Origin of the sequence: Streptomyces sp. CA-294286, from assembly GCF_050947155.1 — a bacterium.
Lineage (GTDB): Bacteria > Actinomycetota > Actinomycetes > Streptomycetales > Streptomycetaceae > Streptomyces.
The window spans coordinates 1,018,568-1,075,368 of sequence record NZ_CP192004.1 but is presented as its reverse complement, the minus strand read 5'-3'; the positions used below and the strand labels follow the sequence as shown (position 1 = coordinate 1,075,368).

Annotated in this window: 46 protein-coding genes and 4 pseudogenes (1 of these 50 cut by a window edge); 21 read left to right on the top strand and 29 right to left on the bottom strand. The window is 69.9% G+C overall.

Going from position 1 to position 56,801, the window contains the following annotated elements:
• The 5 genes and pseudogenes from ACQPZG_RS04700 to ACQPZG_RS04680 form a co-directional block, all read left to right on the top strand.
• A protein-coding gene (locus tag ACQPZG_RS04700) for a methyltransferase (protein ID WP_433544478.1) crosses the window boundary here: on the top strand, positions 1–927 show its 3' portion. It extends 174 nt beyond the left edge of the window; the window shows 927 of its 1,101 coding nt (coding positions 175–1,101); its start codon lies beyond the left edge, outside the window; its stop codon occupies positions 925–927.
• Entirely contained in the window at positions 924–1,976 is a 1,053-nt protein-coding gene (locus ACQPZG_RS04695; RefSeq protein WP_433544477.1) for a prenyltransferase, read from the top strand. Before ACQPZG_RS04700 ends, ACQPZG_RS04695 begins: the two co-directional genes overlap by 4 nt.
• A gap of 190 nt (positions 1,977–2,166) precedes the next feature.
• Positions 2,167–2,403: pseudogene (locus ACQPZG_RS04690) on the top strand (polyprenyl synthetase family protein); the annotation flags it as partial.
• On the top strand, positions 2,395–3,471 hold the full coding sequence (locus tag ACQPZG_RS04685; RefSeq protein ID WP_433544645.1) for a tocopherol cyclase family protein: 1,077 nt from the start codon (positions 2,395–2,397) through the stop codon (positions 3,469–3,471). The pseudogene ACQPZG_RS04690 and the gene ACQPZG_RS04685, both read left to right, overlap by 9 nt.
• Positions 3,472–3,680: 209 nt before the next feature.
• A complete protein-coding gene (locus ACQPZG_RS04680) occupies positions 3,681–4,670 on the top strand; it encodes a Gfo/Idh/MocA family protein (protein WP_433544476.1) in 990 nt (329 codons plus the stop codon).
• Positions 4,671–4,776: 106 nt separating this feature from the next.
• Here the strand turns inward: ACQPZG_RS04680 and ACQPZG_RS04675 are convergent, their stop codons facing one another.
• From ACQPZG_RS04675 to ACQPZG_RS04660, 4 genes are all read right to left on the bottom strand, one after another.
• Positions 4,777–6,216: a GH1 family beta-glucosidase gene (locus ACQPZG_RS04675; RefSeq protein WP_433544475.1), complete on the bottom strand. Its 1,440-nt coding sequence runs from the start codon at positions 6,214–6,216 to the stop codon at positions 4,777–4,779.
• A gap of 83 nt (positions 6,217–6,299) precedes the next feature.
• Entirely contained in the window at positions 6,300–7,223 is a 924-nt protein-coding gene (locus ACQPZG_RS04670; RefSeq protein ID WP_433544474.1) for a carbohydrate ABC transporter permease, read from the bottom strand.
• Between the two features lie 12 nt (positions 7,224–7,235).
• Positions 7,236–8,231 carry a carbohydrate ABC transporter permease gene (locus tag ACQPZG_RS04665; RefSeq protein WP_433544473.1) on the bottom strand — a complete coding sequence of 332 codons (996 nt, stop codon included), beginning with the start codon at positions 8,229–8,231 and terminating at the stop codon, positions 7,236–7,238.
• A 91-nt stretch (positions 8,232–8,322) separates the two neighbouring features.
• On the bottom strand, positions 8,323–9,633 hold the full coding sequence (locus tag ACQPZG_RS04660; protein WP_433544472.1) for an ABC transporter substrate-binding protein: 1,311 nt from the start codon (positions 9,631–9,633) through the stop codon (positions 8,323–8,325).
• Positions 9,634–9,928: 295 nt separating this feature from the next.
• Between ACQPZG_RS04660 and ACQPZG_RS04655 the strand changes: the two genes are divergently transcribed.
• A complete protein-coding gene (locus ACQPZG_RS04655) occupies positions 9,929–10,942 on the top strand; it encodes a LacI family DNA-binding transcriptional regulator (protein WP_433544471.1) in 1,014 nt (337 codons plus the stop codon).
• Between the two features lie 435 nt (positions 10,943–11,377).
• Here the strand turns inward: ACQPZG_RS04655 and ACQPZG_RS04650 are convergent, their stop codons facing one another.
• The 4 genes from ACQPZG_RS04650 to ACQPZG_RS04635 all read right to left on the bottom strand — a co-directional run bounded on the left by ACQPZG_RS04650 (position 11,378) and on the right by ACQPZG_RS04635 (position 14,170).
• Positions 11,378–11,701: a hypothetical protein gene (locus ACQPZG_RS04650; protein ID WP_433544470.1), complete on the bottom strand. Its 324-nt coding sequence runs from the start codon at positions 11,699–11,701 to the stop codon at positions 11,378–11,380.
• Positions 11,702–12,019: 318 nt separating this feature from the next.
• Positions 12,020–12,526: an SRPBCC family protein gene (locus tag ACQPZG_RS04645; protein WP_433544469.1), complete on the bottom strand. Its 507-nt coding sequence runs from the start codon at positions 12,524–12,526 to the stop codon at positions 12,020–12,022.
• Entirely contained in the window at positions 12,523–12,900 is a 378-nt protein-coding gene (locus tag ACQPZG_RS04640; protein ID WP_433544468.1) for an ArsR/SmtB family transcription factor, read from the bottom strand. The genes ACQPZG_RS04645 and ACQPZG_RS04640 overlap by 4 nt, the downstream gene beginning before the upstream one ends.
• A 793-nt stretch (positions 12,901–13,693) precedes the next feature.
• The gene (locus ACQPZG_RS04635; RefSeq protein ID WP_433544467.1) at positions 13,694–14,170 is read right to left on the bottom strand and encodes an ATP-binding protein; all 477 of its coding nucleotides are present in this window, start codon (positions 14,168–14,170) and stop codon (positions 13,694–13,696) included.
• Between the two features lie 278 nt (positions 14,171–14,448).
• Here ACQPZG_RS04635 and ACQPZG_RS04630 point away from each other — a divergent pair, with 278 nt between their 5' ends.
• Positions 14,449–14,700, top strand: a complete 252-nt coding sequence (locus ACQPZG_RS04630; RefSeq protein ID WP_433544466.1) for a hypothetical protein — start codon at positions 14,449–14,451, stop codon at positions 14,698–14,700.
• A 124-nt stretch (positions 14,701–14,824) separates the two neighbouring features.
• Here ACQPZG_RS04630 and ACQPZG_RS04625 read toward each other — a convergent pair whose 3' ends face one another.
• Positions 14,825–16,027 (bottom strand): serine hydrolase domain-containing protein, encoded by a 1,203-nt coding sequence (locus ACQPZG_RS04625; RefSeq protein ID WP_433544465.1) that lies wholly within the window; start codon positions 16,025–16,027, stop codon positions 14,825–14,827.
• 784 nt (positions 16,028–16,811) lie between these two features.
• Here ACQPZG_RS04625 and ACQPZG_RS04620 point away from each other — a divergent pair.
• On the top strand, positions 16,812–17,504 hold the full coding sequence (locus tag ACQPZG_RS04620) for a DUF899 domain-containing protein (RefSeq protein WP_433544464.1): 693 nt from the start codon (positions 16,812–16,814) through the stop codon (positions 17,502–17,504).
• A gap of 723 nt (positions 17,505–18,227) precedes the next feature.
• Here ACQPZG_RS04620 and ACQPZG_RS04615 read toward each other — a convergent pair.
• Complete coding sequence (locus ACQPZG_RS04615; RefSeq protein ID WP_433544463.1) at positions 18,228–19,109, bottom strand: sigma-70 family RNA polymerase sigma factor; 882 nt, start codon at positions 19,107–19,109, stop codon at positions 18,228–18,230.
• A 108-nt stretch (positions 19,110–19,217) separates the two neighbouring features.
• Here ACQPZG_RS04615 and ACQPZG_RS04610 point away from each other — a divergent pair, with 108 nt between their 5' ends.
• From ACQPZG_RS04610 to ACQPZG_RS04600, 3 genes are all read left to right on the top strand, one after another.
• Positions 19,218–19,991, top strand: a complete 774-nt coding sequence (locus ACQPZG_RS04610) for an SDR family oxidoreductase (RefSeq protein WP_433544644.1) — start codon at positions 19,218–19,220, stop codon at positions 19,989–19,991.
• A 1,037-nt stretch (positions 19,992–21,028) separates the two neighbouring features.
• Positions 21,029–22,441 (top strand): hypothetical protein, encoded by a 1,413-nt coding sequence (locus tag ACQPZG_RS04605; RefSeq protein WP_433544462.1) that lies wholly within the window; start codon positions 21,029–21,031, stop codon positions 22,439–22,441.
• Positions 22,442–23,082: 641 nt separating this feature from the next.
• Positions 23,083–23,619: a helix-turn-helix domain-containing protein gene (locus ACQPZG_RS04600; protein WP_433544461.1), complete on the top strand. Its 537-nt coding sequence runs from the start codon at positions 23,083–23,085 to the stop codon at positions 23,617–23,619.
• Between the two features lie 598 nt (positions 23,620–24,217).
• Here the strand turns inward: ACQPZG_RS04600 and ACQPZG_RS04595 are convergent.
• From ACQPZG_RS04595 to ACQPZG_RS04585, 3 genes and pseudogenes are all read right to left on the bottom strand, one after another.
• Positions 24,218–24,349, bottom strand: a pseudogene (locus ACQPZG_RS04595) (IS630 family transposase); the annotation flags it as partial.
• Between the two features lie 87 nt (positions 24,350–24,436).
• Complete coding sequence (locus ACQPZG_RS04590; RefSeq protein WP_433544460.1) at positions 24,437–24,958, bottom strand: HAD domain-containing protein; 522 nt, start codon at positions 24,956–24,958, stop codon at positions 24,437–24,439.
• Positions 24,959–25,719: 761 nt separating this feature from the next.
• Positions 25,720–25,903 (bottom strand): annotated as a pseudogene (locus ACQPZG_RS04585) (hypothetical protein); the annotation flags it as partial.
• Positions 25,904–26,142: 239 nt separating this feature from the next.
• Here ACQPZG_RS04585 and ACQPZG_RS04580 point away from each other — a divergent pair.
• Entirely contained in the window at positions 26,143–26,424 is a 282-nt protein-coding gene (locus ACQPZG_RS04580; RefSeq protein ID WP_433544459.1) for a hypothetical protein, read from the top strand.
• Positions 26,425–26,700: 276 nt separating this feature from the next.
• On the opposite strand, the gene ACQPZG_RS04575 is transcribed toward ACQPZG_RS04580, so the two are convergent.
• Positions 26,701–28,176, bottom strand: coding sequence for a serine/threonine-protein kinase (locus ACQPZG_RS04575; RefSeq protein ID WP_433544458.1), 1,476 nt, complete (start codon positions 28,174–28,176; stop codon positions 26,701–26,703).
• Between the two features lie 1,171 nt (positions 28,177–29,347).
• Here ACQPZG_RS04575 and ACQPZG_RS04570 point away from each other — a divergent pair.
• The gene (locus tag ACQPZG_RS04570) at positions 29,348–29,599 is read left to right on the top strand and encodes an acyl carrier protein (RefSeq protein ID WP_433544643.1); all 252 of its coding nucleotides are present in this window, start codon (positions 29,348–29,350) and stop codon (positions 29,597–29,599) included.
• A gap of 705 nt (positions 29,600–30,304) precedes the next feature.
• On the opposite strand, the gene ACQPZG_RS04565 is transcribed toward ACQPZG_RS04570, so the two are convergent.
• From ACQPZG_RS04565 to ACQPZG_RS04535, 7 genes are all read right to left on the bottom strand, one after another.
• Positions 30,305–30,487, bottom strand: coding sequence for a hypothetical protein (locus tag ACQPZG_RS04565; RefSeq protein ID WP_433544457.1), 183 nt, complete (start codon positions 30,485–30,487; stop codon positions 30,305–30,307).
• Positions 30,484–30,714 carry a hypothetical protein gene (locus tag ACQPZG_RS04560; RefSeq protein WP_433544456.1) on the bottom strand — a complete coding sequence of 77 codons (231 nt, stop codon included), beginning with the start codon at positions 30,712–30,714 and terminating at the stop codon, positions 30,484–30,486. The genes ACQPZG_RS04565 and ACQPZG_RS04560 overlap by 4 nt, the downstream gene beginning before the upstream one ends.
• Positions 30,715–30,990: 276 nt before the next feature.
• Positions 30,991–31,623, bottom strand: coding sequence for an ATP-binding cassette domain-containing protein (locus ACQPZG_RS04555; RefSeq protein ID WP_433544455.1), 633 nt, complete (start codon positions 31,621–31,623; stop codon positions 30,991–30,993).
• Between the two features lie 1,330 nt (positions 31,624–32,953).
• Positions 32,954–33,334 (bottom strand): hypothetical protein, encoded by a 381-nt coding sequence (locus ACQPZG_RS04550; protein ID WP_433544454.1) that lies wholly within the window; start codon positions 33,332–33,334, stop codon positions 32,954–32,956.
• 49 nt (positions 33,335–33,383) lie between these two features.
• Positions 33,384–33,761 carry a hypothetical protein gene (locus ACQPZG_RS04545; RefSeq protein ID WP_433544453.1) on the bottom strand — a complete coding sequence of 126 codons (378 nt, stop codon included), beginning with the start codon at positions 33,759–33,761 and terminating at the stop codon, positions 33,384–33,386.
• Between the two features lie 133 nt (positions 33,762–33,894).
• Positions 33,895–34,212 (bottom strand): hypothetical protein, encoded by a 318-nt coding sequence (locus ACQPZG_RS04540; RefSeq protein WP_433544452.1) that lies wholly within the window; start codon positions 34,210–34,212, stop codon positions 33,895–33,897.
• 3 nt (positions 34,213–34,215) lie between these two features.
• Positions 34,216–35,142, bottom strand: a complete 927-nt coding sequence (locus ACQPZG_RS04535; protein ID WP_433544451.1) for a dihydrodipicolinate synthase family protein — start codon at positions 35,140–35,142, stop codon at positions 34,216–34,218.
• 71 nt (positions 35,143–35,213) lie between these two features.
• Here ACQPZG_RS04535 and ACQPZG_RS04530 point away from each other — a divergent pair, with 71 nt between their 5' ends.
• The 5 genes and pseudogenes from ACQPZG_RS04530 (at position 35,214) to ACQPZG_RS04510 (ending at position 38,496) form a co-directional block, all read left to right on the top strand.
• Positions 35,214–36,149 (top strand): LysR substrate-binding domain-containing protein, encoded by a 936-nt coding sequence (locus ACQPZG_RS04530; protein WP_433544450.1) that lies wholly within the window; start codon positions 35,214–35,216, stop codon positions 36,147–36,149.
• Between the two features lie 175 nt (positions 36,150–36,324).
• The gene (locus ACQPZG_RS04525; RefSeq protein ID WP_433544449.1) at positions 36,325–36,657 is read left to right on the top strand and encodes a metalloregulator ArsR/SmtB family transcription factor; all 333 of its coding nucleotides are present in this window, start codon (positions 36,325–36,327) and stop codon (positions 36,655–36,657) included.
• Positions 36,654–37,415: a DUF2071 domain-containing protein gene (locus ACQPZG_RS04520; RefSeq protein WP_433544448.1), complete on the top strand. Its 762-nt coding sequence runs from the start codon at positions 36,654–36,656 to the stop codon at positions 37,413–37,415. The genes ACQPZG_RS04525 and ACQPZG_RS04520 overlap by 4 nt, the downstream gene beginning before the upstream one ends.
• Positions 37,382–37,713: pseudogene (locus ACQPZG_RS04515) on the top strand (alpha/beta hydrolase); the annotation flags it as partial. The gene ACQPZG_RS04520 and the pseudogene ACQPZG_RS04515, both read left to right, overlap by 34 nt.
• A gap of 192 nt (positions 37,714–37,905) precedes the next feature.
• Positions 37,906–38,496: a TIGR04222 domain-containing membrane protein gene (locus ACQPZG_RS04510; protein WP_433544447.1), complete on the top strand. Its 591-nt coding sequence runs from the start codon at positions 37,906–37,908 to the stop codon at positions 38,494–38,496.
• 46 nt (positions 38,497–38,542) lie between these two features.
• Here the strand turns inward: ACQPZG_RS04510 and ACQPZG_RS04505 are convergent, their stop codons facing one another.
• The 4 genes from ACQPZG_RS04505 to ACQPZG_RS04490 all read right to left on the bottom strand — a co-directional run bounded on the left by ACQPZG_RS04505 (position 38,543) and on the right by ACQPZG_RS04490 (position 43,841).
• Entirely contained in the window at positions 38,543–39,085 is a 543-nt protein-coding gene (locus ACQPZG_RS04505; RefSeq protein ID WP_433544446.1) for a DinB family protein, read from the bottom strand.
• 381 nt (positions 39,086–39,466) lie between these two features.
• The gene (locus ACQPZG_RS04500; protein WP_433544445.1) at positions 39,467–40,003 is read right to left on the bottom strand and encodes a GNAT family N-acetyltransferase; all 537 of its coding nucleotides are present in this window, start codon (positions 40,001–40,003) and stop codon (positions 39,467–39,469) included.
• 583 nt (positions 40,004–40,586) lie between these two features.
• Complete coding sequence (locus ACQPZG_RS04495) at positions 40,587–41,624, bottom strand: sporulation protein (RefSeq protein WP_433544444.1); 1,038 nt, start codon at positions 41,622–41,624, stop codon at positions 40,587–40,589.
• Between the two features lie 603 nt (positions 41,625–42,227).
• Positions 42,228–43,841, bottom strand: a complete 1,614-nt coding sequence (locus ACQPZG_RS04490) for an MFS transporter (protein ID WP_433544443.1) — start codon at positions 43,839–43,841, stop codon at positions 42,228–42,230.
• 448 nt (positions 43,842–44,289) lie between these two features.
• Between ACQPZG_RS04490 and ACQPZG_RS04485 the strand changes: the two genes are divergently transcribed.
• Together ACQPZG_RS04485 and ACQPZG_RS04480 are read left to right on the top strand one after the other, a co-directional pair.
• On the top strand, positions 44,290–47,607 hold the full coding sequence (locus ACQPZG_RS04485; RefSeq protein WP_433544442.1) for a BTAD domain-containing putative transcriptional regulator: 3,318 nt from the start codon (positions 44,290–44,292) through the stop codon (positions 47,605–47,607).
• A 999-nt stretch (positions 47,608–48,606) separates the two neighbouring features.
• Positions 48,607–50,634 (top strand): ATP-binding cassette domain-containing protein, encoded by a 2,028-nt coding sequence (locus tag ACQPZG_RS04480; protein ID WP_433544441.1) that lies wholly within the window; start codon positions 48,607–48,609, stop codon positions 50,632–50,634.
• A 163-nt stretch (positions 50,635–50,797) separates the two neighbouring features.
• Here the strand turns inward: ACQPZG_RS04480 and ACQPZG_RS04475 are convergent, their stop codons facing one another.
• The 3 genes from ACQPZG_RS04475 to ACQPZG_RS04465 all read right to left on the bottom strand — a co-directional run bounded on the left by ACQPZG_RS04475 (position 50,798) and on the right by ACQPZG_RS04465 (position 54,292).
• On the bottom strand, positions 50,798–51,205 hold the full coding sequence (locus ACQPZG_RS04475) for a DUF3592 domain-containing protein (protein WP_433544440.1): 408 nt from the start codon (positions 51,203–51,205) through the stop codon (positions 50,798–50,800).
• 628 nt (positions 51,206–51,833) lie between these two features.
• The gene (locus ACQPZG_RS04470; RefSeq protein ID WP_433544439.1) at positions 51,834–52,655 is read right to left on the bottom strand and encodes an alpha/beta fold hydrolase; all 822 of its coding nucleotides are present in this window, start codon (positions 52,653–52,655) and stop codon (positions 51,834–51,836) included.
• Between the two features lie 182 nt (positions 52,656–52,837).
• Positions 52,838–54,292, bottom strand: a complete 1,455-nt coding sequence (locus ACQPZG_RS04465) for an FAD-dependent monooxygenase (RefSeq protein WP_433544438.1) — start codon at positions 54,290–54,292, stop codon at positions 52,838–52,840.
• A 169-nt stretch (positions 54,293–54,461) separates the two neighbouring features.
• On the opposite strand from ACQPZG_RS04465, the gene ACQPZG_RS04460 reads away from it, so the two are divergent.
• Positions 54,462–55,064 carry a TetR family transcriptional regulator gene (locus ACQPZG_RS04460; RefSeq protein ID WP_433544437.1) on the top strand — a complete coding sequence of 201 codons (603 nt, stop codon included), beginning with the start codon at positions 54,462–54,464 and terminating at the stop codon, positions 55,062–55,064.
• Positions 55,065–55,283: 219 nt separating this feature from the next.
• Here the strand turns inward: ACQPZG_RS04460 and ACQPZG_RS04455 are convergent, their stop codons facing one another.
• Positions 55,284–56,759 (bottom strand): non-reducing end alpha-L-arabinofuranosidase family hydrolase, encoded by a 1,476-nt coding sequence (locus ACQPZG_RS04455; RefSeq protein ID WP_433544436.1) that lies wholly within the window; start codon positions 56,757–56,759, stop codon positions 55,284–55,286.
• Between the last annotated feature and the right edge of the window lie 42 nt (positions 56,760–56,801).

Sequence of the window (56,801 nt, the reverse complement as noted above, 5' to 3'; positions counted from 1 at the left end):
GCCCTGACAGTCGGGGAGATCCGCGAGGAACTGGCCCTGGCCGAGCGGGCGGCCGACATCCTGCTCCTCGGATCGACCGCGCTCGGACTGACGGTCAAGGAAGGCGACCGTTACAGCGCCGCGGCGCTGATCAGCTCCCTGCACACGGAGGGGGTTTGGCAGAAGTTGAAGGACACGGTGGCGTTCGAACAGCACATCGTCTACGAAGGGCAGGCCGATTTCGTGGAGTCGCTGCGCGAGAACACCAATGTGGGACTGCGCCGCATCCCCGGCGACCACCCCGACCTGTACCACCGGCTCAGCCAGCACCCCCACCTGGAGTCGGTGTTCTACCGGTACATGCGCTCCTGGTCCCAGCTGGCCAACGAGCACCTCGTCGCCGAGCTGGATCTCGGCAACGCCGGGCACCTGCTCGACTGCGGTGGCGGCGACGCGGTCAACGCGATCGCCCTGGCCCGGCACAACCCCGGTCTCCAGGTCACCATCCTGGAGATCCCCACCTCGGCCGCCGTGACCGAGAAGAAGATCGCCGAAGCTGGTCTGTCGGACAGGATCGAGGTGCATCCGGGCGACATGTTCACCGAGCGTTTCCCTTCGGACAACGACTGTGTGCTCTTCGCCCATCAGCTCGTCATCTGGACGCCCGAGGAGAACACGCTTTTGCTTCGTAAGGCGTACGAGGCTCTCAAGCCCGGCGGCCGGGTCGTCATCTTCAACTCCATGTCGAACGACGCGGGCGACGGTCCCTTGATCGCGGCCCTCGACAGCGTCTATTTCGCGGCTCTGCCGGCGGAGGGCGGCATGATCTACCCGTGGCGCCTGTACGAGCAGTGCCTGCGCGACGCCGGCTTCTCCTCGGCCCAGCGGATCGCGGTGCCGGGCTGGACTCCCCACGGCATCATCGTTGCGACCAAGCACGCCCCATGAGCGTCTCGCGAGCGACGATCACGAGCCCCGGCACGGGCCCGCTCGCCGCCTTCATCAAGCTCGCACGGGTCAAGTTCCTGTTCCAGAGCATGATGGTCACCGGATTCGGCGTCACCCTGGCCGTCCACGCGACAGGGGTCTTCTCTCTCCGTTGGTACCTGCTCACCCTCGCCTTCGCCTGGTCGACCCATCTCATGACGCATTTCTGCAATGAGTACTTCGACCTTGAGGCCGACCGTGCCAATCCGTCCCCGACCGCGTGGACCGGCGGCAGCCGGGTTCTGGTGGACGGTCTGCTGAAGCCCGCCGTCAGTATCGGAGCGGCCTTCGTGCTCCTGTTCACCTCGGTCGTCCTCACCGTCCTCATGCCGTCCCTGACCGCGCGGATCCTCGCGACCGCACTGATGGCACTGGCCTGGTTCTACACGGCTCCCCCGCTGCGACTGAACTACCACGCCTTGGGAGAGGTGACCTGCGCGGCCGTGCTGTACGGGATGGGACCGCTGCTCGCCGCGTATCTGCAAGCCGGGCAGTTCAGCTCGCTGCTTCTGTGGGGCACCGGTTTGGTCGCCGCCCAGCAGGTCCTGCGATGTCTGATCATGAACCTGGCGGACATCGAGGGCGATGCCCGCGTGGGCAAGAGGACGCTGGCTGGTGTGCTCGGGCCACGCCGCCTGGCCTTCACCTACGCGGCCGGCCAGCTCGGCCTCTACATCGGCGTCGTCGTCCTGGCGGCTCTCGGTGAACTGCCGCCGACGGTGGCCCTCGCCCAACTGGCTGTCGCGCCTGTGGCGATCTTCGTGGTGCGCAGCTTGTCCAGCGGCGCGATGGCCGATCCGAGCAGGGCCAATGCCGTGACGTTCTGGTCGTCGATGCAACTGCCCCTCACCACCTGCCTGACCATGGTGGGACTCCTGGTGGACCTGTCATTGAGCAGCCGGCCGGCGCCAGCGCTCTGGTCCTTCATCGCGGGAATCACCACCCTCATGTTCGCCTTGTGGCTGCGACAGGCCGTCCACGCCACCCGACGTCACGCGGGTGCGCCGTGACCGCAGCGGCGACCGCGGGCAGCAGTGCGGCTCACCGGCAAGTTCGTACGGCCTGTGATCGCGCACGCCGCCAGAGGGAACCGGCACTTCGTGCCGCGGTGCGACGGCTCCCCGCCGCTCTTTCACGGATGAGTGCCCACCACTTCGGCCGGCACGATCGGTCGGCGCCGCGCTCACTGCTTCCGACGGCGGCAAAGCCTTCCGTCCGACTCCTGCCCCTCTCGCAGCGGAAGCACTGAGAGGGCCCGCGCGGTGCGCCGCGCCCGGTGCCGTAGCCCTTGAGCTCGTGCACGACTTCGCCCTCATCCGCGACGACATCATGGCCGGCGACCTCATGCGTCGGAACCGCCCGACGCTGAAAAGGCAGTTCGGGACCGGACCGGCGCCGCTGGCCGGCGGCGGGCTCCACATCATTGCCATGGACACCTGCCGCTCCACTGGACGAAACGTGCCAGGTGAGCACACACCCGACGGAACGCCGCAGCGTGGGGAGACCACCATCCGAAGCACCCGCCGACACGTCCGGGACCACTGGCGCAGGACCGGCGCGGACCTGCCCTGGGGCGACCCGCTCCCCTCGCACCAGGCGCCGATGGAGGGCTACCTGTGGCGGTTCACCGACACGCGCCGGGGCCGGGTGCTCCTTGTCGCCTGCGGTGTCAACCACCATCCCCACCGCCCGTGGGGCACGGTGGTCGTCGCTGCGGACCCTCTCGGCACCGTCAGGTCGACGAGTGTCGACGGAGCCTGGGCCAGCACCCAGCGCTACCAGGTCCGCGTCCCGGCCGCGCTGCGGTACGGGGCAGGTGCGCTCCATGTCCGGCTGGACGACGACCTGCACATCGACTGTGTGCTCGGCGAGCCCCGGACCAGACCTCGGCGTGCCGTCCACGGCAGCGGGCTCTTTTCCCTGGTGCCGGGACTCAACCACTACTGGCATCCCCACCTGTTCGATGCGAAGGTCCGAGGGACCGCCCGGTTGGGGGACCAGAGGTGGGACCTGTCCGACTGCCATGTCTACGCCGAGAAGAGCTGGGGACGAGGCTTCCCGCACACCTGGTGGTGGGGCCAGGCCCATGGGTTCGACCGCACGGACATGTGCGTCGCCTTCGCCGGAGGGCTGCTCGGTCGAGGACGGTTGGCCCTGCCGGTCGGCGGCGTAGTGGTCAGTACCGGCGACGGAATGATCAGCTTGATTCCGCCCACCGCGGGGGTACGGGGCGGCGAACGTGACGGCCGCTGGTCGATCAAGGCCCGCAACCACCGCTATCGGGTCCGGCTCACCGGTGAGGCAAGCAGCAGTCGCCCCTGGAGGCTGCCGATCCCACTGCTGGAGCCGCACCGGTTCGGCTACTCGACACAGCATTTGGCCGGGAACCTTCAGCTGGAGATCTTCCGCGACGGACAGCTGTACTACGCCGGACAGTCAGCGTTGGCCAGTCTGGAAACCGGTTCGAGTGGCGCCCGGTGGGACCGGTTTCGCCAGCTGACGTAGCGGCGGATCATGCAGCCTCCTCCTCGCGGCCGATGTGGCCGGTGCCGACGAGGGCGGCCGTACGACGGCGCAACGTGGGGCAGGGCGTTGGCTGATCCCGGTGCAGTCGACAGATCAGGGGCGCACTGTCGGCGCGGGCCCCTTACGCCGATGGGAACGTACCCATAGGGTGTGCCGCAGCCCTTCGCCGTATCGAACAGGAGCCGTCAGTGAGCGAGCAGATCATCAGTTGGGGAATCCTGGCGACCGGTGGCATGGCCGCCGCTTTCACCGAAGACCTGCTCCGTGAATCGGGGGCTCGGGTGGCTGCCGTCGGTTCGCGGTCGGAGGCCGGCGCGCGACAGTTCGCGCGTCGGTTCGGCGTCGCCCGGGTGCACGGTAGCTGGCACGAACTGGTGGCCGACCCGGAGGTCGACGTCGTCTACGTCGCCACACCCCACGCACATCACCTGGCCGCCGCGACGGCGTGCCTGGAGGCCGGCAAGCCGGTGCTGTGCGAGAAGCCGTTCGCACTGAGCGGCCGACAGGCCCGCCTCCTGACCGAACTCGCCGCCAAGCGGGACCTGTTCCTGATGGAGGCGATGTGGACGTACGTCAATCCGCTGGTGCGCCGGATCGTCGAGCTGACGGCCGACGGCGCCATCGGTGAGATCCGCTCACTGCACGCCCGCTTCGGGGCGCGGGTGACGGTCGCGCCGGAGCACCGGCTCTGGGACCCGGCCGCCGGTGGTGGCGCGCTGCTGGATCTGGGCACCTACCCGGTGTCGTTCGCACAGCTGCTTCTCGGCGCCCCCGAGTCGGTCACCGCGCACGCGCGGCTGACTTCGCAGGGTGTCGACGAACAGACCGGCATCCTGCTCGGACACCCCGGCGGGGCCATGTCCGTGCTGTCGTGTTCCCTGCTCGCCGACGACGAGCACGGGGCGGTGGTGTGCGGCACGGAGGGGCGCATCGAGATACCGGCCGACTTCTTCAACCCGTCCGCCTTCGTGCTCCACCGCGACGGGCACGAGCCGAAGGAGTACACGGCACCGCCACAGCGCGGCAACGGTTACGGTCACCAGGCGCGCGAGGTGATGCGGTGCCTGCGGTCGGGACTGGTCGAGTCGCCGCTGGTGCCGCTGGCCGGCACCCTCGCGGTCATGGACACGCTGGACGCGGTACGGGCGCGGATCGGCGTGCGCTACCCCGGGGAGTGAGCGGCGCGAGGGACGGGTCCGCCCCCACGCCCCGAGTGAGGGGGTGGGGGCGGACCCGTGGTGCGACACCGTGCGGGGAGACGCGGAGGCGCCGCACCCGGCTCGGTCAGGCGGGCAGGACGCCGGTGCGTGCGACCTCGGAGTACCAGCGGGCACTGGCCTTGGGGATGCGGGCTCCGGTCGGGTAGTCGACGTAGACGGCGCCGAAACGCTTGCTGTACCCGTGTGCCCACTCGAAGTTGTCCAGCAGCGACCAGAGGAAGTACCCCCGCACGTCCGCGCCGTCCTCGATCGCCTGGTGGACGGCGGCGAGGTGGCCGTGCAGGTAGGCGATGCGGGCGGGGTCGTTGACGTTGCCCGAGGGGTCGGCGTAGTCGTCGAACGCGGCGCCGTTCTCGGTGATGACCAGCGGCGTGCCGGGGAAGTCGGCGGCCAGTCGGCGCAGCAGGTCGTGCAGACCGCTCGGGTCGATGGCCCAGCCCATGGCGGTGGTTTCGCCGGGGGGCTGGTGGAAGGCGACCTGCCGGGCGCCCGGCCACGGGCTGTGGGTGCTCCTGCCGTGCCCGTCCGAGGTGTGCGCGCCGCTCCCGTCCGCCTGGGAGACGAGGGTGGGGGTGTAGTAGTTGACGCCGAGGAAGTCCAGGGGCTGGTGGATCTGCCGGAGGTCGGCGTCGTGGACGAAGGACCAGTCGGTCAGCGCCGCGGTGTCCTTGAGCAGGTCTTCCGGGTAGGCGCCCCGCAGCATCGGGCCGGTGAAGACCCGGTTGGCCAGGGCGTCGATGCGACGGACCGCGTCGGCGTCGGCGTCGCCGCCGGTGAGCGGGCGCACGTGGTGGATGTTGAGCGTGACCGAGCACTGGCTGTGCGCGGGGGTCCGGTCCCGTATCGCCTGGACGGCCAGGCCGTGGGCCAGGTTGAGGTGGTGGGCGGCGCGCAGGGCGGCGACCGGGTCCGTGCGGCCGGGGGCGTGCACGCCGGAGCCGTAGCCGAGGAAGGCGCTGCACCAGGGCTCGTTGAGGGTGGTCCAGGTGCGCACCCGGTCCCCCAGCGCGTCGGCGGCCAGGGCGGCGTACTCGGCGAACCGTTCGGCGGTGGCGCGCTCGGGCCAGCCGCCGGCGTCCTCCAACTCCTGCGGCAGGTCCCAGTGGTAGAGGGTGGCGACCGGCTGGATGCCCTTGTCCAGCAGTTCGTCGACGAGACGCCGGTAGAAGTCGAGCCCTTTCTGCACGGCGGGACCGCGGCCGGTGGGCTGGATCCGCGGCCAGGCGAGGGAGAAGCGGTAGGCGCCGATACCGAGGTCGGCCATCAGGGCGACGTCCTCGCGCCAGCGGTGGTAGTGGTCGGTGGCCGTGTCACCGGTGTCGCCGTTGCGGACACGGCCGGGGGTACGGGCATAGGTGTCCCAGATGGACGGTGTGCGGCCGTCCTCCGCCGCAGCACCCTCGATCTGGTAGGACGCGGTCGCGGAACCCCACAGGAAGTCCGCGGGGAAGGTGCGGGAGGGCTCCGGGGTGGAAACGGTGTGCTGGTGCGCTGCGGTGGCCACGTATGTCCATTCCTGGTGAGGTGTCGGGTGGAAGTGGGGCGAGGGGACGCTTGGCGCGGGCGCCGATCGGTCGTCGCGGCGGGTCAGCCCTTGACGGCGCCCGCCATGATGCCGCTGACGATCTGACGCCCGAAGACGAGGAACATCGCCAGCAGCGGCAGCGTGCCGAGCAGGGCGCCCGCCATGATCAGGGACTGGTCACGGATGTATCCGGCGCTGAGCTGGGTGAGGGCGACCGGGACGGTCGGATTGGTCATGTCGAGCACGACGAAGGGCCAGAAGAAGTCGTTCCAGGCGTGCACGAACGTGATCATGAACAGGACCGCCATCGGGGGCCGTGCCACGGGCAGCACGATGCTCCAGAAGATGCGCAGGGAGTGCGCCCCGTCCACGCGGGCGGCCTCGACCAGTTCGTCCGGCAGTGCTTCGGCCAGGTACTGCCGCATGAAGAAGACGCCGACCGCGCTCACCAGCGTGGGGAAGATGACGGCGGGCAGCTCCTGCGACCAGCCCAGCTCGGACATCATCATGAACAGGGGGACGACGCCGAGTTGGGGCGGCACCATCATGGTGCCGATCACCAGCATGAGCAGTACGTTGCGGCCCTTGAAGCGCAGCTTGGCGAAGGCGAACCCGGCCAGCGTCGCGAACAGCACTGTGGACAGCGCGATGACACCGGCCACGATCAGGCTGTTGAGCATGGCCTTGCCCATCGCCGCCTCGTTCCAGGCGCGGGCGAGGTTGCTGAGGAGGTTGGGTCCGGGCAGCAGCGGCGGCGGCGTCTGGCTGACCCGGGTGTTGTCGGTCGAGGCCGCCACCATCGTCCAGTACAGGGGGAAGATCGACACGAGGGCCGTGATCCCGAGCAGGATGTAGGCGAGCGGACCCGCGTGGTGCTGACGGCCGGCGCGCGGGCGGAGCATCCGGCGGCCTGCGCGGGGGGCGGGCTTCTTCGGGGCGGTCCGGGGCGGGGTGTCCGTCCGGACCGGGAGGCTGTCTGTGATCATGGGGGCTCCTGGTCAGGACGTACGGGAGCGCAGGCGCTTGATGAGCCGGTGCGCCAGGAAGACGAGAACGAGCAGCAGGAACATCGCCCAGGCGACGGTCGCCGAGCGGCCCATCTGGTAGTTCTTCCAGCCCTCCTCGTACAGCAGCAGACCCAGCGTCTGGTACTGGTTGTCCGCGCCGCCCGTCACCCCGTTGGGGCCCTGTCCGAAGATCAGCGGTTCGCCGAACAGCTGCGTGGCGCCGATGGTGGACAGCACGATCGTGAAGACGATCGTGGAACGGATGCCGGGCACGGTGACGTGGGTGAACTGCTTCCAGCGAGAGGCGCCGTCGATGGCGGCGGCCTCGTAGCGTTCGGCCGGAATGGCCTGCATGGCGGCCAGGTACAGCAGCGCGTTGTACCCCGTCCAGCGCCAGATGACGATGGCGGAGATCGCGGCCTGGGCGGGCCACTTGTCGGCCTCCCAGTTCACCGGGTCCAGGCCGACCAGCCCGAGCACCCAGTTGATCATGCCGAAGTCGCGTTCGAAGAGCATGGTGAACACGAGGGCGGCGGCACCGACCGAGGTGGCGTACGGGACGAGCGAGGCGATGCGGAAGAAGAGCGAGCCCCGCATCTTGTAGTGGAGCAGATGGGCCAGACCGAGCGCCAGCAGCAGCTGCGGCACCGTGGAGAGGACGCCGATGGTGAGGGTGTTGGCCGCGGCGTTCCAGAACCGGGAGTCGTCCCAGAGGGCGAGGTAGTTGTCGAACCCCACCCACTCCATGAGGTCGAGAGTGGCCAGCTCCACCCGGTGCAGGGAGATCCAGGAGGTGTAGAGGAGCGGGTAGAAGCTGAACGCGGCGAAGACGACGAAGAACGGGGCGATGAACGCGTACGGTGCGCCCTTGACGTCCAGCCGGTGCAGCAGCGGGACGCGCCGCGGGCCCGCGTCCTCGCCGCCCGGCGCGCGGGACGGTCCTCGACGTCCCTGGCCGGTCTGGGCCGTGTTGGTGGAGGTGGCCACCGGAGTTCCTTCCTGAAAGCAGGGGTGTGAACCGTTTCTCCGGGCCCGCCGACATCGTGCGGGCGGGCCCGGACGGCCCGGTGGACGACGGTCAGCCGACTGCCTTCTCGATGCGCTCCGCGGTGGTCTGCCATGCCTTGTCCCGCGCGGTGCCCTGCTCGACCAGGACCAGGCCCTGGGAGAAGGTGTCCTTGATCGTGCCGTCCTTGCGGCCGAGGACCTGCTTGGCCGGAATCTCCCGGGCGGCCGCGCCGAAGATCTGGCCGATCGGGGCGTTGTTGAAGTACTCCGAAGTGACGTTCTTGACCTCGGGTGCCTCCAACGCCTTCTGCGAGGACGGCACACTGCCCTGCTTCTTGAAGAGGTGCGCCTGCTGTTCGGGGGCGGTCAGCCAGGCGACGAGCTTCTTGGCCTCCTCCTGCACCGGGCTCTGCTTCACCACGCCGAGGAAGGAACCGCCCCAGTTGGCGCCCTTGGGGGCCTTGGCGACGTCCCACTTGCCCTTGTTGGCGGGGCCGGCCTTCTCGCCGATGTGGCCGAGCATCCAGGCCGGGCAGACCGCGGTGGCGAACGTCCCGTTGGCGAGGCCGGGGTCCCAACCTGGCTGGAACTGGCGGAGCTTGGCGGACAGGTCACCCTCGGCGGCGTCGGCAGCGAGGTTCCATGCCTCCTTGACGGCGGGGTTCTCGTCGAAGACCAGGTCGCCCTTGGCGTTGTAGTACTGCTCGGAGTGGCCGTAGACCATGGCGTTGAACAGGCCGCTGGCCGCGTCCATGTAGGCCACGTCGCCGCCCTTGAAGTCCTTCTTGAAACCGCGGCCGACCTCCACGTACTTCTTCCAGTCGCCCTGCCACAGCTTGGCGACGGCCTCGCGGTCGGTGGGCAGTCCGGCCTTCTCGAAGTAGTCCTTGCGGTAGCAGATGGCCATGGGACCGATGTCGGTGCCGAGACCGAGCACCCTGCCGTCGCTGGTGGTGATCTGGGACTGCTTCCAGGGCAGGAAGTGGTCGGTGCCGCTCACTCCGGCGAAGTCCACGAACTTGTCCGCCTGGGTGTCGACGACCTCCTTGGCGCGGCCGATCTCGATGCCCTGGATGTCCTTCAGGCCCTTGCCCCCGGCCAGCCGCGTCTGCAGGGCGGTGTAGTACGTCTGCTCGTCACCGGCTATCTCGGCCTTGATGTCGACGTTGGGGTTCTCCTTCTCGTACTGCTCCAGGAGGCCCGTCTCCTCGAACCCCATGACTCCGTACATGCCCATGGTGATGGTGACCTTGCCGTCCTTCGTGCCACCGCCCGTCGCGGAGTCGTCACCGCCTCCGCAGCCGACGACGAGTGCGAGCGCACCGGCGGTCGCGGTGGCCGCGGCCAGCCTTCTGCGCGATGTCCTGTGAGCAGTGCTCATGACTTCCTCCTTGCGACGGCGCTGACGCACCGGTGGCGGTTCCGGGGTGGGGCAAAGACGGGCAAACAACCGATGGGAACGTGCCCAAAATGGATTGGGAACGTGCCCATCAGCGGATCGAAGACTCGTAGGGTCGAGCGCTCATGTCAATGGCTTGTAAACAATTCCTTGCCGAAACGGCCAAGTCGTGTTCGTTTCATGACGTCGGACGGGTGCTGCCACCGCCGGGATGGTCTGCCACAATTGCGGCTGGTCACGTCCCCCGCGGCGATGCCGCAGCCGTCCGGAGGAGCACATGGCAGGCAACCGTCAGCCCACGATCAAAACCGTCGCCGCTCGCGCCGGCGTGGGACGGACCACGGTGTCCCGCGTGGTCAACGGCTCGGACCTGGTCAGCGCGGACGCCCGCGCGCGGGTCCTCGCGGCGATCAAGGAGCTGAACTACGTTCCCAACTCCGTCGCCCGGGGCCTGGTCACCAGCCGCACCGACTCGGTGGCGCTGGTGATCCCGGAGTCCGAGAGCCGTCTCGGCTCGGAGCCGTACTTCGCCGCGCTGATCCGCGGAGTGAGCGCCGCACTCACCGACACCAGGACACAACTGCAACTCACACTGGTCCGCGACCAGTCCGAGCGGGACCAGATGATCGCTTCGGTGACCACCCGCCGGGTCGACGGCGTGCTGCTGGTCTCGGTGCACGCGGACGACCCGCTGCCCGGCATGCTGGAGGAGATGGGCCTGCCCACCGTGCTGGCCGGCCGCCGCAACGAGCGGGAGAACCTGAGTTACGTCGACTCCGACAACGCAGGCGGCGCCGCCGCGGCCGTCCGGCACCTGCTGGACCGAGGCCGCCGCCGCATCGCCACCGTCACCGGGCCGCTCGACATGGACGTCAGCCGTGCCCGGCTGGCGGGCTGGCGCGACGCCCACGGCGAGGCGGGAGTGCCCGCCGACGAATCCCTGGTGGCGGGCGGTGACTTCACCGAGGAGGGCGGACGTCGAGCAATGCGTTCGCTTCTTGAACGCGCACCCGAACTGGACGCCGTCTTCGCCGCGTCGGACCTCATGGCCGTAGGCGCCCTGGCCGAACTTCGCCGTCAGGACCGGCAGGTGCCGGGTGACGTCGCCGTCGTCGGATTCGAGGACTCCGTCCTCGCCCGCCACACCCACCCGCCGCTGACCACGGTGCGTCAGCCGGTCGAGGAACTGGGCCGCACGATGGCCCGGATCCTGACCGACATCACCCGGCACGGAGCGGAACGGCAGCAGGTGACGCTGCCGACCAGGCTGATGGTGCGCGAGTCGTCCTGACGCCGGTCCGTGCCGGTCCCGGGCCCCCTTCCTGTGCGTCCGGGTTCCCAGGGGTACACCTGCCGGAGAAGTACGGCAACGGGCGGGGCGTCTGCGACGGCCAGCGGATATGGGCGTCGGCGACGGCCTGACTGCGGATACGGGCCGTCTACGGCACGTCGGAGCGGGTGTTCACCGCTCCGGTGGCCCCGGGCCGACGGGGACGGGAAGGTCTGCTGGGCCGTGACGGCGGGCTCCCTCTCGTCCGCGCGCACCAGCACGCGACCACGGCGCTCGGTCCGCCAAGGGGTGAGGTCGGGCTCGACCAACTCCCCTCGGGCGGCGGACAGACCACCGGGACCATGCCAGCGGCTCGCGGTCCGATTCGAGGCGACCGTTCTCGTCGTAGCGGTCAGCCAATGGCTGTGACCTGCCGGAAGCGTCAGCCCCCCGGTGTCATGCCGGCCGCGACCAGGTCGGGGGTGGAGGGGAGACAGAGCCGATGGCAGCCACGCACCACGGGCCGAGAGGGAGAGCGGCGATCACGTCGAGGAGCCGTCCGCGGACGCGTTGTCCATGCTGATCGATGACCTCGATGCCTCGGACAACACTGTCGTCGTCATCCAGCCCGACGAGGGCGAACCGGCCTGGTTCACCTCCGTCGCGGTCCTCCACGAGGGCGGCTACGAGGTAGTACGTCACGACACCCCCCGGCGGCGAACACGACATCGTCACGGAGACCGGCACCGACCAGGCCGCCCGCGACGTCACGGTCTGCATGGCCGCCCGCACCTTCCCCGGACGGCCCGCTCAGCACGCCAGCAACGTCTGCACCCGGCCCAGCCGGATCTGCGGCGCAGCGGAGCCGGGGCAGCACCCATTCGGTGCGGTACCGACGTTCGACGGTGCTGCCGGCTTCGGCCGACGGGAACATTGTGTAGGCGGTACCGGATCCGCGGATTCAGGAATTCAGGATCCGAGGGGCATCGTCACCAGTCGTCCTCAAGGATCTGCGGGGTCGGCCTCACCTGTGCGAGGCGCTCGGCCGGAGGCGGACCGGCAGGCATCCGGCCCTCGTCGTCGGCGTCCTCGTCGGGCTCAACTGAACATGTCGAGGTAGTGCTGTGCGTGGACCGGGTGGTAGTCGCCGAAGTCGACGGATGCCGGATCACCGCCGGTCTCGGCGGCGACGAGCCGGTCGAGGTAGTAGTCCCAGCCGGGGCCGACTCCGCTCGCCATCAGTGGATCGCCGACGGACTGGGTGAAGGTGAGCGTGGTGGAGCCCTCGCGCTCGACGAGCGTGAGAGTCATGTGCCAGACGAGTTCCTGGCCGGGCACCTGCGACGTGAGAACCAGACGGTGGGGAGCCTGGCACTCCTTGATGGTGAAGAGCTCGGCCTGGTGCTCGTCGCCCTCGTAGAGCATCCGGAAGTCGACCGATCCGGTCGACGGATCGCCGGTCCATTCGCCGATCCATCGGGCCAGACGGTCCGATTCGGTGACCGCCGCCCAGACGTCCTTGATGCCGGCCCGGAAGGTGCGGTCGAAGGCGATGCTGTCCAAGCCGTCGACAGTCGAGCGACGCCCGGTGGGGGTGCTGGTCATGCGGATTCCTCCTGAGGTCTTCCGGTGTCGGGAGCGGCGTCGGTGCCGGCCCGGTGATCGTGGACAGTTCTGCGGATCTCCAGGTCGAGGGCGTCGAAGGCGCTCTCGGGGATCGGAGGACGGCGCCCGGAGAGTTCGTCGAGCAGGGCGCGGACCGGGGCGAGGCCCGGCCGGGCGAGCGCGTAGTGCCGCTCGCGGCCATGGTCCTCGACGGTGGCCAGACCGGCCTCGGTGAGCAGTCGCAGATGCTTGCTCACCGCGGGTCGGCTGATCGGATGCCGTGCCGCGAGATCGACGACTCTGGCCGGACCGGAAGCGAGTGCGCGCAGCAGATCGCGGCGTACGGGGTCAGCCAAGGCGATGAACGGGTCCACCTCTTATTGGTAACCCATGGGTTACCCATTGGCAAGTCCTCGGCCCTACGGCTTCAGGGGCCCCGGACGAGCAAGCGGCCCCCATGGCCGACCAGGCACCGTCGGCACTGGCGGGGGCGATCCGGGCCGATCTCACAAGCGTCAGGGAACGCTCACCTTCGAGGGCTGGTCGGCTCTGCTGGACTGTCCCACCCCGACCGCCCCTCCCTCGGCCGAGGACGGGTACCGGCCCAGCCAACCGCAGTGCACGCCACCCTCAGCCGGGATCCGGAAGGTGACGGTGCATGCGCGCCCGGCCCCGGTTCCGCGATCCTCTTCTGCCCGTCGCCGGATTCTGCGCAGAGCGCGGGTGCCACGACGACGACACCGGCCTCGCCCGCCTTCTCGAAGCATCCCGAGCCGACTACGGATCCATCTGCCCCACACGGGGCGCCTCTTCCTGCTTGAGATCGAACGCCGGGGCAACCACTCGCTGCGGAGCCGAACGCCCGCCTCGCGACTGCCCAAGGACGACAGCGCGCACCGCAAGGGACGGAGACACCGGGAACCGCCGCGGGCCCCGGCTCAGTCTCCAGAGGACGGTTCTCGTCGATCTCCGCCGCACCGAGGAAGGGAGCAAGGGACGCTCTCACCTACTCGCTGAAGGCGTCCCTTGTCCCAGCACGGCCCGCCGACTGACATCGCGGCGGGCCAACACCGCACGCCGCTTCCCGGTTCCCTTCCTCGTACTCCTCGTACTCCTCGTACAGGACGGACGTCCAGCTGGTGCACCGTGAGGTCCCGCCGCCCCCCGTCACATGGTCCGGCGGTCGGCGACGTCGCCGCAGGGCTCGTCGGCGAGTACGAGGGACACGCTGACCCCCTTACCGACGGGCTCCCGCAGAACGGTGAAGGTCCGGCAGAGGGCCATCACGATCTCCAAGCCGTGCCGGCCGACCCGCGCCGGGTCCGCGGGCAGCGCCACCGGCAGCGCGGTGCTGCTGTCCCATACGGAGACCAGGACGGCTCCGTCCTCGATCTCCAGGCTCAGCACGCACGGTCCAGGCGCGTACTTGCGGGCGTTGGTCACCAACTCGCTCACCGCGAGCTGCACCATGCCCATCGCGCGCGCCGACACGGGCACCCCGTGCACTGCCTGCACGGACGTGAGGAACTCCCGCACAAGAGCACGGGCCTCAGCGATCTCCTCACTGCCCTCGAACGCGGCGGAGACAGCAAGGGGACGGGTTGCCGGCAGCTCGTGCTCCGCACCCTGCACGGACAGGTCCATACATCCGCCTTCTTTCCAAAGCGTTGCGTGCCCCCTCCCGCTTACCCACGAACCCGTCGCGCACGCCGCTGCCAGCCCCACAGCCGCACACTCGCGCCCAGGCCCTCCCCCGCCGTGCCCGACAACGCAACGACGTGCTGTTCACCACGCTCGTCCACGGCACTGTCTCGCTCGCCCGAGGTGGCCGGGCGAGCGAGACAGTGGCTTGATCCAGACGAGACCACCTGCGCGCCGGGGATCCCCGTGATCGAGAAGACCCTGACCACCGCGGTCGTGGAATGCGTCGGCAACGCCCACCACGCACCCCCGGCACGCGGCCCTCCACCGGTACCGGCCCGAGGGACGGTGCGCTCTCCGGGCACCGCCGCACGCACGGGGTCTTCGCCCTGGGCTCGAACGACCCGCCGAAGGAGGAGTTGCAGTCCGTGCTCGCGGAGGTCTTCGCGGAGGCCGAGACCCACGTCGTCGGTGTCGCGAAAGCCGCTCCAGGGAGGCACGGCCATCAACACCGTCTCTCCACTGCCCTGTAGACAGACCCCTCTCTCGGGCAGCACCCCGGCCGTCCCCGCACCTCGCTCGGCGCGGTCGACATCGGTCATACGGGATCGCACGTTCGAGTGAGCGGACGCCTGTTTCCCGGTTGCGGCCGCACGGTCAGCCGGGCCCCAGGACGGCCTGCATCTCCCGTTCGATGATCTGCGGGAACGGTGCGCCGTCCTGGTTGCCCAGGATGACGCCGACCCAGCCGGTGTCCGGGTAGATGTTCCAGCTCGCGAAGCTGCCGGGGTTGACGCCGGCGCGTCCCTTCAGCCATTGGCCGTTGACGATACCGACAGGCATTTGGTACGCCCCGAACGATGCGTCGGCGGGGCCCGCCGTCCCGCGTGCCAGACCACCGCCCTGCGGGGCGTGCGGGATCTTGGGCCCGGTGAGCAGTTCGGCGTAGTGCTTGTCGAGCAACGTTCCCTCGGTCAGCGCGTCGGCGAAGCGGATCAGGTCCGGCGCGGTCGCGAACCCGCCGTCGCCCGGGGCGTCGATGAAGTTGCGGGCGGGGTTCTTGCCCAGCTGGTACGGGTCCGGGCTGCCCTTGTCCAGGTTGCGGACGGCGTCCACCAGGCTGCCGTCGGGCTGGCGCATGTACGAGTGCGCGATGTTTCTGTCGGTGAGCCACTGCGGCCTGGTCGTGAAGGCTGTGCCTGTCATGCCGCAGCGCCGAAAGACGTTCTGCTCGACGTAGTCCCAGTACGTCGTACCGGTCACCGCCTCCACGATCATCGCGGGAATGGCGACCTCGGCTCCGGCGTGCTCGGTCGGCGTGCCGGGAGCGGCAACCGGTTTCGCCTGCCGTGCCCATCGCTCGCAGTGGTCGCGTACCTCCTGGCGGGAATGGAAGACGCGTTCCAGGTCCTCGGGCGGGTTGTCCAGACCGGAGGTGCCGGAGAGCAGGTGGTGGATGGTCACCTTGTCGGCGACTTCCGGGGCGAAGCCCTTGAGGTGGGTCCCCACCGTGTCCCAGAGGTGGAGCCTGCCCTGCTGCGCCAACTGCAGGATCGCCACCGGGCCGAAAGGCTTGCCCGCGGAGGAGAGGTTGAACGCGATGCCCTGGTGGTTGCGAACGCCCCGTTCCTTGTCCGCCATGCCGTAACTTCGCGAAAGTACCGTCCTGCCTCGGTGCGACAGCCTGACCACGCCCGAGAATCTGCCCTCAGCGGCCAGCTTCGCCACGTACCGGTCGTAGGAACCGCCGGGCCGGGTGTCCGGCGGGACGGCGTCCGGACCGGCCGCGGCCGAGACGGCTTGGGCGGGCCCGCCGGCCCTCAACTGCGCGCCGCCCGCCGCCAGGCCGGCGGCCGCCATCCCGCTCCACCCGAGCAATTGCCGCCTGCCGACTCCACGCAAGGAACCCCAACCCATGGCCCTCCCCTTTCTCGTGCCCCGTCCGGTCGACGAACCGGCCGTGCGTGCGCGGCCGGTTCGTGTCTCCACTGAAGACGGTGCGGTGTGGCGCGCGTGTATGCGTTTTCCGATACGGCCGCGATATGTCCGGGGTGCCGTCCCCACCCGAAGGGTGCCTGCGGCACTTGAGCGAAGGCGGGGGGCTTCTCGTGACGTCGGACTGCGAAGCACGCCACCATCACCCGACCACCCGACCACCCGACCACCCGATCACCCGATCACCCGATCACCCGATCACCCGACCGTCTGAGGCGCTCATTCATTCGTTTCAGACGGACTCCGTCGCCCCGGGACCGCTCGGATCCGGCGGGGTGAGGGAGCTGCATTGCGCGTGTCGTCGGTGATCTGGCGTGCGGTGTCGGACAGGCGCTGTCCGCGGGAGCGTGCGTGGAGGCGCAAGACGTCGAACGGCCGGTCGGGGGAGGTTGAGGCGTTCGCCAAGGATGCCTTGGCCTGCCGCCTGCTGCCTGCCGCCTGTGGCCTGTGGCCTGCCGCCTGTGGGCTGTGGGCTGTGGGCTGCTGCCTGTGGGCTGTGGGCTGTGGGCTGTCCGAGGAGACACGGCAGTTGAGCGCTGCCTAAAGCCGGCGGGCCTTGGGCTGGGCGGCTCGGGCCGATGAGTTCCGGCGCCCGGTGAGGTCTACCCCTGCACGAGCGAAAGCTGCACACGAGTTCTGTGAGGGGACCATGACCGCCCACGCACTACCCCCCGTCGTCGACGCCGCCGCATGGGAGCGCCAACTCAAGGCGCTGCGGGCGCGGGAGAAGGCCGCGACGCGGGAGCTCGACGCCATCGCCGCCGAGCGTCGTCGCCTGCCGATGGTCGAGATGCCCGACTACACCCTGGAGGGCGAGGACGGCCCGGTTCGGCTGGCGGACGTCTTCGAAGGTAAAAGGCAACTGATCGTCTACAACCACATGTGGTTCTCCGGCAAGGAATGGCAGTGTCCGGGCTGCACGGGTTTCACCTCGCAGTACGCCCGCCTGGAGTTCCTGGACAACTACGATGCGCGATTCGTCATCGTCACCCAGGGACCGATCGAAGAGGCACTCGCCTACCGGCACCGGGTCGGCAACCGGATGACGTGGTACTCGACTGCCCACAGCTCCTTCGGGGCGGACGTCGGTGCACCGCCCGACGCGGGATTCGCGGTCAACGTGTTCCTGCGCGACGGCGACACCGTCTACCGCACCTGGCACACCAACGGCCGGGGCACCGAACAGCTCAGCCACACCTTCCCGTTGATCGACGTCCTGCCCTACGGACGGCAGGAGGAGTGGCAGGACTCCCCCGAGGGCTGGCCCCAGTCGCCCACCTACAGTCGCTGGGCCACGTCCAAGGACATCGCTGCCTCCTACGGCCCGGGCCTGGACGGCTGAACATCCCGCATCACATCCTGCATCACGACCGGTGAGCAGATGAACTCTGTGCTGTTGCAGGGTGGCGAGTCGCTGGTCGCAGCCCGCAACAGGCTCGTGGAAGAACATGAGTGGGAGTGCCCCACGGGCATGGCTGGTCAGGGACCGGTCAATGGTCGCTGTCAGGGACCGGTCAGTGGCCGCCGACCGGTTGGCCGTTGCTCGCATGACCGGGCCGCGGTGGCCGAAGCCGTGTCGCCTGGGCTTGGTCCGTGCCGCTCCGGGCAGCCGGAACGACCGGCGCGCCAGAGGTGTGTCCGGCCGGGCCGACGCCGTCGTGGCTGACGCCGTACGCCGAGCCGAGGAGGCAGCGCAGCCGGGCCGCGGCGACGGCGGCCGGGAACAGGAGGCGTGGCGTCGGCATCGAGGGCGGCGAGCGCGCCGAGGAGGGCGTCGAGGGCTCCGCGGGCGGCCCCGGGTCGTCGGCCCGGGGCCGCTTCCGTGCGGGGCACGGCTCATTCGTGAGCCACCCCCGGCCCTCAGGCCCGGCGGCAACGTACGTCGCGGCCAAGCCGTCCCCAGTACGCGGACGTGACCCGAACCGGCGTCCGGCCCGGCCGGTTGCCCGTTGGGCGGGCGCAGCATCGCGGAAGGTGCGCATCGTCGGCGCGGAAGAGTTGTTCACGGCCCGCCGACACCAGGCAGCCAGTACTCCAGCACGGCCAGTGCCGTCACTGGATCTGCTCAGAGCGCCGTCACCTCGACACCCGCCAGCGTCTCTCGCTCGGCGAGCACCTCCACTTCGGTGATCAGCCCACTCTCCTCCTGCACTGCGAACCGCAGGATCAGGCGCAGCCCACGTCCCTGGGCCATGAGCAGTCCGCATTCACCGTCCAGAAGCGCCACCCCGGTCGCCGCAGCCCGCTCGATGGCCGCCATGGCCCCCTTGGCGACGGTGTGCGCACCGAGGATCACGACCGGTTCGGGGGACGGGATCACGGCGGGGTCCGCGGTCAGCACGACGTCCGGATGCAGCAGAGCGACCAGTGCCTCGAAGTCACCGGCTCTGGTCGCGGCGAGGAAGGCGTCGACGACTTCTCGCTTTCGGCTTTGGCGTACGTGCCCGGTGGGGGGTGGGGTGCCGCGGACGCGTCGCCGGGCGCGGCTGGCCAGTTGGCGGGCGGCGGCCGGGGTCTTCTCCAGCATCACGGCGATGTCGTCGAACGACACCGCGAACAGGTCGTGCAGCACGAACGTGAGACGCTCCGCCGGCCCCAGCGTCTCCATGACCACCAGCAGCGCCACGCCGACCTCGTCCGCCATCTCGGCCTCGGCCGCCGGATCGACCACCGTCGCCGCTCCTTGCGTCTGAGGTACTCCGTCGATGTCGTCCTCGCGTCGGGCCTGCCGTGCGCGGAGCAGGTTCAGGCAGACTCGCGAGACGATCGTGGTCAGCCAGCCGCCGATGTTGCGAACCTCGGCGATGTCGGTGGTGCTCGCTCGCAGCCAGGCTTCCTGGAGCGCGTCGTCGGCTTCGGTGAGCGAGCCCAGCATGCGGTAGGCCACCGCCCGCACATGAGGACGGTGCGCCTCGTACCGCTCGGCCTGAAGAAATTTCTCCGCCATCTGTCACATCCCCTCGCGCAGCCGTGTCAGTGAAGCAGAACGACCACGGCGAACCCCGCACCGCTCCCCGCGGTGCCCTACCGAGGAGACACCCTCATGACCGCCAAGATCAATACCCCCGTCCTGGTCACCGGTGGCACCGGTACCATCGGCCGCCGCACCGTCCCGCTCCTGGTCGCGGCCGGACGTACCGTCCGTGTCCTGTCCCGCGGCGGCCGGCCCGAGGACATCGCACCGCACCCGCACGTGGAGTACGTGCGGGCCGATCTGCTGGCCGACGGGGAACTGGACCCGGCGCTGATCGGCGGCGCCGGGAGCGCACTGCACCTGGCCGGTGGGCCGAAGGGCGACGACGTGGCGACTGCGCGACTGGTGCGGGCGGCGCAGGCCGCCGGGACGGTGAAGCACCTGGTCCTGGTGTCGGTGGTCGGCGCGGACGCCATGCCGCTCGGGTACTTCCGGGCGAAGGCGGGCGCCGAGCGGGCCGTCATGGAGTCGGGGATCGGCTGGAGCGTGCTGCGGGCCGCGCAGGTGAACGAACTGCTGTTGAAGATGGTCGCGGCGATGCGCCGGATGCCGCTCGTGCCGGCACCGGGCGGCCTGCGCTTCCAGCCCGTGGACGCCGCCGCGGTAGCCGCCCGGCTGGCCGAACTCACCCTCGCAGACCCGGCCGGACGCGTGCCCGACCTGGCCGGACCGGGCGTGTACACGCTGCCCGAACTCGCCGCCGCCCAGCGCGTCGCCGCCGGCGCCAAGCCACGCCCCGCCCTGCCTGTCCGCCTCCCCGGCAAAGTCGGCCGCGCCTACCGAGCCGGCGCCAACCTCACCGGTGACGACGCCCGGATCGCCGGCCGCGACTGGAGGGAATTCCTGACCGCGTAAGGTGCCGCCCGACGACAACCGCGGTACGGACAACGCGGTACAGCGGATCACTGCACTGAACCGGACTTCGTAGCGGCCTTGAAGCCAGGGATGGGCGCCTCGGCAGCTGGGGTCACACAGGTCCGATGCCTGCGCCACGGAAGCACCCCCGACGAGCTGCGTGAGCGAGCCGTCCTGCGAAGTCCAGGACTTCGGCCGTCCGTTTGCCCCTGTCGCAAGGGCCGGCGCATCCCACGAGGAGGCTGCCTACGCTGCTGGATCCGCCAGCCCGGGGGCGGACAGGAGCGACCGGCCTGATCTGCCGACCACCGCCGCACGGACCGATCCGGACCAACTCCGCAAAGGGGCCGCCCAGTTCCGCCGGACGAACGAGACCCCGAAGGCCGCCTCGGTGTCTTTTGCGAAGGAGCTCGACCGGCCCCGCATCGCGGTCGTCCGGTCAAGCCGCCGGGTCCTCGCGGACGGTCTCCGTCAACGTCGGCATCTCACCGAGCGCGTCCCCCGCCGTTCCGTCACACCTCGCACACCAGCTCCTCGAACACCGAGCACGCCGCCTCGTGACCAGCTGTGCGAGCTCCGTAGGACGCAGCCCGCGCCGCCCGCGGCCCCCGCGGAGATCCGGTCATCACGCAGGAGACCCTCGGGCCCCGTCCTCGGATGACCGGATCCCCGGGGCTCACCCCAGAACGGCGCAGGGCCGTAGGCGGACGGCAGCGGTGCATGATCTCGGTCTGCCAGGACAGCGGGAGCCGTACCCGGCCCCGGTGCGCACGACCGCGGTCGTCGTGACGGCGGTCGGCGTGTCCGTCGTAGCCGTCATCCCTCATCGGCGGGCCCTCGCCGGGTCGGTGCTCCTGACACAAGCCTCGACGGTTGCCCCGGCCGTGGACCCCGCGAGCTCACACGGGGCGCCCTTCGGCGCGAGTCCCACGGTTGGCGGTCCGCCGAGCGCGCTCCGGCCCCCGCATGGAGCACATGGGGCATGCGTGCTTTCCCCGACGGGAAGGGCTTGCCGGAAGTCCGAACAAGGGAGCGACGTGACGCTGGTAGCGAATGCAGTGGACGAGGACCTGGCGCCCGAGGACGTGGTGAGCAAGTGGCATGAGCTACTCAAGGAGCCGGGGGCGGCGGAGGCGACGTACGACGAGTTGGTGTCAGGGCAGCGGGAACTGGGGCTCGCGTATGGAGAGCGCCCGCTGACGCGTGTGCTGCGCCCGCGGCTGGTCACTGCCGCTGAGCACCGGTACGTGGCCGAGGCGGCCGAGCAGGTGGCGCGGGCCGCGCGTCGGCTGGCCGCGCAGCTGCTTTCGCCGGACAGCGGGCTGCCGGCCGCGGTGCGCGACAGCGTCGTGCTCGGTCCTGCGGAGAAAGCATTGGCGCAACTGCCCTACCCCGAGGAAGGGCTGAGCCCGTTGGGGAGGCTCGACGGCTTCGGTTTCGGGCCGGGGCTGCGGTTCGTGGAGTACAACGCCGACAGTGCCGCCTGCATGATGGCTCAGGAGCAACTGGCGCAGGTCTATCGCACCACGACCGTCCTGAAACAGCTGGGCACTCTCATCGAGCTGCGGTCGCCTCCCCTGCTTGATGCTGTCGTCGCACTCCTGTTGAACGCCTGGCGTCAGGCGGGCGAGCCCGGGGAATCACCGTGCGTAGCTGTGGTGGACTGGCCGGAGGGCTCCTGGCTCGGGGAGTTCGATCTGCTGTGCGCGGCCTTTGAGGCTCGGGGAATTCCGGCATTCGTGTGCCCGCCGGAGGCGCTGTCCTTCGCTCGCGGTCGGCTTTCGGGCTGCACGGCCGAGGGAGCGGTGCGCCCCGTCACCCTGGTCTACCGGAGGGTCCTTGTCACAGATCTGCATCGCAGGCTGGGGGTGGACGTGCTGCAGCATCCTCTGGTTCGTGCGGCGGCGGAGGGGGCCTGCGCCGTGGTCAACCCTCTTGCTGCGGACCTCGCCCAGCGTAAGTCCCTGTTCGGGCTGCTGAGTGACGAACGGGTGCTGAACTGGCTTCCTCGCGAGGAGGCTTCGGCCGTTGCCCGACACGTGCCGTGGTCCCGCCCGTTGAGCGCGGGACGCACGACGTACGCGGGCGAAGAGGTGGACCTGTTGCCCTTCGCCCGCCGGCACCGCCGGCGGCTCGTTCTCAAGCCTGACAACAGCTACGCCGGGCATGGTGTGGTGTGCGGATGGCAGACCTCCGCCGCCGCCTGGGAATCGGCTCTGGCGAAAGCGCTGACCGCCCGGCATGTCCTGCAGGAACGGGTGAACCCCCTACAGGAAGACGTCCCCTTCCTCGTCGAGGGGCGGCCCGCCCTGCAGAGCAGGATCATGGGCACAGATCCCATGCTCCTGGACGGACGTGTGTCCGGCTTCCTTTCCCGCATCTCATCGAATGCCGTGATCAGCGTCTCCGCGGGGGGCGACCTCTTGCCCGTGTTCACCTGCGGCGCCTGAAGACGTCTCGCCCACGTCCCCGGTCGAGAAGTGCCGGGTCTTGAGGTACGAAACCCTGCTCGCGGGCACCGTGCTCGCGCGGGGCCCGCAGCCGGCAGCCCTGCCACGCGCGTACGTCAGCGGATGAGCGGGGGACCGGTTCCTCCGCACCCGCCCACGGGCAGTCCATGCGGACATGGGTACGGGGGCCCGGTGCCCAAAACACTCCGGAAGCAGTTCCACCGGCAGCCCCTCGGGACGGATCTACGGTACGGGCGAGGGCCCCTCATCGCCCTGGTGAACCGGCTGTCTGCCGAGCACGCCGCGCCGCCGAGCCGGCCCGCGCGCTTCCGGCGCAGCGGCCGGGGGCCCGGTATTCCCCGCTCCCCCGGGCGTCGTGCCCTGTCCTTGAGCGGCCGAAGGCATTCCACCCGTGCCCCCGGCACACGTACGACAAGCGCGCCGGGCACGAGGCATCGCCCTACACCAGGCCGAACCCGCACCAGTGCGCGAAGAGGCCCGCAGACGCTGCCTACCGGGGAGCGGGTCGTGGGATGTGCCCCTGGAGGAGGAGGGCGAGCAATGTGTGGCTAGTGTGATGCGCCAGAAATCCTGAGGCCAGTAAGTACTCTGTTGTCAGGTCGCGTTCGGGGCCTTCTGCTGTGGCGATCACGTTGTCCGAGGCCGAGCGTGCCGAGTTGTTGCGCCGGACAGAGGTGCCGCACCGGCGCTCGGCTAAGAAGGCCCGCATCATCCTGGCGTGTGCTGACGGCATGTCAAACGCGGCTGTCGCACGGCTCGTGGGTATCCAGGCCAAGACGGTCGGCAAGTGGCGTCGGGCTTTCGCGGCGGAGCGGATGGCCGGGCTTGAGGATGCCGGACGGATTGGCCGGCCGAAGGCCGATCCGATCCTCGACGAGACTGAGCGCAGGCAGCTGCAGCAGTGGGCGCGGCGGGCCAAGACTGCCCAGTTCCTCGCGTTGCGAGCCAGGATCGTGCTGCGCTGCCCGTCGTCGACAGGGCAAACGTTGCCTGACGCGGCAAGGGTCGCCCTCGACGGGGAGGACTCCTACGCCAGGGCCTACTGCATCGAGGTCTCGGCTGGCGGCGGGGAGTGGGAGACCGTGTGGTCCATGGAAGCGGGTGACGGCGGACTGGAGACGGCCAGATTCGCCCCGTGGGCCGTCTACGGTGCCTGACCACGCTGACGGCCCCCACGGACCGGCCTACTGCGATCACGCCATGCTCCGTCCGAGGCGTGAGGGGGAAGTCCATGGCTGAGCTGGCCTGGTCGCTCGCGGGGTTCATGGCCGTGAGCGTGGCCTACCTGATATGGCGCCGCAGACGGCCTCGCCGCCGTCCGGGGATCGATCGGTTGTTCTGGGCGGTGGCGCTGACGTGGACGGTCTATTTCCTCATCTCGGGGGCGTTGATCCTCCACTCTCACTTCTTCGTTCCCGCCAAACGGGAGATCACCGACGGCCAGCTGTGTACGGCGACCGTCGTGTCCCTGGCCGAAGGGACCTCCCGGATCAATGGCCGGGACACGTTCGTGGTCGACCTCCGGGTACAGCCCGAAACCGGCTCCTCCTACCGGCTGACCGTGTCCGAGGCGTTCAATGCCGTAGAGGCGGGGCGGCTGGGTGCCGGAGTCTCACGTTCCCCTGCGTCGTCGACCGCCACGACACCTCACGCATCGAGGTCTTCTGGCTCGAAGACCCCGAGCCGTAATCCGCATCCCCCTCGGAACCGGTTGACGCCAGACCCGTGGCGTCCGAAAGAACGGTCCTATAAACGCCCACGCGCGGACAGCAGCACCATCTGCGCCCGCCGCCAGGCCGCCACCGACCCGGTGCCGCGGCGAAAGATCCGCAGCAGCCGTCTGCCCTCGTCATCGTCGATCTCGCGTACCCATACTCGTTCTGCCACCCGGACAGCCTTGCGGCGACGCTCTGCCGGACCAGCATCCAAACGGCGCGTCACGTCACTGCAGAGCAAAGGTTGTCTGACGCGGCGCTAGCTGTCGATCACTGTGGAACCCCAAGCGCCCCGTAGCCATTGACCGAGGACTACGAAGTCTTCGGTGGTGAGGCCGCGGGACGACGCGACGCGATGGAGAAGGGCTGGGGCGGGATGGTGGATGGACACCCAGTCCCGATCGGCGTCGGTGATCTCGTCGTCGACCCAGACGAACGGGCGCCCGTCCGCCCATGCCACCAGGCTCCTGGTCTTCCAGTGGAGGCCGAACCACTTGTCCTCGCGTTCCTGAGCCTCTGAGGGTTCCGGCCAGAGCACGACCGGCAGGGGTGGCAGGCCGAGCCGCGGTGCGATATCGGTGTTCGCCGCTTCCTGCCAAGTGGTGGCCCAGACCAGTTCGCACGGCAGTGCCGCGAGGCGAGGCCCGACGCGAAGGTCGAGTCGCGTCAGGTGCGAATCTGCGGCGGTGCCTGACGGCTCGCGCCGCGGGCCGTCGCCGAACGGCAGGAGCGGTCCGTCGACGTCCAGGAACAGCAGAGGGCGTTCCTCACGCTCACTCATGCCGCGTCCCCCTGCTCACAGTCGACCGGGACACCGCGTTCGATGCGGGCGTCGTTCCGGACGCGGGCAACGAGGTGGGGTGCGGCGCTCGCGCGTCAGCGGCTCTGGGCGGACCCAGCGAGTTTGAACGCCATCGCCAGGGCCCTGACCGGGCTGCCGGCGCTGCGGCAAGCATCCGAGAAGCTCCCTCACGGACGATGGCGTCCATCAGGGAGCCGCTCTGGGGGTTGCCGTCCTCGTTGACTGCGTTCAGCACGGGCATGCCTTCCCGACCGCGCTGCAACGCGGGCCTGCTCGATGACCAGAAGTCGATCACTCGGAAAGGTACGCCCTCCGCATTCCACGAGGCAAAGGGCTCAGAAGCCCTCGCTCGCTGACGCAGCGTCTCCAGAGGTGCCCTCCGGGACGTCGACCCTGCGTGGGAGTGCCGCGCAGGTGCGGCGGTGCTTGATCGTGCTGGTACGCACTGGTCCTACCGGAGCCGCGCCGGCCGATGACGAAACCTGGCGGCGACCCCTGCGAAAGTCTTGCGTGTCGGGATGCGGAGTGCGGGATGGGGAGTGCGCAGATTTGGAGGTAAGCGACGACGATGGACCACTGCACCGAAAATCTGTACAAGACCCGGGCACGCTCGACGTCGACGGCGTACTGAAGTATCCGAAGCCCGCGGTGTTGCCGTTACCGCGGGCGCGGGAGCCGACTGCTGCTCGTCACTGGTCATGCCGGCAGCTGGCTCCCACCGTGCCCGAGCCGTCGGCGCCCTATCGCCGCTTGATCGCAGAGCTTCTCCAGCGTTGCATCTCCAGTGTCAGGACGGCCTTGGCGATTGACGTCATGCGGTGGGGAACCGCACCGGGACCTGCGGACGGTCCGCCAGGACTTGACGGGCGCGATGCCGCGTTCGACGGGTGCTCGTGCCGCGGCCAGGACACGGTTGTGGGTCTTCGGTGGATTGACGTGCACCTCTTGCTCGCAGGCAAGATGACCAAGGCATCTCAGCTCTCGTTGCGGCTGTCCTCTTCGCGCAAGGCGGTACAGCGGGTGTTCCTCCTGCGGCGAGGACGCGTTCCTCGAAGGGCACGTGCATGCCTTCCGGGCGCTGGGCGGCAGAGCTCGTGGCCGGATCCCCTGCGACAACCTGCGGGCCGCGGTCGAGCGGGGCCCGGGGCCTGTCCAGGGCCGGGGTGGGAAACGACCGCTGGACAGCCTTCCGCCCGCACTGGGGCGTCGATGCCCTCTCCTGCCCTCCCGGCATCGAGGGCGCCCATGAGAAGGGCGGTGTCGTGGGGCAGATCGGCTCCTGTCGCCACAACCACTTCGCCCCCGTCCGCGAGTTCGCCCTGCTGACCGAGCTGCCCGCCACGGTCGACCAGTGGGACTTGGACAACGAGGGCCGGCCTTCACGGTCCAAGACCCGCACCGTCGCGAGTACTTCGCTCAGGAACAGCCGCTGCTTCCGCCATTGACCTGCGAGGTGATCTGGAAGACAGTCCTCAACGCCTTCGACATCACCTTCGACGGCCGACTCTCCGCAGCCCGCCGGCAACCCTTGACAGACCGATTCGCACCACTCGTTTGACAGACCCGGATGTGGTCACAGGATCTGCCGTATCGAGGCGAGTTGCGCGGTGGCGCCTCGTGACGAACGGCAAGTTCGTCGTACCCGTGATGACGGCGCAGCCTGCTCAGGCTCCTCCACACGCTCCAGTCCGCGCAGAAGGGTGTCGTCGTGAGGATCGCGGCTATCGGCCGATGTCGACTTCGAGTTGGTAAAGGCCGCCGAGAGGATGCTTGGCGCTTCCGGCCGTCAGGTTCAGGCGCAGTGAGGCACGCCTGACGGCTGGTTGGTCGTTCGGGGCAGTGCCTGCGACCTGGATGGGGCAGCCCTTCTCGGAGCTCAAGCAGGTGCTGCTCCCGGTGAAGTCGACCGCAGCCACACCGGGGAGCATGGTGAGCCACCGCTGTGCGCCGGCTGCTTGGAAGTCGCACTGCTTGTTCCCGGCGCATTCTGCCGCGAAGGTGATCCGCGCCCGGTCCTCGGACACACGGGCCTCGGACTCGCGGCGGTAGTCGTCGGGGGACCCGAACCTTTCGGCTGCGCGCAGATTGGCCTGGTACGTGGAGTTGAAGGCGTCGGAAGTCATCAGCACGTACCCGGTCACCGACGCGGCCACCACGGTCAGGGCCGCGGCAGCGCTGAGCACGGTCCGGCGTGTGGACCAGCGGCGGCGGGGTACAACGGGGCCGCGCGGGGCGGCCATCGGAGCGGCGGCGGGCGTTGCCCGCCGACCGGGAGGAGGCGGTGCGGTCGCGGTGACGGTAGGGGGCTGCGGCACCGGGGAGGGCGACTGCAGGGGTGGATCGGCGGGAGCAGAGGGAGCCGGCGTCCGGAGCGTGACAGGCTGCGCCAGCCGCGCTTGCAGCTGGTCCATCGTCAGCCGCTCGGCCGGATTCTTGCGGAGCAGCCCCGTCAGCGCGGAAGCGAGGGGACCGGCCAGCAGGGCGGGCGCGGGCTCCTCCGTCGCCACCGCGACCAGAACAGCACTCGGGGTCGTGGCGGCGAACGGTGCTCGGCCCTCCACCGCGGCATAGAGCGTCGCTCCCAGCGACCACAGATCCGACTCGGCCGTAGCGGCTTGCCCGCGTACTTGCTCGGGTGCCATGAACGCGGGCGTCCCCATGATCATGCCGGTGGCCGTGAGCGTGGCGTCTCCCTCAACAGCCGCGATCCCGAAGTCGGTCAGCACGGCCCGGCCCTCTTCGAGGAGGATGTTGGCGGGCTTGATGTCCCGATGTGTGATCCCCATCCGGTGCGCGGCGCTCAGCGCGGCAGTCACCTGTAGCCCGATGTCCGTGACTTCCTGAGGCGGAAGCGGGCCCCGTGCCTCGATGAGGTCGGCCAGGGACCCGCCGGTCACCAGCTCCATGACGATCCATGGCCGTCCGTCGGCTCCGGCTATCCGGTCGTACACCGTGATGATCCCCGGATGCTTCAGCCGCGCCGCGGCGCGGGCTTCCCTGTCGAGCCGCGCGATCCAGAGCGCCCGCTCGGCGTCCCCGAGGTGCTCGGGCAGCCGCAGCTCCTTGACGGCCACGTCCCGCGCCAGCTGGGCGTCGTGGGCCCGCCAGACCGCACCCATGCCGCCCTGACCCAAGAGGTGCAGCAATTGGTAGCGCCCTGCGAGGAGTTGACTGTCTCTATCGTTCACGGAACGCATATTAGAGCGTGCTTGTGATGGTGATCAGCGTCAAAGAGCTGGCACGGCTGATGCTGTGGCCCACGGGACGGTGCAGAGGTTCGCCGGTGCCGACGACGCGATGTCGGCGAACGGGCGCGGACGGCAAGGACTTGTGACGCGTGCGGGCGCACAACGGTGCGTGGACCGTCTGGATGTTGAACTGCAACGACTGGCCGGGCGGCCCGTTGTGCCCGAGAACGTCGTAGGTGCACATTCCGGCCCTGACCCGATGTGCAACCGTCGTTGACGAAGTTCACCGTCGTCGAGCGCGGCGTCGTCCGGCGAGGCGGTTGTCTCTTCGGACAGAGCCTCATGCGATCCGGCTCGGCGAAAAGGTCGGCAGTACGCTGAAGCGAACGTGTCACCGTCAGACCGCTGAGTCCCGGTCTTCGTGCATTGCGGGGCAGGCACGGATCGACGGCGCCTGCGTCAGGTCCTCTCCCCGAGTGTCGGTGAGGCAGGTCCTGGCTTCCGCACCGGCATGCCTGTGCGTGGCCGGTGCTCCCGCTGTTGCTGTCGGCGTCAGGGCCATGCGCAGCGTGGGCGGCGCTCAGGTCGGACAGGCCGCCACGCCCCCCGCCCCGCCGGCCGCCATGCCCGAAACCCGGGCGGGCACCGTCTTCCTGACCGTCGCCGAGACCACCGACGCACACCCGCTGGCCGTCGCCCTCACCGATGCCCTCACCACAAGCGGCGGCCTGGCCCCCGCACCGGCCTCGGCCCCCACGTCCCGCCAGGGATGGCAGCATCTTCTGGCCACGGCCGCCAATGAGAAGAGCGCAGACACCCTGGCCCTCGTGCTTCTGCTCGGCGAGACGGATGAGCACTCCCCCGAAGCCGTACTGGCACGCGCCACACAGCGGGCGGAGATGCTGCGCACCTGCTCGGCCGCCTGCACAGACCCACCGCGGGGCCTGAGAACAGAACTGTGGATCGTGACGCGACCCTGCGGCATCGCCGACCGGGCAGCCAACACGCACCCTGCCGACGCCGTGCTGTGGGGCCTGGGACGCGTCGCGGCCAACGAACTGCCCGACCTCAACGTGCGACGACTGTCGCTGCACCGCAGCGACAACCCCGCCGAAGACGGACGACGACTGTCCCGTGAACTGTTCTTCCCCAGCGACGAGGACGAGATGACTCCTACGGCCTGGACTCGCTCATGGCCGCGGAACTCCTCGTCACCCTTCAGACCCGCTACGAGATCGAAATTCCGCCCATGGAACTCCTGCGCAACGCCAACGGCACCCTCGCCGACATCTCCAAGCTCGTGTACCTGCGCCTGGGTCTGAGCGGCAGCACACCTCCCCCCGGCGCCCTTCCCTCCCCGCGCGAGGCGGATGCCTCCGCGCCCACCACTTCCGCGGCCGCTGCAGAAGAGGCAGCCGCAAACCGGACCTGAGCCTCTCTCGCCACACGGTGACGTGACGCGGACAACAGTTGATCCGCTCCGTCCGCCCCCCGGCGGGCGGGGCCGGCCGCGGTCGCCGTGCACCTCGGCGTCGGCGACTTCCCGCGGTCGGCCGGCCGGGTCGCGGACCGAGCTCGGGTCGAGGCGCGGTCCGCCTCGACCCGGGGGGTCGGTAGCTTCCGCTGGGCAGTGCGGAGAGCGCGCTACGGGACCGCGTGACGAAGTCGCCGCCCTGGTCGACGTGTACGAGGTGGGCGTCGGGCCCGGCACAGTTTTGGCAGCCCCCGCGCTGTCTGGAAGCACCGCGGTACGCGGCCCCGCGCGGGCGTTCCCATCGCGGAGGGATCGGAGACACGGACGATCCGGGCAGTCCCACCGGCCTTGCCTACTGCCCGCCGTACAGCGGTGTGTGCTCTCTGCTCTCTGCGCGCGGGCAAGCCCCTGCCCTCGCTTTCCCCCAGGCGGAGGGGCAGCGGCCGCGCTCCTGGAGGCCGTCCTCGTCCGTCGGTCGGCCCCGCCCGACATCAGGCTCATCACGCCGCCCATGTCGGTCCTGCCATGTCGGTCCTGACGCCCTTCTCGACGCCCCGCCCACTCCCCGTGCGGCCTGAGCATCCGCCGCCGCGAAGCCGACCTCGCACGGGCCCTGTGGGGAAACACCCGATGGCCGGTTGGTTCCGTTGCGGAGGCGGGCGCTCAGGTGTCGGGCAGCTCGATCGAGCGGCGCATCTCTTCCTCGTATGCGGTGCGCTGTTCCGGTACGGGCCGGCAGGCGATGGCGTCCACGTGGAGCAGGTCGTCCATCCGGTCGAGCAGGGCAGCCGGGATCAGGCTCGTACAGGGCAGGACCCAGCCCAGCCACCGGGGTGCATAACTCACAGCTCCCCTCGTAGGAAGGAACCAAGCATGAGCCCGAAGGCGCCGTACGTGACGTTGGCCGCCAGCAGGGAACCAGCCAGCCACCAGAACTGCTGGACCGGCAGCGAGAGATGGAGCAGCAGCGCCGTGTAGAGACTCAGCGCAGTGGCAACGGCAAGCAGTGAAGTGAACCGCGCACCCAGCAGTTCCAGCCGGGAGTACCCCGCCATCACGAGGCGGTGGTCCATCCCTCGCCTTGATCGTCACCATGAACATCATGAACCCGATCACCGTGGTCACCGCGTTCAGCACACCGGCGAGCTGCGCCACCTGATTCGAATCCAGCAGTTCCTGCAACCCGGCTGCTTTGACGGAGAACGGCCGCACCGAGGAGTAGGCGGAGACGCGCACCAGCGCGATCCACAGCGGGAGAAAGACGAGAGCCAGCGCCATCGCCAGCCGATTGCGGAGGTGGCTCACCAGCATGCTTCCCAGCATCACGCCGAAGCCTGTCAGGAGGGACGTCATGTGCTGCTCGCCTCTTGGAGGAAACGGCCCCGATGCAGGTGCCGGACGGCGTCGAACTGTTCCTGCTCGTGCACCAGATGGGTCACCACGAGGACGGAGCGGCCTGCCGCTCGCAGTATGGAGGCGAGTTCCCAGAACCGCCGGTGGGTGTCCCAGTCGAAGCCCTGGTACGGCTCGTCCAGGACAAGGAGCTGCGGGTCGTGCATCAACGCGAGCGTCAGGTTGAGCTTCTGTCGCGTACCGCCGCTGAGTGACGCCACCCGCGCGTTCTCGCAGTCCTCGAACCCGAAGAAATGCATCAGCTCATGGGCCCGCCTCAGGTCATGCAGGCCATACGCAACCTGGAACAGTCGCAGGTGCTGGCGCACGGTAAGGGTGTCATTCAGCACGGCCACCTGCGGGCAGTAACCGAACGGCCCCACACGCTCGACACCGCCCCGGTCGGCGGCTACCTGCCCCACCGCGATACGCAGCAGTGTGCTCTTCCCCGCCCCGTTCTCCCCTACGACCGCTACCAGCGTTCCAGCTCGGACGCAAAGATCGGCACCGGACAGTACTTGCCGACGTCCGTACGCCTTCCATACGTCATCGAGGCGCAAACACTGCCGAGTGCTGGGCATCTGCGTCATCGCACTTCCTGCCGGGTCAGCGAGATATGGCAGCAGGGCACGCGCAGGGCACGTCTCCCGCGATGGTGCACCGACCACCGCGGGATGTGCGTGTTCCACCTACGGTTGACCGCTTCGAAGGCGTCAGACGACCAGCGTGCCCTGGAACGGCATGTGCCTGGCCCCTCCTCTCACGATCCCACCGCCCGCCAGTCGCCCCGGAAATGTTGTTGCCCGATGAGCGCCACAAGCAGTGCGTCGTGCCGCAGACATCGCGCGACCCAAGGACGCCGCGACCCCAAGGACACACGGCATCAGCGGCCTGGTCGGCGAACACGGAGACCGGGGCCGGCGGAAGAGGAGAGCGCGTCATGAGGGCTCTCCCGGTCCGCCGACGTACAAGCCCACCTCTTCTGCGGAAGGCTTGGCCAGGAAGGACAGGGCTTGTCCGGCAAGCGCTGAGCGGTGCCCGTGGAGCCCCCGGCTCGTCGGCCCAACGAAGGTGACACGGCACCATTGTCCAACGATCACGCCCGCCCCGACGCCCACGCCGACCGCGAGCGTCACAGGGGTATGTACGCACGAGGCGGCGGTGCACGACGTGGGCCGGGAGTCCCACCCGCTCGCGGTGCCCCGGCCTACGCAGCATCTCGGGCAGCGAGCGCGCCGTTCACCATGCTGGCGACCGCAGCACGCAGGCTGACGACAGTGTTGAAGCAGTCGCGTCGTGTCAGGCTGACTGACTGATGCTCGCGTTGCGCGAAGGGCCGAAGGTGATGACGCCCTCAGTGCCGCACGGGACACGGTATGGTCCCGGGTGCGCGCCGGATGGGTTGCGCGCCGTCGGCGGCTTCCCCAGCGGCAGCTGCGTCTCCTGCCCCGCCCCTGGCGCGCTCCCACTCCCCCGTGACCATCGCGTCGAACGCCTCCGCTCGTACCGACCGGTCCCCGTCGAAGCGGGCCGTGGCGTACAGGGCCTGCCACGGGGCCTGGACCCCGGGCGCGCAGGCGTCACCAGCGCCACGCCGGTACCGGATCACGCGCAGCACCTGCTCGCTCCACACCCGGACCCGGCCGGAGCGGTGCACGCCGCGCCGCGCCGCACCACCGTCTGCCCGCCTCGCAGGTCTTCACCGGGCGCCTCCCGCGGCCGGGATGGTCCGGCCACGGGGGCGCCAGCTCAGTGCACAGGGACAGGGCGGGCAAGCCGCCGTTCGAGATGGCTCGCCCGGACACCGGACAGAGTCCTCGTGACGGAGGCGTGCCCGGTGTGGCGCGGTGTCAGCGGCCCGGATTCGTGCGGCCGTTGGTGCCGCGGGCGCTCCTTCCCAGGCACCTGTACGGGCGGTGATCAGCAGTTCCGTACCGGGTCGGTCTCGCTGTAGATCGCGGTGTCCTTCATGAAGCCCAGCTTGCCGTTGTCCGCGACAGTCATCAGCCAGCGGGTCGGGTGCGGGCCGCCGACCCATGCCTGACCGTCGAGCTTGCAGTAGAACCAACTCGGGTTGGAGTACATGTACCCAACAACCTTGGTGGGGTCCGGGTACAAGTGGTTGTTGCCGACGGTGCCGTACACCGGCGCGCCCGATACGTTGTTGCAATACCACTTGATGCCGCCGTCGTTCGTCCAGCAGCCCGGTGCCGCCTGGGCGGCCGGCGCCGCCACGACACCGATCCCCACGGTCAGTGCCGCGGCTGCCAGCACTGCTCCGAGTCTCCTGCGCATACGCATGTGTCTCTCCGCATCGCTCGTCGGTCGGCACGCCGGTCGCGGTGTGCCGTCAGTCACTGGCAAGGACGCAACGGCTGCGTGAGAGGTTCCGTGCGAGTGTGCCGGTGGAGGCGGTGAGGTTTCTGCGGTTGGGGCGCGCGTCGGAGGTGCAGCCGCGGCGCGTGCGCTGGGTGTTCCAGGTGTCCGCGACCGTGGTGAGTCGGCCGGTGGCGTCGTACCGGTGGTAGGTCTGGTCGGACCAGCCCGTGCGGGAGGCGACTTGGCCGTGGGTGGGCTCGGTGACGATGTCGCAGTAGACGATCGTGCCGTCGCTGTCGCGGGTGTAGGTCCGGTCGACTTCTGCCTCTCGGCATCCCGCCCGATCCGGTGCAGCAGCCGGTGGATGCGGTCGCGATCCGCGTGCCCGGCTTCCTCCGCCAGCGTCCATTCGCTTCTGCGCGGCAGCGGCACCACCTGTGGAGGCAGAGCGTGCCGGTGATGGAGTTCAGGGTCTTCTCGGTGACGTACTCCCAGATGCCCGGGGCGGTGCCGGGATCGGTGTGGGCGGGCTGGCTAGCTGGCTAGCTGGCTGGCTGGCTGACTGGCTGGCTGGCTGGCTGGCTGGCTGGCTGCAGCAACTGGCCGAACGGGTCCTGGAGAGCGCCCCGGAGGGCGAGATCACCGATCGCCTCGGCGGGCACCAACGCCGAAGTAGAGGTGCCGTACAGATCCGCTCCCCGAGCTCCGCCACCGGTCGTGTGCACCCCGGACTCCGGCACCGGCTCGAGTGTCGACGCGGGCGTCAGCGTCTCCGACGACGGCAGGTCCCGTCCGGCCCCGCCGGTCGCACTCATGCCGCTTGCGTCGAAGCCCGGGTTCTTCCGGCCGATCACGGGCATGTGTCAGATCGCGACCCCCTGGTGGACTTGGTGGGGTCGGGTGGTGGCCAGGGCCGCCGCCCGTCGGACGGAGTCGGCGGAGGCGGCCAGCAGAGGCAGCCGGACTGCCGCGCTGGGGATGCGGCCCTGGGCGTGCAACACCCCCTTGATCACGGTCGGGTTCGGCTCGGTGAAGAGCGCGGCGGACAGCCGGGCCAACTCGGCTCCCAGCCTTCGGGCCGGTCCGACAGCGTCGCCCTGCCACTGCGAGATCAGCTTGGCGAAGTCAGCAGTGCGGACATTGGCCGACGCCAGGATGCCGCCGCTGGCGCCCGCCGCGAGCAGCGGCGAGATGACGGCGTCATCGCCGCCGAGCACCGCGAAGTCTGGTCCTGACGAGCTGAGCAGCTCCATCGTGGCGGCGTCGATCGCGCCGGTCGCGTACTTGACCCCGACGAACTCCGGTAGGCGCCCGAGTGCGTTCAGAGTGAGGGTGCTGAGGGGCTGACCGGTGCGGTACGGGATGTCGTAGACGATCAGCGGCACACCCCCGTGCTCGGCGAGTGCCATGAAGTGTGCCAGCGTTCCCGCCTCACCGGGCCGGGTGTAGGGCGGAGCGGGAACCAGCGCCGCAGCGACGTCACCGCTCTGAGCGAGCTCCCGCAGCGTCCTGATGGCGGTGGCGGTGTCGTTGGTTCCGACGCCGACGATCAGCGGAGCTTGGTGTGCCCGGCACGCGGCCGCGCAGATGCGGACCACGGCCCGCTTCTCCTCGGTGGTCAGCGTCGCCGCCTCGGCGGTAGTGCCCAGTGCAACCAGCCCGCGGGCGTCGCCGGTCGACAACGTCTCGTCGGCGAGACGGGCGAGCGCGTCCGGGGCGAGGCGGAGGTCGTCGGTGAACGGAGTGATCAAGGGGACGAACAGGCCGGTGAGGTTCGCTTCGGGCTTCATGCGCTCAGCGTGACCGACACCAACCCGGTAAATCCAGTTCATGTATTTACGCTCATGCGTAAGCTCAACTTATGCTCGATGTCCGACGTCTTCACCTGCTGCGCGAACTGGACCGACGCGGCACCATCGCGGCTGTGGCCGAGGCGCTGAGCTTCACCGCCTCCGCCGTCTCCCAGCAGCTGAGCGTGCTCGAACGCGAGGCGGGTGTGCCCTTGTTGGAACGGAGTGGCAGACGAGTGGTGCTCACGCCCGCGGGCCGCATCCTCGTCGTCCATGCCAACGCCGTTCTCGAACGTCTCGAACTCGCGGTTTCCGAGCTCGCCGAGGCACGCGAGGGTCTCGGCGGACCACTGCGGATCGGGACCTTCCCCTCCGGCGGCCCCGCGATCGTGCCTGCCACCCTGGCCGAACTGGCCCGGCGGCACCCCGCGCTGGAACCGATGGTGCGGGAGATCGACTCGGCGCGAGTCTCCGACGGCCTGCGCGCCGGCGAACTCGACGTGGCTCTCATCCACGACTACGACTTCGTTCCCGCGTCGCCGGACACCGCGGTCGATCAGGTGCCCTTGCTCAAGGAGCCGATGTACCTGGCCACGGGCAGCACCGCCGACGACGCTTTCGCCGCCGGTCCTGCCGCCCGCGGGGACACGCTGGAGGAGCTGCTCGGACCGTGGAGCACGTCCCCTTGGATCACAGCTCGGGACGGTACGACTGGTCACGCGATGGCAGTACGCGCCTGCCAGGCCGCCGGTTTCCAGCCGCGCATCCGCCACCAGGTCAACGATTTCCGTACGGTCCTGGCACTGGCCGCGATCGGGCAAGGTGCCGGATTCGTACCGGAGATGGCCACCGCACAGGCCCCCGAGGGCGTGGTCCTGACCCGGCTGCCCCTGTTCCGTCGCTCGAAGGTCGCCTTTCGCGCGGGCGGCGGCACGCACCCGGCGATCGCAGCCTTCGTGGCGGCGGCGCGCACAGCGGTGGGTGCCACGGGCGGTGCCACCTCTTAGGTACGGGCGGCTCCGGCACGCGGAGCACCCCGAGAATCCCAAGCACCCGAAAGCTCTGCGCAAAGCTTCCTGCCTCACCACTGCGAACGGGGAGCCCGGTGCGTACGGAGCCCTGCGTCGCGGCAGACCAATGAGCCCATTGTGAGATACTTAGCTAATATGCTAAATATCTCACATGACAGAAGCGCAGGACGAGGCAGGGGCCTTCCGGGCACTCGCGGACCCGACGAGGCGTCAGATCCTTGAGGACCTCAGAGGCGGTGAGCTCGCGGCAGGCGAGATCGCGAGCCGGTTCGCGATCAGCGCGCCGTCCGTTTCACGGCACCTCGGCGTGCTGAAGGCAGCGGGTCTGGTCACCGAACGCCGGGACGGCAACCGGATCCTCTACACACTGGCCGAGGACCGCCTGGCGACCTGCATCGGCCGGTTCCTGAGCGCCGTCTGCCCCGAACAGATCGTCCTTCGCCACACCACATGGCGTCCCGGGGCGCCGAGCGAGGGATCATGAGACAACTGCGCCTGTCCAGCGTCGTCGAACGACGGCTTCTGGTGAACTACCGGATCGCCCCGGACGCCGCCGCACGCCTGCTTCCCCGGCCGCTGCGCCCGCAACTGGTGCACGGCCACGCGGTCGCGGGCATCTGCCTCCTGCGGCTGGGAAGCGTCCGGCCGGTCTGGGCACCCACGGCGCTCGGGCTGCGGAGCGAGAACGCGGCACACCGGATCGCCGTCGAATGGGACGGACCGGACGGCGTCGAGTCCGGCGTCTACATCCCGCGTCGCGATACCGCCTCGCGGCTCAACGTCTGGGCCGGAGGCCGCGTCTTCCCCGGCGAACACGGCCGCGCCGACTTCGAGGTGCACGAGACACCGAGCCGGATACGTGTCGCCTTCGCCACCCGGGACGGCGACACCCAGGCGGACGTCACCGTGGAGACATCCGACGAACTGCGGGGCAGCGAACTCTTCGCGGATCTGACCGAGGCATCCCGCTTCTTCCAGGACGGGGCCAAGGGCTACTCGGCCACCAGGTCCGGCCGCCATCTGGAGGGCATGGAACTGCACACCGACGCCTGGCACGTGGAAGCCGGCCGGACCGACTCCGCTGCCTCGTCCTTCTTCGACGACGCGGACCGCTTTCCCCCAGGGAGCGCAACCCTGGACTGCGCCCTGATCATGCGCAACGTTCCCGCCAACTGGCGCCCGCTCCCCACCATGGGCGCCGATTCACGATCGGCGGCCCGGTCGGGTACTCAGCGGGAGTGACTTCTCTCGGAACCGGGCTGGCGGTGGTCCAGCCGCATATCATGGCCGCCGTTCCGTTGGCGGAGAGCTTCGTACCTCGTGCCCTGTTCGAGAAAGCTCGGCAGGTGACCATTCTGCTGCACCTCCGGGTCCGGTGGGCCGACGAATCAGAGACGAACGGCAGGCGGCGGCCCTGGACCTGTTCGACGCCTTCGGGCCCAAGGGGCGGACGCTGCACACCTACATGGGCGGGCACATCGGCGCTCCACAGGTCGCGGGGGATGCTGCCGCCCAGTTCTTCTCCCGACACCTGAGATGACGCCGGGCACCGTCAGGCCACCGGCAGACGGCAGCCGTGTCGGCCAGGGTGCTGCCCGTCCGGCCGACAGCGGCCGCGAGAGGGTCCGATGTCCTGTGCCACCCCAAGTTGATCGCGTGCCCGCACACTCCGAGGGACAGGGATAGCTGCACTGCCAGCTGACAGATGCAGGCCGTGACGGGGAGGGCTGATATGCGGTGGGTGTTCCGGTGGATCGTCAGGAGTTCGGGCGAGACGAGACCCCTGGACGTGTATGACGTCGCGTTCCTGGCGGGCGGGGCCCAGCATGTCGTGGACAGTGCGGTCACCACGCTGCGCCGTCTCGGGCTGCTCGTGGTGAACAACGCACAGGTCCGTTCCGTGCGGGGGAAGCAACCTCTGCATCCGGTCGAGCGCGCGTTGGTCGCATGCTGCAGGCACCCGACAGACATCGACAAGGTACGAGCCGTCCTGCAACGCTCCCCGGAGATGGAGACGATCGGCCGCGGGCTGGCCACGTGGGGCCTGGTGGCGGGCGCGGAGCGTCACACGACCCCGGCGGGCCGGCGGCATCTCCAACAGGCCCAGCTCGACCCGCGCATGCCGGCGTACGTCTTCCCTCGTCGCAGCCCGCGCCGGGAAGAGGCCGTGCCACCCCCAGCGGGCCAGCCCCCACGGCGGCGGTCGGGCCGCAATCGTCGCTACGGCGGCTCCGGCCCCGGCCTGGATGCGGATACTCACTCCGGCGGCGGTCACAGCGGCGGTCACAGCGGCGGGGGTGGTGGGGGCGGGGGCGGCGAGTGAAGTAGCCATGGAGCGTCACGGAGTCCGCGTTCGGTGCGGGTAGGGCTCAGTCCTGCCAGCGGTAGAGGTCGCGCAGCAGGGAGATCTCGGCGCCGTGATGGATGAGCTCCCTGTTGACGTGCAGAATCCTGTTCTCCATGGGAAACCGCTCGGGACCCACCGGAGGCGGATTGTCCAGGTCGGAGTCCGAGAGCTCGCGGACCCCTGCGTTCCATCTCCCGTACATCTCATCGAGCTGTTTGAGCGCTTCGTCAGCGGTCCCCGCGTAGGCGAATGTCTCAGAGTCGGTCTCCTGGTCGCCGAAATACCATTCGACCCGATAACTCAGGCACGAGACGATGATGTGCGCCAGACGCCAGGCGATCGTGGTCACCGGTGCCGGAACCGGGGCAGGGGACGCGGAGTCCATGGTCCATTCCCCCGAGCCTGCCAACATCGGTGCGCCAGACGTGCCACGTGGCCGGATGCTCCAGCAGCCGCGCACCGGTTCCCAGAAGTACTCCTCGTCGGTGAGACCGTCCAGCCGTGGCCGCAGGTTCTTGCGCCAGTACCAGTCCAACTGCTCCGCGAGCCGCTCGCTTCTTGTCATCGGCGCACACTACAGAACCGCCGAGCAGAGTGATCATCGCCGTCGCGGTCATCCTCCGCTGTCGGGAACCCCGCAGACAATCCCTCACTTGCACAGAAGTGAATTGATCGGCAGCGGCCTTCGCCGACAGGCGATCAGCACCCACTGACACAGGTCAACTGTGCTGCGCCCCGGGAACGCGAGCATCCATCGCCGCCTCGGGTGTCGCGCTGACTGTCACGGCTGGGGGAGACCGGAAACCGATTGTCCTTGACAGCGAAGTCAGCCGCTCTGCTCACGTTGGCCTGCGACGACCGGATTGCTTGGCCGATCAGGTGAGGCGGATCGGATACTGGTGTGGGGATGGGTGAACCCTTGTCGCCGTGCTGCCGTGTCCCTCCGTCACATGGGGGGCGAGAACAGTCGTACTGGCCCTGAGGGCCAGTGGGCGTCGTCGTGCAGGGGCGTCACCATGGTCCTCAGCGGCATGGTCACCAGGCGGCTTTCAGGTTGTTCGACGAGTACGTCCCCGTCGAGAGGGTGCCATCCCAGGCGCTGGTAGAGCGGCACGAGGGGAGGCCGGCAGAACAGGAGTGCGTGCTGAGGACCCATCGTGCGGGCGTGCGCCAGGGCAGCCGCGAGGACGAGCCGAGCCAGTCCCTGCCCTTGCCTACCGGGTGCGACAGCCACTCCACCGACGCCCACCACCTCTGTCTTCGTGTCGCCGATCGCGACAGGTAGTCGCAGCAGGCCAGTGTGTGCCACGAGCCGGTCCTCGTGTCTGATGCCGAAGTGCTCTTCCTTCGGCAGCCAGGTCAGACCAGTCGAGGCGACACCGAAGGGATCATCGCCGTTGCCAAGGATCTCCTCCTGGTCCGCCTTCGTGTACCGCGAGAGCCGCACCGCGATCGGTGCCGCAAAGGATCGGTTGTCAGGCATTCCCACATGATGATCTCTCTGCCGAACACTGGCCGAGCGATTCCTCGGCCGAGGCCGAACGCCCTCGGCTCCCGATCGGCAAGCGGTGTCAGGACTCACTGTGAAACCAGCGGGCCGGTGGCGGGCCCGGAAGTAGACGTTGATGGAGGAGTAGGACACGGAGATGTCGTGGTCGTCCGCGCTCACCGCGCGACCAGCGAAAGGGCCGCACCGCAACCATGTCCTCGAACGCCGTTCGCGCCCTGGACCTGACGAGATTCTGCGCCTCGTGGAACGTGCTGATCAGCTGGGCGACTTTGCTGCGGTCGACCGGGTCGGCGGTGGCGTCGGCGGGGGCGACCAGGGCGCACGTGTCCAAGCTCGCCTCGCACGTGGTCCATGCTCACTTCGCGAAATGGGCCGCTCTTGCAGTCGTTCATCTTCGCCGAGAGCAGGGCTGCCTCACCGATGCGGACTCCCTGCAGCGGTCCCACAGGGCCATCGGAACTCGTCGCACGTCGAGAGAGCGCCAGGCCGGCGAAAGCGCGGCCCGGTGCCCACATCGCTCTGCACGCATGGAGAAGTCAGCAGGGGAGGCGGCTTCTCAGCCCTCGTCGCCGCCGTCCTCCTCCTCGGGCTCCTCCTCGTCGCCCTCGAAGAAGTCCCCGACCTCATCGACCACTTCGGCGGCCACCATGCCGCCGACCACACCGACCGCCAGTCCCGCGGCGCCGGCGGCGACAACGGTGCCCATGCCGGGACCGGACCGGTGCCCGCCGGCGTGGTGGCCGTGCTCGTCCTTGTGCGTGTGGCCTCCGTGCGCGCCGTGGGAGTGTCCGTACACGCCACCGCCGTGCGGGGCCGGGATGCCGTGGGAGGAGACGAGTTGGCGGATCCAGCTGTCGACCTCGGTGTTCCAGTCGTACTGGCCGATGCTCTGGTGGCTGACGGCGAAGCGGGTGAGGGCGTCCCGGCCGGAAGAGAAGATTCCGCCGGGCTTGTCGGCTTCGAGGACGACCTCGACGCCGCCCGGGTCGGCCAGGAAGGTGACCTCGACCTCACGCATGGCGTGCGCGTACTGCGGGGCCGGGGTGAGCTCGATCTCCTGATAGAAGGGGAGCTGCTGGCCGGTGCCGCCGATGCGGCCGTACTCCAGGTCGGCCGATTTGAAGCCGAAGCCGAGCTGCCCCAGAGCCTCCAGAACCGCCTCCTGTACCGGGAGTGGCTGCACGGTCAACTGGTCGAGGTCGCCCTTGTCCTTGGCTCCTGCGACTGCCAGTTCCGTCCGTACGCCGAGCACGACGCCCAGCGGCTGCCCTCGCAGTTCGGTGACGGGTGTCTCCCAGGGCAGCGTCAGCGCGAAGGCGACGCTTCGGTGTTCGTTCGCCGCGAGCCGGAATCCTCCGTCGACGTGGATGCGGTCGAAGACGACGACGCCTTCGGCTTCGCCGTCCTCGTGTTCGGCCTCGACGCGAGCGACCAGTTCCAGTGTGATGCGCTCGATGTCGAACTCGGCTTTGCCGCCGATGAGTTGCACCTCGCCCCGCACCGTTCCGCCGGGCAGGAACGGCCCGCCTTCCAGCACCGTGTCCACGGTGGGGCCGCCGACACCGATCGAGCCGAGCAGTCGTTTGAACACCATGATGGCGTCCGCTCCTTCATGTTGTGCAGGGATCTCGGGTGAACGGGGTGTATGCCCCACGGCCCACCGTTCGCTCCGGCTGGCTGGCTGGCTGGCTGGCTGGCTGGCTGGCTGGCTGGCTGGCTGCAGCATGTCCGGTGGGGCGGCGAGGCGAAGAGCAAGGACACCCCTCGCTTTTCTACAAGCATGTAGAACCATAGAGCCAGGCATTCCCCGTACGGAGCAGGCTTCGCCGGGACCGCGCGCGAACGTCCGAAAAGGACTCCTGTCTCGGCATCGTGCATCTCCGCGACGTTCTCGCGCTCGACGAGGACAAGGGCCGCCTCACCCGGGCGAGCGACCTGCCAACAGAACCTCAGTAGCGCCGACGCAGGACCTTGTGCCGATTGCGGTGACAAGGGCCGCGCGGGGCGACTCCCGCAAGGTCACAGCCAGCCTGACGGCTCCTCTAGGGCTGCCCCTCCCCTGCACGACCGCGGCCTCCGGCCAGGCGGACACCATCGCCCGGCCGGAGGCCGCTCCACGTGCCACGAGCCCTCTGCCGCGAGCGCCGAAGTGAAGCGGGAGCGTGGGGCGCGCCCGCCCAGGGACGCTCCGCCGAGATCAGCGGCCCTCACCCGCGGCGACCGGCTCCGGTGCCGGTCCCGCCGCATCGGTCCCGGCCGACTCGGCGTCCTCCTCGGGGGCCGCCCCCGCCGGGATGTTGCGCAGCAGCACGACGGCTCCGACGGCGAGTGCGGCCACCACGACGGCCGCGATGCCGGACGCGAGGTTCAAGCCGTTGGTGAACGCCTCACGGGCCTGCTCCAGGAGTTCCGCGCCGGCCGGACCCGAAAGTTCCGCGGCCACGGCGTCGGCGCCGGCCAGCGTGTCCGTCGCCGCATCCGTCGACGCCGCGGGCAGTTCGGGCGAGAGTGCCGCGCCGACGTCCTGCCGGTACACGGCGGTCACGACACTGCCGAGCCCCGCGATGCCGAGGGCGATGCCGAACTCCATGCCCGTCTCCGACATGGCCGCGGCCGAACCGGCCCGCTCCGGCGGTGCCGTACCGACGACCAGGTCCGTACCGAGCACCATCATCGGGCTGATGCCCGTGTAGATGAGTACGAAACCGATCACCAGCAGCGGCAGCCCACCGGTGGAGCCGACCTGACTGATCAGCACGTATCCCAGCACCGACAGGAACAGCGAGCCACCGACGAGGTAACCGGGGCGGACCCGTTGGGCGACGGCCGGCGTCAGCGAGGACGCGACGATCAGCGCGGCGGCCGCGGGCAGCAGCCACAGCCCCGCCTTCATCGGGCTCAGGCCCTCCACCAGTTGGAGGTACTGCGTGATGAACAGGTAGAGCCCGCCCATCAGCCCAAGACCCAGGGTCAGCACCAGCAGGGCGGTGCTGAACGCGCGGTGGGAGAACAGCTTCAGGTCGAGCAGCGGGCTCGCCAGCTTGCGCTGACGCAGCACGAAGACCAGCCCGAAGAACAGGCCGAGCACCAGCGTACCGATCGCCATGACGTCCGCGCCGTGCTCGGCGAGGCGCTTGATGCCGTAGATCGTCGGCAGCACCGAGACGAGGGAGAGCAGCACACTGGCCAGGTCGATGCGCGCGGCGTCGGCATCCTTGTACTCCGGGAGCAGGATCGGCGCGACGATCAGCAGCAGCACCATCACCGGGACGGCGAGCAGGAAGACCGACCCCCACCAGAACCACTCCAGCAGAGCACCGCCCAGGACAGGACCGACGGCGATGCCGACGGAGAAGCAGGTGACCCAGATGCCGATGGCGGTTCCGCGCTGCCTGGCGTCCTTGAACAGGTTGCTGATCAGCGCCAGCGTCGAGGGCATCAGCGTGGCACCGCTGATGCCGAGCAGCGCGCGCGCCGCGATCAGCATGTCGGGGCTGGTGGCCCTGGCGGCGAGGACCGAGGCGATACCGAAGCCGAGCGCACCGATCATCAGCAGCTTGCGCCGGCCGATGCGGTCACCGAGGGTGCCCATGGTCACCAGGAACCCGGCGATCATGAAACCGTAGATGTCCACGCTCCACAGCAGCTGGGTGCTGGTGGGTTTCAGATCCGCGCTCATGTGCGGCACCGCGAGGTTCAGCACCGTGGAGTCGAGCGCCAGCAGGATCGTGGGAAGCGTGAGCACGACGAGCCCGAGCCACTCCCGTGGTCCGGCCCGCAGTTCGGTGGAGGTCGGGGCTTCTGCGGTCATGGGGAACCCTCCAAGGTTCGTGGATCAGCTGCGCATCTTCGATCGGGCGCACGCAGTGGGGAGTCGGGGGGCGGGAGCGGTTGCCGGTCCCCCGAAAAGGTCAGGAGGCGTGGGGCCGTGCGCGCCGGGCGTCGTGGAGCACGCGCGCCCACCGCGTGCGTGGGTCTTGGTCCTCCTGACCGGGGCCGCGCAACTCGGGACGTCTTCGGCCACCGGCCTTCGGCGCCTGGTCGAGCACCGACTCGAAGCGGCCACGGCAAGCGCTGCCTGGGGTGATCGCCGAGTGCAGACGGCTGTGGTCGGGCAAGGGGTGCTCCTGAGCCGGGGCGGTCTGTCGACGGCGCTGGTGGACGTTTCACAGCGTGCGGTGCGGCACTCACCACCGGCTCACCACCCGCTCACGGCCGGCTCTCCGCACCCTTCACGGAGCTGGGTTACGGTGGCGCCCATGCGATTCGGGGTACTGGGGCCACTGGCCGTGTGGAAGGCGGACGGCAGCCCGATGACCGTGCCCGGCGCCAGGACCAGGGCCCTCCTGGCCGTTCTCCTGTCCCATGAGGGGCACCCGGTGTCCGCCGACCGCCTCGTCGAGGAGGTGTGGGGCAAGTCCCAGCGGCCCGGCCACCCCGCTGCCGCGCTGCAGACCAGGATCTGGCAGTTGCGCAAGACGCTGGACGACGCGGGGGCGGACGGCCGCGCACTGCTGGTCCTGCGCGACGACGGTTATCTGCTGCGCACGGAACCCGAGAGCGTCGACATGGACCGGTTCCGGGCTCTGGTGGTACGGGCCAGGTCCGCCGCGGCACTCGGGGAGCGGGTGGCCCTGCTGACCGAGGCGCTCGGCCTGTGGCGCGGCACCGCCTTCTCCGGTTTCGACGACGCCGACTTCGCGGGCCCGGTCGTCACCCGCCTCGAAGAAGCCCGCCTCACCGCGATCGAGGCACTGGCGCAGGCCCGCATCGACCTCGGTGAACACTTCGATGTGGTGGACGAGTTGACCGAACTCGCGGCGCGCCATCCGCTGCGCGAACGGCTGCGCGGCCTGCAGATGCGCGCACTGTACGCCGCCGGCCGGACAGGAGAGGCCCTGGCCGCCTACCAGCAAGTGCGCACCGGGCTCGCCGGCGAACTCGGCATCGACCCCGGCCCCGAACTCAGCGCCCTGCACCAGGCGATGCTCAACCAGGACGCCGCACTGAACCCGGCCGCCCAGCCCCGCCCTTCGTACCGCGCGACCACGAACCTGCCGGCCCCACTGACGGAACTCGTAGGGCGCGCGCAGGCGTTGGCCGAGCTCAAGGACCTGCTCGCGACGGCTCGCCTGGTGACGCTGACCGGCTCGGGAGGCGTGGGCAAGACCCGGTTGGCGCTGGAGACGGCCGCCCAGCTCGCCGACGACTTCACGGACGGTGCCTGGCTCGTCGAACTCGCCGTTCTGGGCCGCAGCAACAGCACGCACGCGGGGGATCCGGTGGGTCCGGTGGCGGAGGCCGTCATGGCGGCCCTGGGTATCAGGGAGGACGCGGAGCCGGTCCCTCTCGGCGGCTCCGCCCCCTTTGTCGGCGGGCACGGGAGCGCCGTCGGCGCGCACCGGCGCTCCTCACCGGCGGAAAGTCTCGCCGAGGCGCTGGCGCACAAGCATCTCCTGCTGCTTCTGGACAACTGCGAACACCTCGTCGACGCGGTCGCCGAACTCGCGACACTGCTGCTCAAGCGCGCTCCGGGGCTGCGGATTCTGGCCACCAGCCAGGAACCGTTCGGGTCCCACGGCGAAGTGGTCCGGGCCGTCCCCCCGCTGGACGTGCCCGGGGCCGCGCCCGACGTGGGACGCGAGGAGGCGGCGCGCTCCAGTGCTGTGGAACTGTTCGTCGCCCGGGCCGCCGCCGCTGCCCCCGGCTTCGCCCTGGACGACGACAACGCCCGGGACGTCGCCGTGATCTGCCGTCGGCTCGACGGCATCCCGCTGGCGCTCGAACTGGCCGCCACCCGAGTACGGGCCCTGGGCGTACACGGCTTGGTCAGCCGACTCGACGACCGCTTCCGGCTGCTCGCCGGCGGCTACCGCGGCGCCCCACCTCGCCAGCAGACCCTCCGGGCGATGATCGACTGGAGCTGGGACCTGCTGGGCGAGCCCGAGCGCACCGTGCTGCGCCGCCTGGCCGTGCACGTGGGCGGGTGCACCCTGGAAGCGGCGGAAGCCGTCTGCGCCGGACCGGGCGTGGAGCGCGACGACGTCCTGGACCTGCTGGCCCGGCTGGTGGACCGCTCACTGGTGGTCATGACGGACACCGGTGACGAGCCGCGCTACCAGCTCCTGGAATCCGTCGCGCAGTACGGGCTGGCCCGGCTGGACGAGGCGGGCGAGAGCGGCGACGTGCACCGCCGCCACTGCTGCTACTACACCGGTCTGGCCGAGCGCGCCGCGCCGCTGTTGCACGGTCCCGACCAGCGACGCCGCCTGCGGCGCCTGGACGTGGAGAGCGCCAACTTCCGCAGGGTGCTGGAGGACGTCGGGGGACGCAGCTCCGTCGAGCACGGTCTTCGGCTGGCCAACGCGCTCACCTGGTACTGGTTTTTGCGGGGCAGGCTTCGGGAGGCGGACCGGACCCTGGCGGCGGTGCTCGCCGTGGCGGGCCCGCGCGAGGAAGCTGCGGGGCGGGACGGTACGGCGTCCGTGCGGGCCCGCGCCTGGCGGGCCGGGTTCGCCGTTCTCGTCGGCGACGGCGCGGAACGCCTGCGGCACGGCCGGGTGGCCGACGAGCTGTCCCGTGCCCTGGCGGACCCCAGGGAGCGTGCCCGGGTCCAGTGGTTCGTCGGCTTCGCCCTCTTCGGCGTGGGCGACCAGTCCACCAGCGAGCACCTCATCGAGCGCGCGCTGGACGGCTTCCGGGCGCTCGGCGACGACTGGGGCGTCGCGGCCGCGCTGAGCGTACGGGCCAATCAGGCCCATGTCCGCGGGGACCTGGACCGGCTGGCGCGCGACGGGCACCGCAGTGCCGAGCTCTTCGCCCGACTGTCCGACGGGTGGGGCGTGTTGCAGACCATCGAGCCGCTGGCCTCCCTCGCCGAGATGGCAGGCGACTACGAGCGCGCCGCGAAACTCCACCAGGAGGGGCTGCGGATGGCGGAGGACCTCGGGCTCTGGCCGGAGGCAGCCGACCGGCTGACCGGTCTCGGCCGTACGGCCATGCTGTCCGGCGACCACGCACGGGCGCGCGAGTTCCATCAGCGGGCGCTGCGTCTCGCGGCGGAGCACAGCTTCAAGCCGGGCGAGATCCACGCGGAGATCGGGCTGGGGCTCGGCGCCCGCCGCGAGGGCCGCCTCGATGCGGCGGAGGTGCACCTGAGGCGCACGCTGGAGTGGCAGTCGGCGATGTCCTTCGAACCCGGCCGTGCGCTGGTGCTTGCCGAGCTGGGCTTCGTGGCGGAGCAGCGCGGCGACGCGCGGGAGGCGCTGCGTCTGCACCGGGAGGGATGGGCGGCCGCGCGCAACACCGGCGACGTGAGGGCGTTCGCACTCGCCCTGGAAGGTCTGGCGGGGGCGTGCTCCCTCGCGGGCCGGCCCGCGCACGCAGCCCTGCTGCTGGGGGCGGCGCACGCGGCCCGCAGCTCCGTCGGTATGCCGCTGCCGCCGGCCGAACGCGGCGACGTCGACCGCATCACGGCAGCCGTACGCAACCACCTCGACGAGGGCGCGTACCGCGACGCCTACGGCCGGGGCGAGGTCCTGACCCCCGCGCAAGCGGTGGCCGCCGTCGAGGACTGACGCACGGGCCGGTCCCGACGCTTTCCCCGAACAGGACGCCTCGCCGGGCCAGTTGCCGCAGCAGCGCCGTAACGCGTAGCCCTTCGTGCGCGCGGTACGCGGCACCGCGGCTTCGCGGTGCTCCTTGGCCGGCCCTTCCGCGACCTCGGTGCGGATCAGCGCGCGCACCGGACGGCTCGCTTCGACGTGTGCCTTCAGAATGAAAGCGCGGCGGGCCCTTACGGGCAAGGGCAGCGGCATACCCCTCGGGCAGCACACGCTCGACGAAGGCACAGCGGGAGTACCCTCCTACGGCGGAGATCACCTACAGCGTCCAGTGGTCCGCCAACCCCTCTGCGCTGAGGCGGCGTTCGTAAAGACGGACGGTGCGCCGCGGAGTACCACGCGCGATGCCCGTCCGGGCAGACCCTCGCGGCCCGTACCAGCACCGGCGCACCGCACTCGGACGCACTGCGCAAGTCCCCGGTCGGGTGGTCCGGAGCAACTTCCACTCGAACGTGTGGGTTCAAAGACCCCGACGCCCGAGGAGCCCGCCTCGCGCACCCTCCCGCAATCACGTTCGAACTTTTCGCCGTGCCAAGCCCGTTACATCCCCCAGGGGTGGGGGGTTGTTCGAGTATCGCTCGGTTCCACGTCACCCCGGGGAGGATCTTTGCCGTCACCGCACAGCCCTCGCACTGCCCCTGCTCCATCGAACAAGGCATGCTGCGCCCCTGACCGCCTTCCGTCGCCCTTGGTCCCCTGCACCCGCGCGGCGATCGAGGGCATCCGTGCCGGACGCCTCTACGCGAGATGGGCCGGAGCGACCACGAAGCCCAGGGCGGTCCCAGCGAAGCGCCCGTCCCACACACACCCTGACCGAGAACGCCCGTCTGCACCGTCCCTCACTCTCGCGCTGGAGGCCTTCGTGCATCCCCGCCCTCAACCCACCCACTCCGGTGACGCGTCCCCCGCGTCCCGCCGCCCGCCCTGTGTCTCCACTGCTTCAAGGAGGCAGCCGTGACGGACACTCCTCCCGCCGGACGTGTTCCTGGCCCGCGCGGAAGTGCCCTGCCCCTTCCCCCTTCCACCGCCCCGGCGGCACCGGGGAGCACGGAGCCGGGCGGCGAACTCACGAGCGCCTACTGGTCGACATGGGACGGGGCGGCGGCACGCACGAGCATGTGGCGCATCCTGCGGCGTCTTCCCAAGATCATGCGGCGGGTGATGCTGATGTCCTGGCAGGCCGATACCCGCGCCACTCTCGGCGTCAGCGTGCTCCACGTGTCCTCCGCAATCATGGCTGCCGGCGGACTCCTCGCCTCGATCGGCGTCCTGCAAGCGCTGTTCGCGCAGGGCCCCACCCCCGATCGGGTCCGCGCCGCGATCCCCTCCCTCCTCCTGGTCGCGGTCCTCCTGATCGTCCGCGCCCTGCTCGACACCGGGATCTCCCTGTTCCAGGCCCGGCTTGCTCCCCAAATCAACCGGAAGATCGAAACAGAGTTCTTCTCCGCGACCGCCCACGTCCGGCTGGAAGCGGTCGACGACTCCACCTGGGCCGACGACTCCAACCGGGCCAACGACCGCGGCCTGTACTACGCGAAGGAGTCCATCAACCAGATCCTGGAGCTCACGTCCGCGTTTCTGGGCCTGCTCGGCGCCGCCGCCGTACTCGCCTATCTCCACCCCCTCCTTCTGCCGTTGCTGCTCGCTTCGGTGGTCCCCCAGGGACTGGCATCGGTGCGTTCCGCGCGCGCCCGCTTCCTGAGCCGGGTCCGCCAAAGCAGCCTCCAGCGCCGGGTCTGGCTGCTGACCTGGCTGCTGCGCGATCCCAGTGCCGCCGCCGAACTGCGCTCGTCCACCGCCCAGTCGGCGCTACTGGGTGAGTACGCGCGCCTCGCACAGCACATCGAAGCCGAGAACATCCGCCTCGGCCGTCAGGAGGCCAAGACCGGCCTGCTCGGGCGGGCCCTCGGAGGCCTGGGCACCGCCGTCACCTACACCGCCCTGGCCTGGATGCTGATCGTCGGCTGGCTGCCGCTGGCCGCCGGCGGCGGCGCCTTCCTCGCGATCCGGGCCAGCCAGTCCACTCTCACCCGCATCGTGCTTGCCACTCACCTCGTCTACGAACACGCCCTGTGGGTGGACGACCTCCTGGACTTCCTCGACCGCTGCAAGGCTCGGATGCCCCGCCTCACCGGACGCGCCGCTCCGACCGGGGTCGAAACGATCCACGTCGACAACGTCACCTTCGCCTACCCCGAAGCGGCCCGGCCCGCGCTCGACGGGGTCTCCCTGGAACTGCGCGCAGGAACCACCGTCGCCTTCGTGGGGCCCAACGGGAGCGGTAAGTCCACCCTGTCCAAACTCATCGCCGGGCTGTACGAACCGTCGTCCGGAACGATCGAGTGGGACGGCGTCGACGTCCTTCGGGTGGACGCCGAAAGCATCCAGTCGCAGGTGGCCATGGTGCTGCAATCGCCGGTCGAATGGCCTCTGTCGGCGCTGGCGAACACCACGATCTCCGCCGGGACGATCACCGAGGCCGACCCCGAACGCGCGCACCGGGCGGTGACCGACTCCGGCGCAGACCGAATCATCGCCAAGCTGCCGCAGCAGTGGGCCACTCCCCTGTCCACACGCTTCAAGGGCGGCCAGGAACTCTCCGGCGGGAACTGGGCCAAGATCGCCGTCGCCCGCGGGTTGTACAAGGACGCCTCGGTACTGCTCCTGGACGAACCGACCTCCCACATGGACCCCTTCGCCGAACACGACGTGTACGAGGCGGTCCTGCGCGGACACCGCCGCGCCGACCGCATCACCGTCCTGGTCTCACACCGCCTCGCCAGCGTCATCGAGTGCGACATGATCTACGTCTTCCAGGACGGACGCATCACCGAACAAGGCGACCACACCTCGCTGATGGCCCGGGACTCCGCATACCGGCGGATGTTCACCCTGCAGGCCGCCGCCTACCGGCAGGCCGAGACCGGCGGCGGGGCTGCGGCTCGGCCGTCGCCGGGACCGGCACAGGGCAGGTCGCGATGACGGCCACCGCATAGCGGGGCAGACAGACCGTGGGCGGCCGACGGGTTCGGGGACAGCAGCATCGGCACCTCGCTCAGGGCAGTGACGGAACACGCCACGACGATGCAGGCGACGCCGATCACCACCGCGGGGAGCTCCCCAATCTGCGTCCGACGGGAGCGGTTTAGCTTGCGTCGGCCCGCCGCTGCCGCAACGTCTGGACCAGCCCCATGGCCGACATCAGCAGGAGGAGCAGGGACAGCCCGCCCGACAGCACTGCCAGCACTGCCGCTCCGCCGCCCCAGAGGTCGTCTTCGCGGACGGCCTCCCGGGGGTCGGCCGCGTCGTAACGGACTGTCGTCCGGGTGCCCACTTCATGCTTTCCGCCGCCGCTGCCCGCCGGCAGATCTGCCACCACGCGACGACCGTCGGCTCTGAACTCGACCTGGCATTGGCCCAACATGCACGAACCTGAGGTGTGCAGTGTCGCGGTGGTCTGCTCGCCGTCCTGAAAGGAGCGCAGATGCTTGGCAGCGGGAAGCATGATCAGGAGGGACACCACGCCCGACACCAGCGTGAGGCTCAGCAGCATCAGCAGGGCTGCGCGAGGTCGCAAGTGCCCCGCGGGCGCCGTTGCCCGTCGTGCATCGTTCGATGGGGTGCGACTGTGGAACGAACTGGACATGTCACCGACCCGTGCCTGTGTCGGCGGTCGTCGTATGCGGCCGGGTGGAGGCTGTGCGGTGCCGGTACCCGATCACCGCGCGAACCGGGATCGCAGGTATGGCGGCACCGACCCCAGGGAGGGTGCCTCGTTCCCGCCACGTCACCCCGGGGCCTCGGGCAGTGAGCGCCGCGATCAGCACGCGGGGCCCCGAGAGGGGCATCAAGAAGACCCGCCAGTTCGTCCACCGGCACCAGGACTGCCGTTGTCTGCCGACGAGGTCCGCCGGAAGGGTCCGGGCGGCACGCCGCAGGGACCGCGATGGCTGGGAATGTCGTTGTCGGGCACCAGGCATGGAGTCAAGTGTCCCAGATGGCGCGAATCGGAAGGTGAGAGGTGGCCGGGCGGTTCTCGCTTTGATGCCCGTTCCGGTCACTGCTGTGGTCCGATGCCTTCGGGCCGGGGAGGGTGCGCGACGCACAGGCAGGCGGCGCAGCGTGACCGGCGCGTGGTGGGCGTGCGCTTCGTCTGCGCGGGTGCGGTCGTACCGAAACCGTCACGGTGGTGGGGGCGGTGTCGCGGGTACTGGGTGGATGCCGCGTAGCGGTGGGGTGGTTCCAGCGTCGGGGATCGGAGGTCGTGTTCCTCGGCAGTCCGCTCGGAAGGCGTCGCGCCTGACGCGTCCGGGAGTACGAGCAGCGGGGAGACCGAGCATCCGGGGAGATCGATCGCATACGCCGCCGCGGGAGGGCGGGGCTCCCCGGCACTCGTCCGCTCGGGGAGCCTCGCCACTCCGGAAGACGACGTCCTTCTCGCCGTTCAGGATCAGTACCGGAGCCTTTACCCCACGCATCGCACCCGCGTCGAAGCGTCCCAGCACCTCGTCCCAGGCCGTCGGCAGAGTGTGAAAGGCGTAGCCGGAACGGATCGTCGCCTCCACCACTTCTGGCGGGTAGAGCCGTCGCAGTAGCCGGTCGTTCCACTGGGCCAGCCGCTTCGCCGGTATGCGCGGGACCAGCCCGGCCACCCACCGATAGGGCGCTGCCCAGGTGCCGCGGGTGGAGGCGCTGGCTCCCGCGAGGATCAGCCCGCGCAGTTGGTCCGGACGACGCCGCGCGAACTCCAGCGAGGCGTATCCGCCGAGCGAGTGCCCGACGACCAGAGCCGGCCCGCAGTCGAGCGAGTCCACGGCGGAAGCGATGATCTCCGTCGCGCTGCTCAGGCTCCAGGTGTGAGCCGAGCGCTCCCCGTGCCCAGGCAGGTCGACGGCGGCTACCGGGAATTCGTCCCTGAGTGCAGCCATCTGCACGCTCCACTGCCCCGCGCTGAAGCGTGTCCCGTGAACGAAGACCATGGGCACTGCGTCCGCTGCCGTCATCAGTTCCCCCCGGGATGGTGCCGTTCAGCCGACTCTACCGGCGCGGTCTCCCTCGCGATCAAGGGAGTGGGAAGTGCTTGAGCAGTCAACTGCACTGCCGGGCAGGCGTGTTCACCGGTACGCCGTCGTCGGTGGTGGCTGCGACGGACTGGTTTCGACCGCCCGCGCTGCCTGACTGCCTGCTACACGGCCCGGCCCAGACACCGGCCCACCGCCTCCTCGATCCCCGTCGCGTCCGTGCCCTCCGCCGCCCAGGCCACGTATCCGTCGGGCCGCACCAGGACGGTCGTTCGGCGGTCGCCCGCCCAGCGCGCCACGGTGAGCCACCCCTCACGGACACCGGGGCCCTCGTACGCCGCGGGCGTGATCAGCACGAAACGGCCGCCGCGCAGCACCTCGTGGAGTCGGCCGTCCTTCAGTGCGACGTCGGGGGCGCGGGTGCCGGTGAGGCGGTGGGCGCCGCGGGGGGCGGGGTAGGCGTAGCCGATCCCGGTGATCTGGCCCAGGGCCCTGCGCTGGACGGGCGGGGCCATGTCGACGAACGCGGAGCCGAGGGCGCGGGCGGCCCGCAGCAGCGGATTGCGCGCGCGGGCCAGCCGGACCAGTCCGCCACTGCTGCGCAGCACCGCCCTGCCGACCGGGTGGCGCTCGGCCTCGTAGCTGTCGAGGAGCCCTTCGGGCGCCCGGCCCTGGACGGCCGCGGCGAGCTTCCAGCTCAGGTTGGCGGCGTCCTGGAGGCCGGTGTTCATGCCCTGTCCTCCGGCCGGGGAGTGGATGTGGGCGGCATCTCCGGCGAGGAAGACCCGGCCGACCCGGTAGTGCGGTGCCTGGCGCTCGTCGCTGTGGAAGCGGGAGAGCCAGCGGGCGTCGTGCATGCCGTAGTCGCTGCCCAGGGCACGGCGGGTGAGGTGCTTGACCTCGTCGAGGTCGAGCGGGGCGTCGTCGGATGCCTCGTTGCGGCGGTTCCATCCCATGACCCGGTACCAGCCGTCACCGAAGGAGGCGATCATCGCGAACGCGTCGCCGCCGCTGTCGACGGTGAGGACGCCCTCCGGCTTCTCGGCCAGCCGGACGTCGGCCAGGATCAGCGACCTGATGACGCTGACCCCGGGGAAGTCCAGGCCGATCGCCTCCCGTACGGCGCTCCGGTGGCCGTCGGCGCCGACGACGTGGACCGCCCGGCGAGAGGCGACCACCCCGTTCGCGCCGCGCACGTCGAGGTCGACCCCCTCGTCGTCCTGACGCAGCCCCACGACCTCGCTCTCGTACGCGAACTCGACCCCGGCCTCCCGGGCCCGCCGCTCCAGGAGCCGCTCGACCTCGTACTGCGGGGTGATGAGCAGGAACGGGAAACGCGTGGGCAGCCCGCTCAGATCGAGGGAGAGGCGGCGGAAGAGCCGCAGCCGGGTGAGGGTGTCGCCGGTGGTGAGGAGTTCGTCGGCGAGACCGCGGGCGTCGAGCTGCTCCAGGGTGCGGGCGTGCACCCCGAAGGCGCGGGAGAGGTTGCTGGTCCCGCGCGGCCGCTTCTCGACGAGGGTCACGCTGACGCCGGCTGTGGCGAGGTCACCGGCGAGGAGGAGGCCGGTGGGGCCGGAGCCGACGACGATCACGGTGCGGTCGGTGGCGGTGCCGTTCATGGTGGCCTCCTGCAGCCGTCGTTCGCTGGCGATTCCTCGTGGTGAACGGATGTTGGCCAACGTTCGTTGACCACGGTAGCGAGGCGGCGAAAAGGGTGTCAACGGGTGTTGGCAAACACCTGTGGGCGAACACTTGTTGACCGGAAGACGTCGGCCTACGCTGGTGGGCATGAACGGTCGCGACAGCACCACCTCCACTCTTCCCGGCTCCCCCGCTCCGCGCCGCTCCGACGCCACCCGCGGCGCGATCCTCGGCGCGGCCCGGGAACGCTTCGCGACCGACGGCTACGAGCGGGCCACCATCCGGGCGATCGCCAAGGACGCGCAGATCGACCCGTCGATGGTGATGCGGTACTACGGCAACAAGGAGGGGCTCTTCGCCGCGGCCGTCGCCATCGACCTGCGGCTGCCAGACGTGAGCGGGGCGGAGCGCCGGCAGGACGCGGGGCGGATCCTGGTCGAGCACTTCCTCGACATGTGGGAGGACAACGAGGTCCTCACCGCCCTGCTGCGGGTCGGCGTGACCAACCAGGCCGGGGCGGAGCGCATGCAGGACATCCTGCGTGACCAGCTGGTGCCGGTCGCCCGGCAGGTGTGCCCCGACCCCGAGCAGGTCCCGGCGCGGGCGGCACTCATGGCGTCGCAGCTGCTGGGGCTGGCGCTCACGCGGTACGTGCTGCGGATGCCACCCGCGACGGGGCTGGCACGGACGGAGATCGTGGCGTGGCTGGCACCGACGATCCAGCGGTACCTGACCGCGCCGAGCCCCTGAGAGCTGCCGGATACTCGTCTCCGCCGGGGCACCGGAGCCGGCAGTGCTCCGGACGGCCGCCCGGAGCACCGGCACCACTGCCTCCGGCGCGCTGTTCGTCCGCTCGTCGGCGCACACGCTGACACGCATGCGCCCCTCGGGGCGGCACGTGGCATCTCCGCAGCAGGTCTTTCGCCGAAACCGCCACGCAGACCCCCCTGCCGGGCCCGCGTCACGCCGTCAGCGGCGCAGTGTCAGCAGACCCGGGCGGTAGGGCCATTGGCCGTAGTCGCCGCCGATCCTGGGATCGCGTCCCTGGTAGAGGAATTGCAGGTTGCAGGGATCGACGGTGAACGTCTGATCGGCGCCGACCCGGATCAGTTCGCCGTGGCTGATGTCGTCGGTCCAGGTGGCACCACTGTTGGCCTTGCCGGCGAAGGGGTTGCTCTCGGTCGCGGCCTGGGGTGTCCATGAGCCGTTCAGACTGGAGGCCGTGAACGAGCGGAAGTAGCGGCCCTGCGTACCGATCGCCTCGACGATCATGAGGTAGCGGTCCTGGCCCTGGAGCTTGTAGACCTGCGGCGCTTCGAACAGGTTGTTCGTCGTATCGCTCATGATCGTTGTGTAGGCCGATCCGAAACTGCCCGGGAAGTTCCCGATCGGCATGCTGGCCCGGTAGATCTTGCCGTTGTCGCCGGCGAAGAACAGGTACATGTGCGTGCCGTCCGCGATGAGCGTCTGGTCGATGGGGCCTGTGGCGGAGCCGGTGATGCTTCCGGTGAAGAGCACCTGCTGCGACGACCAGCCGTTGGGGTCGGACGGGTCGCTCGACGTCCGGTAGGAGAAGGCGCTCCCCCCTCCCCACTGATAGGCGAGCACCCAGATGTTCTTCGGCGCGAAGTAGAAGAGCGTGGGCGCGACAACGGAGTGCGACATCGTGTTCTGGCCGGCCGAACCCATCTCCGGCCAGTGGGAGAACAGGCCGAAGTTCATCGACCCCCAGCCCGTCCCCGGGCCCGCGCCGTGCGTCGTCGCATAGACGAGATGCTTGCCGTTGTACGGGGCCACCGTGAAGTCCTTGAGCGAGGCCCACCCCGGCTTGGGCTGCGCCAGCGCGCCCGTGGAGGTCCAGCGGTAGGTCGAGGGAAGACTGCACGTCCCGGGGTTGCCGGTGCCGACCTTGACGAGCTGCCACTGCTGGTTGGCGCCGCCCCAGTCGTCGTACTGGACGATGTTCGCGTTGTCGGCGGTGGAGGCGCCTTGGACTTCGAGGGCCTTGTTGCTGTGGCGCGAGACGAACCGTACGTAGCCGCCCGGACTGTCGGCCAGCCGCCACTGCTGGTGGGTGGCGTTCAGGTCGGCCCACTGGACGACGGGGCCGCCGTTGGCGGTGGACCGGCCCTGCACGTCCAGCACCTTGCCGGAGTGGCGGGAGAGGATGCGGTAGTTGCCGCCGCCCGAATCGACGAACTGCCACTGCTGTTGGTTCTGGTCGTTCCTGGTCCACTGGGTGAGGCGCGCGCCGTCGTTGGTCGCCAGATGGTGGACGTCCAGGGCCTTGCCGCTGTTGCGGTTGACCAGTACGTACCAGGCGTTGGTGTCGACGGTCGCCGCGGCTGCGGGCTGGGCGGAGAGGAAGGTGGCCGCGAGCAGCAGGGGCGCGAGGACGGCGAGTAAGCGCCTCAGGTCGACCAGGGGCGGATGGCGAAACCACATCGTGAAGAACTCCTTCAGGGACGAGGTGCGCGGGAAGGAATG

Bases quoted from the DNA above. Each gene is read 5' to 3' on its own strand.
- ACQPZG_RS04590 (WP_433544460.1), bottom strand. From the start codon at position 24,958: ATGAGTGAGCGTGAGGAACGCCCTCTGCTGTTCCTGGACGTCGACGGA.
- ACQPZG_RS04525 (WP_433544449.1), top strand. From the start codon at position 36,325: ATGACAGAAGCGCAGGACGAGGCAGGGGCCTTCCGGGCACTCGCGGAC.
- ACQPZG_RS04500 (WP_433544445.1), bottom strand. From the start codon at position 40,003: ATGCCTGACAACCGATCCTTTGCGGCACCGATCGCGGTGCGGCTCTCG.
- ACQPZG_RS04660 (WP_433544472.1), bottom strand. From the start codon at position 9,633: ATGAGCACTGCTCACAGGACATCGCGCAGAAGGCTGGCCGCGGCCACC.
- ACQPZG_RS04635 (WP_433544467.1), bottom strand. From the start codon at position 14,170: ATGGACCTGTCCGTGCAGGGTGCGGAGCACGAGCTGCCGGCAACCCGT.
- ACQPZG_RS04470 (WP_433544439.1), bottom strand. From the start codon at position 52,655: ATGACGGCAGCGGACGCAGTGCCCATGGTCTTCGTTCACGGGACACGC.
- ACQPZG_RS04540 (WP_433544452.1), bottom strand. From the start codon at position 34,212: ATGCCCGTGATCGGCCGGAAGAACCCGGGCTTCGACGCAAGCGGCATG.
- ACQPZG_RS04510 (WP_433544447.1), top strand. From the start codon at position 37,906: ATGCGGTGGGTGTTCCGGTGGATCGTCAGGAGTTCGGGCGAGACGAGA.
- ACQPZG_RS04490 (WP_433544443.1), bottom strand. From the start codon at position 43,841: ATGACCGCAGAAGCCCCGACCTCCACCGAACTGCGGGCCGGACCACGG.
- ACQPZG_RS04650 (WP_433544470.1), bottom strand. From the start codon at position 11,701: ATGCAGACCGTGACGTCGCGGGCGGCCTGGTCGGTGCCGGTCTCCGTG.
- ACQPZG_RS04615 (WP_433544463.1), bottom strand. From the start codon at position 19,109: ATGGCGGAGAAATTTCTTCAGGCCGAGCGGTACGAGGCGCACCGTCCT.
- ACQPZG_RS04685 (WP_433544645.1), top strand. From the start codon at position 2,395: ATGGACACCTGCCGCTCCACTGGACGAAACGTGCCAGGTGAGCACACA.
- ACQPZG_RS04560 (WP_433544456.1), bottom strand. From the start codon at position 30,714: ATGGACCACCGCCTCGTGATGGCGGGGTACTCCCGGCTGGAACTGCTG.
- ACQPZG_RS04545 (WP_433544453.1), bottom strand. From the start codon at position 33,761: ATGGACGCTGGCGGAGGAAGCCGGGCACGCGGATCGCGACCGCATCCA.
- ACQPZG_RS04465 (WP_433544438.1), bottom strand. From the start codon at position 54,292: ATGAACGGCACCGCCACCGACCGCACCGTGATCGTCGTCGGCTCCGGC.
- ACQPZG_RS04460 (WP_433544437.1), top strand. From the start codon at position 54,462: ATGAACGGTCGCGACAGCACCACCTCCACTCTTCCCGGCTCCCCCGCT.
- ACQPZG_RS04645 (WP_433544469.1), bottom strand. From the start codon at position 12,526: ATGACCAGCACCCCCACCGGGCGTCGCTCGACTGTCGACGGCTTGGAC.
- ACQPZG_RS04655 (WP_433544471.1), top strand. From the start codon at position 9,929: ATGGCAGGCAACCGTCAGCCCACGATCAAAACCGTCGCCGCTCGCGCC.
- ACQPZG_RS04695 (WP_433544477.1), top strand. From the start codon at position 924: ATGAGCGTCTCGCGAGCGACGATCACGAGCCCCGGCACGGGCCCGCTC.
- ACQPZG_RS04505 (WP_433544446.1), bottom strand. From the start codon at position 39,085: ATGACAAGAAGCGAGCGGCTCGCGGAGCAGTTGGACTGGTACTGGCGC.
- ACQPZG_RS04520 (WP_433544448.1), top strand. From the start codon at position 36,654: ATGAGACAACTGCGCCTGTCCAGCGTCGTCGAACGACGGCTTCTGGTG.
- ACQPZG_RS04530 (WP_433544450.1), top strand. From the start codon at position 35,214: ATGCTCGATGTCCGACGTCTTCACCTGCTGCGCGAACTGGACCGACGC.
- ACQPZG_RS04455 (WP_433544436.1), bottom strand. From the start codon at position 56,759: ATGTGGTTTCGCCATCCGCCCCTGGTCGACCTGAGGCGCTTACTCGCC.
- ACQPZG_RS04495 (WP_433544444.1), bottom strand. From the start codon at position 41,624: ATGGTGTTCAAACGACTGCTCGGCTCGATCGGTGTCGGCGGCCCCACC.
- ACQPZG_RS04620 (WP_433544464.1), top strand. From the start codon at position 16,812: ATGACCGCCCACGCACTACCCCCCGTCGTCGACGCCGCCGCATGGGAG.
- ACQPZG_RS04485 (WP_433544442.1), top strand. From the start codon at position 44,290: ATGCGATTCGGGGTACTGGGGCCACTGGCCGTGTGGAAGGCGGACGGC.
- ACQPZG_RS04625 (WP_433544465.1), bottom strand. From the start codon at position 16,027: ATGGCGGCCGCCGGCCTGGCGGCGGGCGGCGCGCAGTTGAGGGCCGGC.
- ACQPZG_RS04630 (WP_433544466.1), top strand. From the start codon at position 14,449: ATGCGTCGGCAACGCCCACCACGCACCCCCGGCACGCGGCCCTCCACC.
- ACQPZG_RS04535 (WP_433544451.1), bottom strand. From the start codon at position 35,142: ATGAAGCCCGAAGCGAACCTCACCGGCCTGTTCGTCCCCTTGATCACT.
- ACQPZG_RS04670 (WP_433544474.1), bottom strand. From the start codon at position 7,223: ATGATCACAGACAGCCTCCCGGTCCGGACGGACACCCCGCCCCGGACC.
- ACQPZG_RS04550 (WP_433544454.1), bottom strand. From the start codon at position 33,334: ATGCGTATGCGCAGGAGACTCGGAGCAGTGCTGGCAGCCGCGGCACTG.
- ACQPZG_RS04475 (WP_433544440.1), bottom strand. From the start codon at position 51,205: ATGCTGCTGAGCCTCACGCTGGTGTCGGGCGTGGTGTCCCTCCTGATC.
- ACQPZG_RS04555 (WP_433544455.1), bottom strand. From the start codon at position 31,623: ATGACGCAGATGCCCAGCACTCGGCAGTGTTTGCGCCTCGATGACGTA.
- ACQPZG_RS04575 (WP_433544458.1), bottom strand. From the start codon at position 28,176: ATGCGTTCCGTGAACGATAGAGACAGTCAACTCCTCGCAGGGCGCTAC.